The sequence below is a fragment of the Dechloromonas sp. H13 genome (assembly GCF_009469615.1).
In the GTDB taxonomy this organism is placed as follows: Bacteria; Pseudomonadota; Gammaproteobacteria; order Burkholderiales; family Rhodocyclaceae; genus Azonexus.
Genome location: NZ_SSXX01000010.1, coordinates 57672 through 114077 on the forward strand (window position 1 = coordinate 57672; position 56406 = coordinate 114077).

The 56406-nt window shown below is 65.3% G+C and carries 54 protein-coding genes, 6 tRNA genes and 2 riboswitches (2 of these 62 running past the window's edge); of the genes, 19 read left to right on the forward strand and 41 right to left on the reverse strand.

The genetic code is table 11. From position 1 onward, the window contains the following. The 3 genes from GH660_RS16965 to GH660_RS16975 form a co-directional block, all read right to left on the reverse strand. On the reverse strand, nt 1-1194 hold the 5' portion of the coding sequence (locus GH660_RS16965; protein WP_153147949.1) for a UbiA family prenyltransferase. Its footprint begins 258 nt before the window's first position; the window shows 1194 of its 1452 coding nt (coding positions 1-1194); its start codon is at nt 1192-1194; its stop codon lies off the left edge, out of view. Nucleotides 1195-1505: 311 nt separating this feature from the next. After that, nucleotides 1506-1582, reverse strand: a tRNA-Arg gene (locus tag GH660_RS16970). A gap of 24 nt (nt 1583-1606) precedes the next feature. Beyond that, a tRNA-Pro gene (locus tag GH660_RS16975) sits at nt 1607-1683 on the reverse strand. A 139-nt stretch (nt 1684-1822) separates the two neighbouring features. Here GH660_RS16975 and dksA point away from each other — a divergent pair. Further along, entirely contained in the window at nt 1823-2248 is a 426-nt protein-coding gene (gene dksA / locus GH660_RS16980) for an RNA polymerase-binding protein DksA (protein WP_153147950.1), read from the forward strand. Nucleotides 2249-2343: 95 nt separating this feature from the next. Here the strand turns inward: dksA and pnp are convergent, their stop codons facing one another. The 15 genes from pnp to GH660_RS17055 all read right to left on the reverse strand — a co-directional run bounded on the left by pnp (nt 2344) and on the right by GH660_RS17055 (nt 17001). Next, the gene (gene pnp, locus GH660_RS16985) at nt 2344-4479 is read right to left on the reverse strand and encodes a polyribonucleotide nucleotidyltransferase (protein WP_153147951.1); all 2136 of its coding nucleotides are present in this window, start codon (nt 4477-4479) and stop codon (nt 2344-2346) included. A 130-nt stretch (nt 4480-4609) separates the two neighbouring features. After that, nucleotides 4610-4879, reverse strand: a complete 270-nt coding sequence (rpsO, locus tag GH660_RS16990; RefSeq protein ID WP_153147952.1) for a 30S ribosomal protein S15 — start codon at nt 4877-4879, stop codon at nt 4610-4612. 107 nt (nt 4880-4986) lie between these two features. Next, nucleotides 4987-5886: a tRNA pseudouridine(55) synthase TruB gene (gene truB / locus GH660_RS16995; protein WP_153147953.1), complete on the reverse strand. Its 900-nt coding sequence runs from the start codon at nt 5884-5886 to the stop codon at nt 4987-4989. Between the two features lie 6 nt (nt 5887-5892). Further along, a complete protein-coding gene (gene rbfA, locus GH660_RS17000) occupies nt 5893-6261 on the reverse strand; it encodes a 30S ribosome-binding factor RbfA (RefSeq protein WP_153147954.1) in 369 nt (122 codons plus the stop codon). Then, complete coding sequence (infB, locus tag GH660_RS17005; RefSeq protein WP_153147955.1) at nt 6261-8933, reverse strand: translation initiation factor IF-2; 2673 nt, start codon at nt 8931-8933, stop codon at nt 6261-6263. The genes rbfA and infB overlap by 1 nt, the downstream gene beginning before the upstream one ends. 17 nt (nt 8934-8950) lie before the next feature. Then, nucleotides 8951-10423 carry a transcription termination factor NusA gene (nusA, locus tag GH660_RS17010; protein WP_153147956.1) on the reverse strand — a complete coding sequence of 491 codons (1473 nt, stop codon included), beginning with the start codon at nt 10421-10423 and terminating at the stop codon, nt 8951-8953. 21 nt (nt 10424-10444) lie between these two features. Continuing rightward, complete coding sequence (rimP, locus tag GH660_RS17015; RefSeq protein WP_153147957.1) at nt 10445-10885, reverse strand: ribosome maturation factor RimP; 441 nt, start codon at nt 10883-10885, stop codon at nt 10445-10447. Between the two features lie 127 nt (nt 10886-11012). Continuing rightward, on the reverse strand, nt 11013-12020 hold the full coding sequence (gene rluB / locus GH660_RS17020) for a 23S rRNA pseudouridine(2605) synthase RluB (RefSeq protein ID WP_153147958.1): 1008 nt from the start codon (nt 12018-12020) through the stop codon (nt 11013-11015). Continuing rightward, the gene (scpB, locus tag GH660_RS17025) at nt 12004-12492 is read right to left on the reverse strand and encodes an SMC-Scp complex subunit ScpB (RefSeq protein WP_255478849.1); all 489 of its coding nucleotides are present in this window, start codon (nt 12490-12492) and stop codon (nt 12004-12006) included. The genes rluB and scpB overlap by 17 nt, the downstream gene beginning before the upstream one ends. Nucleotides 12493-12520: 28 nt before the next feature. Next, nucleotides 12521-13372, reverse strand: a complete 852-nt coding sequence (locus tag GH660_RS17030; protein WP_153147960.1) for a ScpA family protein — start codon at nt 13370-13372, stop codon at nt 12521-12523. A 1-nt stretch (nt 13373) separates the two neighbouring features. Beyond that, entirely contained in the window at nt 13374-13664 is a 291-nt protein-coding gene (locus GH660_RS17035; protein WP_153147961.1) for a lipid-A-disaccharide synthase N-terminal domain-containing protein, read from the reverse strand. Continuing rightward, on the reverse strand, nt 13664-14866 hold the full coding sequence (locus GH660_RS17040; RefSeq protein WP_153147962.1) for a tryptophan--tRNA ligase: 1203 nt from the start codon (nt 14864-14866) through the stop codon (nt 13664-13666). Before GH660_RS17040 ends, GH660_RS17035 begins: the two co-directional genes overlap by 1 nt. A 7-nt stretch (nt 14867-14873) precedes the next feature. Next, nucleotides 14874-15524: a site-2 protease family protein gene (locus tag GH660_RS17045; RefSeq protein ID WP_153148009.1), complete on the reverse strand. Its 651-nt coding sequence runs from the start codon at nt 15522-15524 to the stop codon at nt 14874-14876. Nucleotides 15525-15531: 7 nt separating this feature from the next. Continuing rightward, nucleotides 15532-16158 carry an L-threonylcarbamoyladenylate synthase gene (locus GH660_RS17050; RefSeq protein WP_153147963.1) on the reverse strand — a complete coding sequence of 209 codons (627 nt, stop codon included), beginning with the start codon at nt 16156-16158 and terminating at the stop codon, nt 15532-15534. Nucleotides 16159-16161: 3 nt separating this feature from the next. Beyond that, entirely contained in the window at nt 16162-17001 is an 840-nt protein-coding gene (locus GH660_RS17055; protein ID WP_228276545.1) for a 3',5'-nucleoside bisphosphate phosphatase, read from the reverse strand. A gap of 109 nt (nt 17002-17110) precedes the next feature. Continuing rightward, a riboswitch (glycine riboswitch) is annotated at nt 17111-17199 on the forward strand. An 8-nt stretch (nt 17200-17207) separates the two neighbouring features. Further along, nucleotides 17208-17297: riboswitch (glycine riboswitch) on the forward strand. Nucleotides 17298-17374: 77 nt separating this feature from the next. Here GH660_RS17055 and gcvT point away from each other — a divergent pair. The 5 genes from gcvT (at nt 17375) to cls (ending at nt 23809) form a co-directional block, all read left to right on the forward strand. Further along, nucleotides 17375-18466, forward strand: a complete 1092-nt coding sequence (gene gcvT, locus GH660_RS17060; protein ID WP_153147965.1) for a glycine cleavage system aminomethyltransferase GcvT — start codon at nt 17375-17377, stop codon at nt 18464-18466. Between the two features lie 23 nt (nt 18467-18489). Continuing rightward, nucleotides 18490-18876 (forward strand): glycine cleavage system protein GcvH, encoded by a 387-nt coding sequence (gene gcvH / locus GH660_RS17065; protein ID WP_153147966.1) that lies wholly within the window; start codon nt 18490-18492, stop codon nt 18874-18876. 13 nt (nt 18877-18889) lie between these two features. Then, nucleotides 18890-21772 (forward strand): aminomethyl-transferring glycine dehydrogenase, encoded by a 2883-nt coding sequence (gcvP, locus tag GH660_RS17070; RefSeq protein WP_153147967.1) that lies wholly within the window; start codon nt 18890-18892, stop codon nt 21770-21772. Next, nucleotides 21772-22320, forward strand: a complete 549-nt coding sequence (locus GH660_RS17075) for a DUF2946 family protein (protein WP_194266349.1) — start codon at nt 21772-21774, stop codon at nt 22318-22320. The genes gcvP and GH660_RS17075 overlap by 1 nt, the downstream gene beginning before the upstream one ends. 61 nt (nt 22321-22381) lie before the next feature. Then, a complete protein-coding gene (gene cls, locus GH660_RS17080; RefSeq protein WP_153147968.1) occupies nt 22382-23809 on the forward strand; it encodes a cardiolipin synthase in 1428 nt (475 codons plus the stop codon). Nucleotides 23810-23827: 18 nt separating this feature from the next. Here cls and GH660_RS17085 read toward each other — a convergent pair whose 3' ends face one another. The 6 genes from GH660_RS17085 to GH660_RS17110 form a co-directional block, all read right to left on the reverse strand. Further along, the gene (locus tag GH660_RS17085) at nt 23828-25708 is read right to left on the reverse strand and encodes a bifunctional diguanylate cyclase/phosphodiesterase (protein ID WP_194266350.1); all 1881 of its coding nucleotides are present in this window, start codon (nt 25706-25708) and stop codon (nt 23828-23830) included. Nucleotides 25709-25814: 106 nt separating this feature from the next. Beyond that, a complete protein-coding gene (locus GH660_RS17090) occupies nt 25815-26819 on the reverse strand; it encodes a DnaJ C-terminal domain-containing protein (protein WP_153147970.1) in 1005 nt (334 codons plus the stop codon). Then, the gene (locus tag GH660_RS17095; RefSeq protein WP_153147971.1) at nt 26816-27712 is read right to left on the reverse strand and encodes an arginase; all 897 of its coding nucleotides are present in this window, start codon (nt 27710-27712) and stop codon (nt 26816-26818) included. Before GH660_RS17095 ends, GH660_RS17090 begins: the two co-directional genes overlap by 4 nt. A gap of 75 nt (nt 27713-27787) precedes the next feature. Further along, nucleotides 27788-27880: transfer RNA gene (locus GH660_RS17100), tRNA-Ser, on the reverse strand. 57 nt (nt 27881-27937) lie between these two features. Then, the gene (locus GH660_RS17105; RefSeq protein ID WP_153147972.1) at nt 27938-29158 is read right to left on the reverse strand and encodes an aspartate kinase; all 1221 of its coding nucleotides are present in this window, start codon (nt 29156-29158) and stop codon (nt 27938-27940) included. 74 nt (nt 29159-29232) lie between these two features. Beyond that, nucleotides 29233-30159 (reverse strand): histone deacetylase family protein, encoded by a 927-nt coding sequence (locus GH660_RS17110; RefSeq protein WP_153147973.1) that lies wholly within the window; start codon nt 30157-30159, stop codon nt 29233-29235. Nucleotides 30160-30280: 121 nt separating this feature from the next. Here GH660_RS17110 and GH660_RS17115 point away from each other — a divergent pair, with 121 nt between their 5' ends. From GH660_RS17115 to mltB, 4 genes are read left to right on the forward strand one after another with little or no spacing between them, the layout of a single operon-like run. Then, on the forward strand, nt 30281-31228 hold the full coding sequence (locus GH660_RS17115; RefSeq protein ID WP_153147974.1) for a MoxR family ATPase: 948 nt from the start codon (nt 30281-30283) through the stop codon (nt 31226-31228). A gap of 4 nt (nt 31229-31232) precedes the next feature. After that, nucleotides 31233-32189, forward strand: a complete 957-nt coding sequence (locus GH660_RS17120; RefSeq protein WP_153147975.1) for a DUF58 domain-containing protein — start codon at nt 31233-31235, stop codon at nt 32187-32189. Continuing rightward, nucleotides 32186-34126, forward strand: a complete 1941-nt coding sequence (locus GH660_RS17125; protein ID WP_153147976.1) for a DUF3488 and transglutaminase-like domain-containing protein — start codon at nt 32186-32188, stop codon at nt 34124-34126. The genes GH660_RS17120 and GH660_RS17125 overlap by 4 nt, the downstream gene beginning before the upstream one ends. Before the next feature lie 11 nt (nt 34127-34137). After that, nucleotides 34138-35130 (forward strand): lytic murein transglycosylase B, encoded by a 993-nt coding sequence (mltB, locus tag GH660_RS17130; RefSeq protein WP_228276546.1) that lies wholly within the window; start codon nt 34138-34140, stop codon nt 35128-35130. 5 nt (nt 35131-35135) lie between these two features. Here the strand turns inward: mltB and rpoS are convergent, their stop codons facing one another. The 16 genes from rpoS to GH660_RS17210 form a co-directional block, all read right to left on the reverse strand. After that, on the reverse strand, nt 35136-36074 hold the full coding sequence (gene rpoS / locus GH660_RS17135) for an RNA polymerase sigma factor RpoS (protein ID WP_153147977.1): 939 nt from the start codon (nt 36072-36074) through the stop codon (nt 35136-35138). Continuing rightward, entirely contained in the window at nt 36074-37066 is a 993-nt protein-coding gene (locus tag GH660_RS17140) for a peptidoglycan DD-metalloendopeptidase family protein (protein ID WP_153147978.1), read from the reverse strand. Before GH660_RS17140 ends, rpoS begins: the two co-directional genes overlap by 1 nt. Continuing rightward, entirely contained in the window at nt 37063-37725 is a 663-nt protein-coding gene (locus GH660_RS17145; RefSeq protein WP_194266351.1) for a protein-L-isoaspartate(D-aspartate) O-methyltransferase, read from the reverse strand. The genes GH660_RS17140 and GH660_RS17145 overlap by 4 nt, the downstream gene beginning before the upstream one ends. After that, nucleotides 37722-38462, reverse strand: coding sequence for a 5'/3'-nucleotidase SurE (gene surE, locus GH660_RS17150; protein ID WP_153148013.1), 741 nt, complete (start codon nt 38460-38462; stop codon nt 37722-37724). The genes GH660_RS17145 and surE overlap by 4 nt, the downstream gene beginning before the upstream one ends. A gap of 2 nt (nt 38463-38464) precedes the next feature. Next, the gene (locus GH660_RS17155) at nt 38465-38779 is read right to left on the reverse strand and encodes an H-NS family nucleoid-associated regulatory protein (protein WP_153147979.1); all 315 of its coding nucleotides are present in this window, start codon (nt 38777-38779) and stop codon (nt 38465-38467) included. Between the two features lie 99 nt (nt 38780-38878). Next, a tRNA-Pro gene (locus tag GH660_RS17160) sits at nt 38879-38955 on the reverse strand. Nucleotides 38956-38989: 34 nt separating this feature from the next. Then, complete coding sequence (locus tag GH660_RS17165; RefSeq protein ID WP_153147980.1) at nt 38990-39364, reverse strand: MerR family transcriptional regulator; 375 nt, start codon at nt 39362-39364, stop codon at nt 38990-38992. After that, nucleotides 39348-39656, reverse strand: coding sequence for an integration host factor subunit alpha (locus GH660_RS17170; RefSeq protein WP_228276547.1), 309 nt, complete (start codon nt 39654-39656; stop codon nt 39348-39350). The genes GH660_RS17165 and GH660_RS17170 overlap by 17 nt, the downstream gene beginning before the upstream one ends. Nucleotides 39657-39664: 8 nt before the next feature. Further along, a complete protein-coding gene (pheT, locus tag GH660_RS17175; RefSeq protein ID WP_153147982.1) occupies nt 39665-42049 on the reverse strand; it encodes a phenylalanine--tRNA ligase subunit beta in 2385 nt (794 codons plus the stop codon). A gap of 21 nt (nt 42050-42070) precedes the next feature. Then, nucleotides 42071-43117: a phenylalanine--tRNA ligase subunit alpha gene (gene pheS, locus GH660_RS17180; protein WP_153147983.1), complete on the reverse strand. Its 1047-nt coding sequence runs from the start codon at nt 43115-43117 to the stop codon at nt 42071-42073. A gap of 151 nt (nt 43118-43268) precedes the next feature. Further along, the gene (gene rplT, locus GH660_RS17185; RefSeq protein ID WP_153147984.1) at nt 43269-43628 is read right to left on the reverse strand and encodes a 50S ribosomal protein L20; all 360 of its coding nucleotides are present in this window, start codon (nt 43626-43628) and stop codon (nt 43269-43271) included. Between the two features lie 11 nt (nt 43629-43639). Further along, nucleotides 43640-43837, reverse strand: coding sequence for a 50S ribosomal protein L35 (gene rpmI, locus GH660_RS17190; protein ID WP_153147985.1), 198 nt, complete (start codon nt 43835-43837; stop codon nt 43640-43642). Between the two features lie 84 nt (nt 43838-43921). Next, on the reverse strand, nt 43922-44446 hold the full coding sequence (gene infC, locus GH660_RS17195; protein ID WP_153147986.1) for a translation initiation factor IF-3: 525 nt from the start codon (nt 44444-44446) through the stop codon (nt 43922-43924). Nucleotides 44447-44472: 26 nt separating this feature from the next. Further along, a complete protein-coding gene (gene thrS / locus GH660_RS17200; protein ID WP_153147987.1) occupies nt 44473-46389 on the reverse strand; it encodes a threonine--tRNA ligase in 1917 nt (638 codons plus the stop codon). Between the two features lie 131 nt (nt 46390-46520). Further along, nucleotides 46521-46597 (reverse strand) — tRNA-Val (locus GH660_RS17205). A gap of 72 nt (nt 46598-46669) precedes the next feature. Beyond that, nucleotides 46670-47974, reverse strand: a complete 1305-nt coding sequence (locus GH660_RS17210; protein WP_153147988.1) for a M18 family aminopeptidase — start codon at nt 47972-47974, stop codon at nt 46670-46672. Nucleotides 47975-48074: 100 nt separating this feature from the next. Between GH660_RS17210 and GH660_RS17215 the strand changes: the two genes are divergently transcribed. The 3 genes from GH660_RS17215 to GH660_RS17225 are packed head-to-tail and all read left to right on the forward strand — an operon-like array spanning nt 48075 to nt 49421. Further along, nucleotides 48075-48218, forward strand: coding sequence for a hypothetical protein (locus GH660_RS17215; RefSeq protein ID WP_153147989.1), 144 nt, complete (start codon nt 48075-48077; stop codon nt 48216-48218). Between the two features lie 14 nt (nt 48219-48232). Further along, nucleotides 48233-48433 carry a SlyX family protein gene (locus GH660_RS17220; RefSeq protein WP_153147990.1) on the forward strand — a complete coding sequence of 67 codons (201 nt, stop codon included), beginning with the start codon at nt 48233-48235 and terminating at the stop codon, nt 48431-48433. 4 nt (nt 48434-48437) lie between these two features. Then, complete coding sequence (locus tag GH660_RS17225) at nt 48438-49421, forward strand: DHHA1 domain-containing protein (RefSeq protein WP_153147991.1); 984 nt, start codon at nt 48438-48440, stop codon at nt 49419-49421. A 54-nt stretch (nt 49422-49475) separates the two neighbouring features. On the opposite strand, the gene GH660_RS17230 is transcribed toward GH660_RS17225, so the two are convergent. Next, nucleotides 49476-49560, reverse strand: a tRNA-Leu gene (locus tag GH660_RS17230). Between the two features lie 52 nt (nt 49561-49612). Between GH660_RS17230 and hpnC the strand changes: the two genes are divergently transcribed. The 6 genes in view from hpnC to pgaC are tightly spaced (at most 4 nt apart) and all read left to right on the forward strand, a layout consistent with a single transcriptional unit that may run on beyond the window. Continuing rightward, nucleotides 49613-50422 (forward strand): squalene synthase HpnC, encoded by an 810-nt coding sequence (gene hpnC, locus GH660_RS17235; RefSeq protein ID WP_153147992.1) that lies wholly within the window; start codon nt 49613-49615, stop codon nt 50420-50422. Nucleotides 50423-50426: 4 nt separating this feature from the next. Next, the gene (gene hpnD / locus GH660_RS17240) at nt 50427-51260 is read left to right on the forward strand and encodes a presqualene diphosphate synthase HpnD (RefSeq protein ID WP_153147993.1); all 834 of its coding nucleotides are present in this window, start codon (nt 50427-50429) and stop codon (nt 51258-51260) included. Further along, nucleotides 51257-52495 carry a hydroxysqualene dehydroxylase HpnE gene (gene hpnE, locus GH660_RS17245; protein ID WP_153147994.1) on the forward strand — a complete coding sequence of 413 codons (1239 nt, stop codon included), beginning with the start codon at nt 51257-51259 and terminating at the stop codon, nt 52493-52495. Before hpnD ends, hpnE begins: the two co-directional genes overlap by 4 nt. After that, a complete protein-coding gene (pgaA, locus tag GH660_RS17250) occupies nt 52492-54504 on the forward strand; it encodes a poly-beta-1,6 N-acetyl-D-glucosamine export porin PgaA (protein WP_153147995.1) in 2013 nt (670 codons plus the stop codon). The genes hpnE and pgaA overlap by 4 nt, the downstream gene beginning before the upstream one ends. After that, complete coding sequence (pgaB, locus tag GH660_RS17255) at nt 54492-56033, forward strand: poly-beta-1,6-N-acetyl-D-glucosamine N-deacetylase PgaB (RefSeq protein WP_153147996.1); 1542 nt, start codon at nt 54492-54494, stop codon at nt 56031-56033. The genes pgaA and pgaB overlap by 13 nt, the downstream gene beginning before the upstream one ends. After that, nucleotides 56030-56406, forward strand: partial view of a poly-beta-1,6-N-acetyl-D-glucosamine synthase gene (pgaC, locus tag GH660_RS17260; RefSeq protein ID WP_153147997.1) — the 5' end (the start) only. It continues 907 nt past the right edge of the window; only the first 377 of its 1284 coding nucleotides appear in the window; the start codon lies at nt 56030-56032; the stop codon falls past the right edge of the window. The genes pgaB and pgaC overlap by 4 nt, the downstream gene beginning before the upstream one ends.

Genomic DNA, 56406 nt, shown 5'->3' on the forward strand with positions numbered 1-56406 from the left:
GCACAGTGCCGATCCGACACCGAGCGGCCACAGCACGACCAGATCCTTCACACGGTAATCCCGGCCGCGCGTCGCCGACTTGCCGCCATTATCCTGGACCACCAGTTCCGAACAGCGCTTGACCAGCGCCAGACTGAGGAAGAAGAAAACTGAAAACGCGAGCAGCCATGAACTGGTCATGACACCGATCGCCACCGAACCGGCGACGATGCGCAGCGTGTAGAGCAGCGAGAGCATCAAAACGTCGATCAACACGTACTGCTTGAGAACCCAACTGTATGCGCTGGTGAGAACCAGGTAGAGCAGAAGCATCAGGAAGAATTTCAGGGATACGACCGATGCCATGACCAGCGCCGCCGCGAGGAGCATTCCGGCCATGGCGACACCGTTCAATATGGGCAATCGCGCACTGGCGAAGGGACGCGATTTCTTGCGCGGATGGGCGCGATCGTTTTCCAGGTCCCAAAGATCGTTGACCATGTAGGTCGCCGATGCAGCGAACGAAAAGGCAAAAAAACCCAGCAACAGGGTCAGGAAAGTTGTAGGCCCAATAAAGGAGAATGCCGTCAGAACTGGAACGAATAGGAGCAGGTTCTTCATCCACTGATGGACACGGAGGGCGCGCAACCACATGGAGAATCCCGCGGCTTCGTTGGAGAACTCCCTTTCTATCGGCACTTTCTTGCCAACGCTCGCTGCCACCTCGGGAGACACACCGACCAGCACGGCAGCCTGCGCCGCATCCCATATCGGCAGGTCGGCGGAACTGTCCCCCGCATAAACGAACTCCTTGCCCAGGCGCAACTGGATCAGTTCAAGCTTGTTTTTACCCTTGAGATTTAACCCCTCCTCAGTCGCCAGAACCACGTCGAACACCCCCACCTGCTGGGCGACACGATCGGCAATAGAACGATGCGCCGCAGTCGCCAGGACTATCTTTCGCCCCCTTGCCTTTTCTTCCTGCAGATAAGCGACCAATGGTTCGCGCAAAGGCAGGTTTTGCGGTGCGAAATTCGCATGGCGGGCGATTGCCGCCTTGAATGCAGCCTTTCCGCCGAGCAACCAGAAAGGAAGTTTCAGCGCGCACGTCGGCGCGGACTTCACAAGATGGACCACCGACTCGACCAAGGTATCGGTCGGCGTCAAGGTTCCATCCAGATCAACCACTAACGGCACATTCGCAACAGCTTGCATTGGCATCAACCCTGAGTACGGACAAAATCGTTAACCAACAATCAAGCCAAAAACTTCTCTGGATGGGCGACTAACGAGCGCTGGAAGACGAACTGTTCTCAGGCTCCCCGTTCCCAATACCACACGAGACGATTGCAAAATCATGGCCTCGCCATAATGCCATTAGCAAATTTTGAAAAACGAGGAAATATTGCACACTCATGCAAAAAGACGTCCACAACGCCGCCACGCGACGGCACGATACGACGCATTTCGCAAGACATTGACGGAGAGCGATCAGCATCTTCCCTAGCGGGCAAAACGTAACGAAGTGGCGTGCCCGGAGGGACTCGAACCCCCAACCTGCTGCTTAGAAGGCAGCTGCTCTATCCAGTTGAGCTACGGGCACCCGAGGGTGAAGCAGGAAGGAAATTGGTCGGGGCGGTGGGATTCGAACTCACGACCCTCTGCTCCCAAAGCAGATGCGCTACCAGACTGCGCTACGCCCCGACACGAGGAAGCGGATTCTATCATCACGCAGAAACCCGCACCAGATCAAAGGCCTATAATGTCAAAATAAACATTCCTTGCAGGCCGGGCGCCTTTCTGATATTTAATCGCTTTTTTCGTCACTGGGACGTACAAGAAAATGGCAGACGAACTGCTCCATAAACACTTCGCACCGTATGAGCCAAAGCCGGGCGAGGATTACATGAGCGCGAAGCAACTCGCGCATTTCCGCAAGATCCTGGAAACGCTCAAGAAGGAGTTGAGCGAGGATATCGACCGCACGGTCCATACCATGCAGGACGAAGCCACGGTTTTTGCCGACCCTAACGATCGCGCCAGCCAGGAAACGGACATCGCCATCGAACTCCGTAACCGCGACCGCGAACGCAAGCTGATCAAGAAGATCGACGAGACCCTCGGCAGCATCGAAAGCGGCGACTACGGCTTCTGCAACAAGTGCGGCGTCGAGATCGGCATCAAGCGTCTGGAAGCGCGCCCCACGGCGACCCTGTGCATCGACTGCAAGACGCTGGACGAAATGAAGGAACGGCAGATGGCGAAGTAAGCCTGCCGTTCGTCTTGTTGCGGTCGACCTCCGGAAAACCGCAAAAACAAAGGGCACCGCAAGGGTGCCCTTTGTTCATTCAGAAAGCTTCCTGCTTACTGCTGCTGTTGTTGCTGTGCCACCGCTTCCGGCGCTGCGGCGCCCTCCTCCGCAGCAACTGCCTTCATCGACAGCTTGACGCGGCCACGGTCGTCGGTTTCGAGAACCTTGACGCGCACAACCTGGCCTTCCTTGACGTAGTCCTCGACCTTGTTGACGCGTTCCTGGGCGATCTGCGAAATGTGCAGCAGACCGTCCTTGCCCGGCAATACGGAAACGATGGCGCCGAAATCGAGAATCTTCAGCACGGTGCCTTCGTAGATCTTGCCGATCTCGACTTCCGCAGTAATCGCGTCGATGCGCGAACGGGCGGCAGCGGCCGCATCGCCGCTGGTGGCAGCGATGGTGATCGTGCCGTCGTCCTGGATGTCGATCGTGGTCCCGGTTTCTTCGGTCAGTGCACGGATCACGGCGCCGCCCTTGCCGATCACGTCGCGGATCTTTTCCGGATTGATCTTGAAGGTATAGAGACGCGGTGCGTAGGCCGACATTTCCTCGCGCGGGCCGGCAGCCGACTGCTGCATCAGGTTCAGGATGTGCAGACGCGCTTCCCTGGCCTGCGCCAGCGCGACCTGCATGATTTCCTTGGTGATGCCCTGGATCTTGATATCCATCTGCAGCGCGGTGATGCCGGTCGTCGAGCCGGCCACCTTGAAGTCCATGTCACCGAGGTGATCTTCGTCGCCGAGGATGTCGGTCAGCACGGCGAAACGGTTGCCTTCCTTGATCAGGCCCATGGCAATGCCGGCAACGTGCGCCTTGAGCGGCACGCCGGCATCGAGCAACGCCAGACAGCCGCCGCAGACCGACGCCATCGACGAGGAGCCGTTGGATTCAGTGATTTCCGAAACCAGGCGCATCGAGTAGGAGAAGTCTTCCGGCTTCGGCAGAACCGCGAGCAGCGCGCGCTTGGCCAGACGGCCATGGCCGACTTCGCGACGCTTCGGCGTACCGACACGACCGCATTCGCCGGTGGCATACGGCGGCATGTTGTAATGCAGCATGAAGCGGTCGCGGTATTCGCCGGCCAGCGCGTCGATGATCTGCTCGTCGCGATTGGTGCCAAGGGTGGCGACGGCCAGGGCTTGGGTTTCGCCACGGGTGAACAGCGCCGAACCATGGGTGCGCGGCAGGACGCCGGAGCGCATGGTGATCGGGCGCACGGTGCGGGTGTCGCGCCCGTCGATGCGCGGCGCGCCGGACAGGATGCGGCCACGCACGATGCTGGCTTCCAACTCGTGGAACAGGTTGCCGACGGTATTTTCGTCCGGCGCAGCTTCACCCTGGCACAGGGCGGCGACGACTTCGGCGCGGATTTCCTTGACGGCCTGGCTGCGCGTTTGCTTGACGGTAATGTTGTAGGCCTCTTCCAGCCTGACGCCACAGACTTCCTTGATGCGGCCGACCAGGGCTTCGTCGGTAGCCGGCGCCTGCCAATCCCATTCCGGCTTCCCGGCTTCCTCGACCAGCGCGTTGATGGCCTCGATCGCCTTCTGCATTTCGGTGTGGCCGAAGACGACGGCGCCGAGCATGACGTCTTCCGGCAGTTCCTGGGCTTCCGATTCGACCATCAGCACGGCAGCTTCGGTACCGGCAACGACCAAGTCGAGCTGGCTGGTCTTGAGCTGGCTCAGGGTCGGGCACAGTACGTACTGGCCGTCGATGTAGCCGACGCGGGCGGCACCGATCGGGCCGTTGAAGGGCACGCCGGAAATGGCCAGGGCGGCGGAGGCGCCGATCAGGGCGGGAATATCGGAATCGACTTCCGGATTCAGCGACACCACCGTGGCGATGACCTGGACTTCATTGTAGAAACCATCCGGGAACAAGGGGCGGATCGGACGGTCGATCAGGCGGCAAGTCAACGTTTCCTTTTCGGACGGACGGCCTTCGCGCTTGAAGAACCCGCCGGGAATACGGCCGGCGGCATAGACTTTTTCCTGGTAATCGACGGTCAGCGGGAAGAAATCCTGGCCCGGCTTGGCATTCTTGGCGGCCACGACGGTGACCAGCACCACGGTTTCCTCCATGGAAACGAGAACTGCACCGCCTGCCTGGCGGGCGATTTCGCCGGTCTCGATGGTGACCTGATGGGCACCGTAGGCGAAGGTCTTTTTCACGACATTAAACATGGCTTCCTTTCACTCTCATCACAATTAACAACGATAACAACAACTTACAACGACAACAAAAATCTTGGACACAACAAACAAAAAAGCGGCCGGGATATTTCCGGGCCGCTCCTTCGGGGCTTCGCCTGCCTTACTTGCGCAGACCGAGCCTGGTAATCAGGGTACGGTAAGAATCGATGTTCTTGCCCTTGAGGTAGTCCAGCAGCTTGCGACGCTGGCTGACCAGGCGCAGCAGACCACGACGCGAGTGGTGGTCCTTCTTGTGCTCCTTGAAGTGCGGCGTCAGGTCGTTGATGCGTGCCGTCAGCAGCGCGATCTGCACTTCCGGGGAACCGGTGTCGCCCTTGGCGCGCTGATATTCGGCAACGATGCCGGCCTTCATTTCGGTGGTAAATGCCATTTTCAAAACCCTCTTTCATGGTGACGACGCCGCCCCGGTTTGATAGAGCAGGCGCCAGATTGAACAAAATTTTCCGCTGGCGACGGAAAGCGGCGAAGTATACCAGCTTAAGTTGCCGAATGCACCACCCGCCGCGGCCACAGACGCCCGTCCGGCCCCGGCTCGCCGATGCCGAGCAGTCGCTCATCGGCATAAACGCGAATCTTTCCGCCCAGGCCGCTCGCCAGATCGACCGGATTGCCGTGAACGAAGCGATCCGCGGCATCGGCGCCCAGGGCAACCCTGGGCAGGCCCTGCAGCAGCGCATCCACCGCCAGGAGATGCCCTGCCCGTTCGCTTTCATCAAGCGCCGCCAGTTGATCCAGCGTCACGGCACGGGTGAGGTCGAGGTCGCCGACGACAGTGCGGCGCAGGGCCGCCAGATGGGCGCCGCAGCCCAGCGCCCGGCCGATGTCGGCCGCCAGCACGCGAATGTAGGTGCCCTTGCTGCAGGCAACGCGCAAGGTCAGCGTATCCCCGGCGAAAGCCAGGCACTCGATGGCATGGATGTTCACCGGGCGCGGCGCGCGCTCGACTTCGATGCCCTGCCGCGCGAGTTCGTAAAGCGGCCGGCCATTGCGCTTCAACGCCGAGTGCATGGGCGGAATTTGCAGGATGGGGCCGGTGAATTGCGGCAGCACCCTGGAAATATCGCTATTTTCGACGTCGACCGCAGCCGTCGCGACAATCTCGCCTTCGGCGTCGCCGGAATCGGTCGTCACCCCCAGTTTGAGGACGGCCTCGTAGGTCTTGTCGGCGTCGAGCAGATCGGCGGAGAACTTGGTCGCCTCGCCGAAGCACATGGGCAACAGGCCGCTGGCGAGCGGATCGAGCGTCCCCGTGTGACCGCCCTTGGCCGCGGAGAACAGCCGGCGCGCCTTCTGCAGGGCGTCGTTGGAAGTCATGCCGTGCGGCTTGTCGAGCAACAGAACGCCATCGACCTGTTTCCAGGTCTTTTTGACCTGCATGGAAACTCAGTCTTCCGGCGTCTGGTCGCTCAGCGCCGCCGCCTTGTCGATCAGCTGCGAGAGGCTGGAACCGCGCTCGAGCGAATTGTCGTAGATGAAATGCAACTCGGGCAGCGTGTGAATGTGGATCCGGCGCCCCAGTTCGCGGCGCAGGAATCCCGAGGCTCGCTTCAGGCCGCGCTGGACGTCTTCCAGATGCTCGGCATCGAGCGTCGTGAAGAAGACCTTGGCGTGGGCGTAATCCGGCGTCAGCTCGACCGCCGTGAGGCTGATCATGCCGACGCGGGGATCCTTCAGCTCGCTGCGAATCAGATCGGCGAGATCGCGGCGCACCTGCTCCGCGACCCGGTCGCTGCGCTGGAAACCCTTCTTCATTACAGACTGCGCGCCACTTCCTGAATTTCGTAGACTTCGAGCTGGTCGCCTTCCTGGATGTCGTTGTTACCCCTGAGCGACAGACCGCACTCGAAGTTGGAGCGGACTTCCTTGACGTCGTCCTTGAAGCGCTTGAGCGAGTCGAGTTCGCCGTCCCACATCACGACGTTGTTGCGCAGCAGGCGAATGCGGGAATTGCGCTTGACCACGCCTTCCAGCACGTAACAACCGGCGATGGCACCAACCTTGGAGATATGGAAGACCTGGCGAATCTCGACCATGCCGGTGATCTGCTCGCGCTTCTCGGGCGCCAGCATGCCGGACAGGGCCGCCTTGACCTCGTCGACGGCGTCGTAGATCACGTTGTAGTAACGGAGGTCGACGCCGAAGTTCTCGGCCAGCTTGCGCGCGCCGGCATCGGCCCGGATGTTGAAGCCGATGATGACGGCGCCCGAGGCTTGGGCCAGGTTGACGTCGGATTCGCTGATCGCGCCGACCGCGCCATGCACGACCTGGACGCGAACCTCTTCGTTGGAAAGCTTCTGCAGGGTCTGCACCAGCGCTTCCTGCGAGCCCTGCACGTCGGCCTTGACGATGAGCGGCAGAGTCTTGACCTCGCCCTCCTCCATCTGCTGGAACATGTTTTCCAGCTTGGCCGCTTGCTGCTTGGCCAGCTTGACGTCGCGGAACTTGCCCTGGCGGAAGAGCGCGATTTCGCGCGCCTTCTTCTCGTCATTGAGGACGATGGCTTCCTCGCCGGCCGCCGGCACGTCCGACAGGCCGAGGATTTCGACCGGAATCGACGGACCTGCCTCGGTGATCGGCTTGCCGTTCTCGTCGAGCATCGCGCGCACCTTGCCGAAAACCTGTCCGGCCAGCACGACGTCGCCGCGCTTCAAGGTACCGGACTGGACCAGCATGGTCGCCACCGCGCCACGGCCCTTGTCGAGGCGCGCTTCGATGATCAGGCCCTTGGCCGGTGCATCCTTCTGCGACTTCAGCTCCAGAATCTCGGCCTGCAACAGGACCTGCTCGAGCAATTCGTCGATGCCGGTGCCCTTCTTGGCCGAAACCGGGCAGAACGGCGAATCGCCACCGTATTCTTCCGGAATGACCCCTTCGGCGACCAGTTCCTGCTTGACGCGGTCCGGATTGGCATCCGGCTTGTCGATCTTGTTGACCGCGACGACCAGCGGCACGCCGGCCGCCTTGGCATGGTGGATCGCTTCCTTGGTCTGCGGCATGACGCCGTCGTCGGCAGCCACGACCAGGATGACGATGTCGGTCGCCTTGGCGCCGCGCGCGCGCATGGCCGTGAATGCCTCGTGACCCGGGGTATCGAGGAAGGTCAGCATGCCGCGATCGGTTTCGACGTGGTAGGCGCCGATGTGCTGCGTGATGCCGCCGGCTTCGCCGGCCGCCACCTTGGCGCGCCGGATGTAGTCGAGCAGCGAGGTCTTGCCGTGGTCGACGTGGCCCATGACGGTTACCACCGGCGCCCGCGGTTCGAGCGGCACGTCCTTGTGCTCGGCGCTTTCCTCGAGGAAGGCGTCCGGATCGTCGAGCTTGGCGGCAAACGCCTTGTGCCCCATTTCCTCGACGACGATCATCGCCGTTTCCTGGTCCAGCACCTGATTGATGGTGACCATCGACCCCATCTTCATCATCGTCTTGATGACTTCGGTCGCCTTCACCGCCATCTTGTGCGCCAGATCGGCGACCGAAATGGTTTCGGGAACGTGAATCTCGCGCACGATGACCTCAGTCGGCGCCTGGAAGCTGCCCTGGCCGTCATCCGCCGCATGGCCGTGCTTCCTGTGGCCGCCGCGACCGCTCTTCCACGAACTGCCGGTATCGGAAGAACGCGTCTTGATGCCGGGCTTCTTCTTGCCTTCGTCGGCACGGCCACCGCCGCCCTTCTTGGCGTCCTTGCCCGGGGCGTCGGGTTTCTTGTGCAGGGTGCCCTTGTCGGCCGGCGCCGGTTGCGCCTTGGCCTGGGCGGCCGCCTGCTGCCGTGCCTGTTCGGCGATCTTGGCCGCTTCCGCCGCCGCCTCGGCCTGCTGGCGCATGCGGGCCAACTCGGCTTCGCGGGCCTGCTTCTGTTTCAGCTCCTGTTCCTGAATCTCGCGCAACTGGCTGTAGCGACGATTCTGCTCTTCGCGTGCCCGGAGTTCGTCCTCGCCGATCACCGACGCTAGCGAAGGCGCCGGCGCCGGAACGGGCTCCGGCTTCGTCTCGACGACCGGCGGTGGGTTTTCGACGACTGGTTCGACGACCGGCGGCGGGATTTCAACGACCGGCTCGACGACCACCGGCGCTTCAACGACCGGTTCGACGACCGGCGCTTCGACGACCGCTTCGGGCACATGATCGCCGGCTTCGCGCTTGACCAGAACACGCTTCTTGCGCACCTCGACCTGCACGGTACGGGCGCGGCCATGCGCGTCGGTCGCCTTGATCTCCGACGTCTGCTTGCGGGTCAGCGTGATCTTGGTCTTCGATTCGTCGCCGTGTGCGCGACGCAGGTACTCCAGCAGCCTGGCCTTGTCCTGGTCGGTCAGCGCATCGGCGCTGCCCTGCTTGCCGACGCCGGCCTTGCCCAGCTGCTCGAGCAGGGCCGCCACCGGCATCTTGAGTTCTACGGCGAATTGCGAAACAGTTGTTGCTGTCATACTTGCTACCCTCCCGCTCACTCGAACCAGTGAGCACGCGCCTTCAGAATGGTTTCCTTGGCACGCTCTTCGTCGATGCCGGTCATTTCCACGAGTTCATCCACGGCCAGTTCGGCGAGATCGTCGCGGTTCTTGACGCCCTTGCCGGCCAGCTTGGCCGCCAGCTCCCGCGTCATGCCCTCCAGGTTGAGGAGATCGTCGGCGACACCGTCGAGCTGCTCCTCGGTGACGATGGCTTCGGTCAGCAGCACGTTGCGGGCGCGGTTGCGCAGCTCATTGACGATTTCCTCGTCGAGCCCGTCGATCTCAAGCATTTCGGCCAGCGGCACGTAGGCCACCTCTTCCAGCGTCGAGAACCCCTCGTCGATCAGCAGGTCGGCGAGTTCTTCGTCGATGTCGAGCTTTTCCATGAAGGTGATGCGCGTCGCCGCGTATTCGGCTTCCGAACGCTTGGCCGATTCGTCCTGGGTCATCAGGTTGATGGTCCACCCGGTCAGTTCCGAGGCGAGGCGAACGTTCTGCCCGCTGCGGCCGATGGCGATGGCTAGGTTGTCCTCGTCGACCACGACGTCCATCGCATGCTTCTCCTCGTCGACGACGATGGATGAAACCTCGGCTGGCGCCAGCGCGCCGATGACGAACTGGGCCGGGTCGGCCGACCACAGCACGATGTCGATGTTCTCGCCGCCGATCTCGTTGCGCACGGCAGTGACGCGCGAGCCGCGCAGGCCGACGCAGGTACCGATCGGATCGACGCGCGGGTCGTTGGACTTGACGGCGATCTTGGCGCGCAGACCGGGATCGCGGGCACAGGCCTTCAACTCCATCAGGCCATCGGAAATCTCCGGCACTTCCATCTCGAACAGCTTGATGACGAATTCCGGCGCAGTGCGCGACAGGATGATCTGCGGGCCGCGGGCATTGCGGTCGATGCGCAGCAGGTAGGCGCGGACGCGGTCGCCGATGCGCAGGTTTTCCTTGGGGATCATCTGGTCGCGCGGCAGCAGGGCCTCGATCTTGCCGGCCTCGATGATGGCGTTGCCACGCTCCATGCGCTTGATGGTGCCGGAAACGACGTGTTCCTTGCGCTCGAGGAAATCGGCCAGGATCTGCTCGCGCTCGGCGTCGCGGATCTTCTGCAGGATGACCTGCTTGGCGGCCTGGGCGCCGATGCGGCCGAAGTCGATCGGTTCGAGCGGCTCCTCCAGCGAATCGCCGGCCTCGATCTCGGGATCGTCCTTCTGCGCTTCGGACAGCGGCACTTCGAGGAATTCGTTGACGTATTCGTTATCGGGCACGACCTGCCAGCGACGGAAGGATTCGAAGTCACCGGTATTGTGGTCGATCGAGACGCGCACATCGGCTTCGTCGTGGATGCGCTTCTTGGTCGCCGACGCGAGCGCCAGTTCAAGGGCACCGAAGACGATTTCCTTGCTGACGTTCTTTTCGCGGGCCAGCGCATCGACCAGCAACAGAATTTCACGGCTCATGGGCTAAAACCTCCTAGTCCTTCAGTCGAATCGCGGCACCAGTCGTGCCTTTTCGATATTATTGAATTCGAGTTCCACAGCATCCTTTTCGAGGCGCAGACCGACCTTGCCCTCCTTGCAGCCAAGCAGTTCGCCCTGGAAATTGCGGCGGCCGCCCTGCGGAATGCGCAGCTTGATCTGGATATCCTGGCCGGCGAAGCGCACGAAGTCCTCGACCTTCTTGACGACGCGGTCGAGCCCCGGCGACGAGATTTCGAGACGGTCGTAATCGACGTTCTCGACCTCGAAAACGCGCGACAGCTGGTTGGAAACCTTGGCGCAGTCCTCGACATCGACGCCGTTTTCCTTGCCCGGCGCGTCGATGAAGACGCGAATCGTGCGGCCGCGCGGCGACATCTCGACATCGACGAGTTCATAACCGAGACCGACGACGGTCGTCTCGAGCAGCGTGTTCAAATCCATGGCCACAAATAAAAAATGGGCGAAACGCCCACCTCAGATGAAAAAGATGCCCCGCCAAAACGGCGGGAGGAACAAACCCGTGAATTATAACGAGTTTATTCCCCCCGGTAAATGAATCCAGCCGACTTTATACGCTTTCCCGGGCGTTCTCCGGCGGCTTCCTCATTTTGTCGAGTTCGCGCATCAGGGCCTTGACTTCGGCCTCGTCGAGCTCGTGCACGCGGCCCCGCTTCAATTGCGGCGGCAGGTTGAACGGCCCGTAGCGGACGCGGATCAGGCGGCTGACCGTGCACCCGACCGCCTCGAACATCCGCCGCACTTCGCGATTGCGCCCTTCGAACAGGGTGACGCGGTACCAGTGGTTGGCCCCCTCGCCGCCGGCATCCTGCAGGCTGGCGAAGCTGGCCGGGCCGTCCTCGAGCTCGATGCCGCCCAGCAATTGCTGCTGCGCTTCCAGCGTCAGTTCGCCGAGGACGCGCACGGCGTAATCGCGGACCAGCTCGGAACTCGGGTGGGTCAGCCGGTTGGCCAGTTCGCCGGAGGTGGTGAACAGCAAGAGGCCCGAGGTGTTGAAATCGAGGCGCCCGACGGCGATCCAGCGGCCACCGCGGATGCGCGGCAGCGCCGCGAAGACCGAGGGGCGACCTTCCGGATCGTCGCGCGAGACGATTTCGCCTTCCGGCTTGTGGTACATCAGCACGCGCGGCGTCTTCGTCGTCGTGAAGCGCACATTCACCAGGCGGCCGCCGATCTTGATCTTGTCGGTCGGCACCACGCTCTGGCCAAGCTGGGCGGTGACGCCATTCACGCTGATGCGGCCGGCGGCGATCCATTCCTCCATCTCCCGGCGCGAGCCGATGCCGGCCTGGGCCAGCACCTTTTGCAGGCGCTCCGGCTTGGCCTCGGCCAGGGGGCGGCCGTCGCGGGCGATGCTGCCGCGATTGGCCCGCCCGCCGGTATTGGGTGCCGGCTTGCGGCGCGACACCGGCGCCGCGGGCGCCGCCTGGCCTTCCGGCACGTCGCGGCGCGGCCCGCGGCCACGCGGCCCGGCAGGGTTGCGGTCGACCGCCTTTTCGGGGCGATTTTCGGATACCGCCGCATTCGGCGGACGCAGCGGACTACGCTTGGTTTTCATGGTTCAGCTCCAGGGTCTGGCTGATTTGTTCGAGCGGCGGCAGTTCGCTGACGGCGCGCAGGCCCAGATCGTCGAGAAATTGCTTGGTCGTGGCGAACAGCGCCGGCCGCCCGGGCGTATCGCGATGGCCGACGACGTCGATCCAGCCGCGCTCTTCGAGCGTCTTGATGACGTTGGCGTTGACCGCGACGCCGCGGATTTCCTCGATGTCGCCCCGCGTCACCGGCTGGCGATAGGCGATGATGGCCAGGGTTTCGAGCATCGCCCGCGAGTATTTGGGAGGCTTTTCGGGGTTCAGGCGTTCGAGGTAGGGGAGGAATTCGGCGCGCGTCCGGAAGCGCCAGCCGGAGGCGAGCTGGATCAGCTCGACCGGGCGCTCGGCCCAGTCTTCGCGCAGTTCGTCGAGCAGCTTGCGCAGGGTGTCGGTCGACAGTTCGTCGTCGAACATCTTGCGCAGTTCGAGCGGCGTCATCGGCTCGCGCGCGGCGAGCAGCGCCGCTTCAAGCACTTTCTTGACCAGGCTCGGTTCCACCTTGCTGCACTCTCACGTATATGGGCTGAAATGCCTCGGTTTGGGTAAATTCGACCAGTTTCTCGCGGGCCAGCTCAAGCATCGCCAGGAAATGCACGACCAGGCCGGGCGGCCCCATCGCCGGATCGAACATCGTTTCGAACTGGACGAAGCCGCCGCGTTCCTGCAAGAGCCGCAGGATGATGCCCATATGTTCGCGCACCGACAACTCCTCGCGGCTGATCCTGTGGTTCTTCATCAGGCGGGCCTGGCGGAAGATGGCCTCCCAGGCTTCCTTGAGGTCGCTCACCGAGACCTCGGGATGACGCACGTAGAGCGACTTCTCGACCAGCGTCTCGACCCAGAAGAATTCGCGCTCGGCCTGCGGCAGCTCGTTGAGCTTCTGGCCGGCGATCTTGATCTGCTCGTATTCCATCAGCCGGCGCACCAGCTCGGCGCGCGGGTCCTCGGCCTCCTCGCCCTCGCCCGCCTTGGGCCGCGGCAGCAGCATGCGCGACTTGATCTCGATCAGCATCGCCGCCATCACCAGATAGTCGGCCGCCAGTTCGAGGTTGGTGGCGCGCATGCTCTCGACGTAATCGAGGTATTGCCGGGTCAGCGGCGCCATCGGGATGTCGAGGATGTCGACGTTCGCCTTGCGGATCAGGTAGAGCAGCAGGTCGAGCGGGCCCTCGAAGGCGTCGAGCATGATCGCCAGCGCATCGGGCGGGATGTAGAGATCCTGCGGCAACTGGTCGAGCGGCTCGCCGTAGATGCGGGCGACCGGCTCGAACAGCGCCGCCATTTTTGCCACTTCCGGGGCGTCGACCGCAGCGTTCATGTCAGGAAGCGGCCGGGCGGCCCTTGCCCTTGTAATGCAGGTGCAGGTTGCGGAAGTAGATGATCAGGCCGAGCCCCTGGCCGAAGATGAAGACCGGGTCGTTGCGGTGGATGGCGTAGATGGTCAGCACCAGGCCGCCGAAAATGCTGAAATACCAGAAGGCGACCGGCACGACGACGCGCTTCTCCTTCTCGCTGCTCCACCACTGCACGACGAAGCGCATCATGAACAGGCCCTGGCCGCCGAAGCCGATGGCGATCCAGAGCAGCGTCTCCCAGTCGTAGCCGAACATCAGTGGTATTCCAGCCCCATCGCCTCGCGCACGTCGCGCATGGTTTCGCGGGCCAGTTCGCGGGCTTTTTCGCAGCCGTCGGCGATGATGTTCTTGACCAGCGTCGGGTCGTCCAGATAGACCTGCGCCCGCTCGCGCATCGGCGCCTGCTCGCGCAGGATGCCGTCGATCACCGGCTGCTTGCACTCTATGCAGCCGATGCCGGCGCTGCGGCAGCCGGCCTGCACCCATTCCTTGCAGGCGTCGTCGGAATAGACCTGGTGCAGTTGCCAGACCGGGCACTTGGTCGGCTCGCCCGGGTCGTGGCGGCGCACACGGGCCGGGTCGGTCGGCATGCTGCGCACCTTCTTGCTCACCGATTCCTCGGATTCGCGCAGGGTGATCGTGTTGTGGTACGACTTGGACATCTTCTGCCCGTCGAGGCCCGGCATCTTCGATTCCGGCGTCAGCAGGTAGCCCGGCTCGACGAGGATCATCTTGCCGGTACCTTCGAGGAAGCCGAACAGCCGCTCGCGGTCGACCGCCGAAAGATGCTGGATTTCATTGAGCATGGCCTTGGCCTGCTCGACCGCCTCCTTCTCGCCATCCTGCTGGAAGCGGGTGCGCAGCTCCTCGTAGAGGCGCGCCTTCTTGCTGCCCAGACGCTTGACCGCCTCGCGCGCCTTGTCCTCGAACCCCGGTTCGCGGCCGTACATGTGATTGAAGCGGCGCGCCAGCTCGCGGGTGAATTCGACGTGCGGGATCTGGTCCTCGCCGACCGGCACCTTGTCGGCACGGTAGATCAGGATGTCGGCGCTCATCAGCAGCGGATAGCCGAGGAAGCCGTAGGTGGTGAGATCCTTGCCGGCCAGCTTTTCCTGCTGGTCCTTGTAGGTCGGCACGCGCTCCAGCCAGCCGAGCGGCGTCATCATCGACATCAGCAGGTGCAGTTCGGCGTGCTCCGGCACGCGCGACTGGATGAACAACGTCGCCTGGTTGGGGTCGACGCCGGCCGCCAGCCAGTCGATGACCATGTCCCACGTCGCCTGCTCGATGCCCTGCGGATTGTCGTAATGCGTCGTCAGCGCGTGCCAGTCGGCGACGAAGAACAGGCAGGGATATTCGTGCTGGAGCCTGACCCAGTTCTTGAGCACCCCATGGTAATGGCCGAGGTGAAGCGCGCCGGTGGGGCGCATGCCGGAAAGGACACGTTCTGCGTACATAGATTGATCAATAAAGTCCGAAAATGGATTCGATGGCCCGCGCCGAAAGGATCACCAGCGGGTTCATGACGGCGCCGAGGATACCGGTGAACAGCAGGACCAGCAAAATCGGGAAGCCCCAGCGCTCGATCTGCGCGAACCGCCAGGCCAGCCTGTGCGGGAGCAGGCTGACGGCGATACGCCCGCCGTCGAGCGGCGGCAGCGGCAGCAGGTTGAGCACCATCAGCACGCAATTGACCATGATGCCGATCTTGCTCATCTCGGACAGCGGCACAGTGAACATGTTGCCTGGCAGCAGCCAGGCCAGCTTGAGCATGAGCGCCCAGCAGCAGGCCATGAACAGGTTGGCGCCGGGCCCGGCAGCGGCGACCCAGAACATGTCCTGTTTCGGGTTGCGCAGGCGGCTGAAATCGACCGGGACCGGCTTGGCATAGCCGAAGAGGAAGGAACCACCGGAAAACAGCAGGATGGCCGCCGGGATCAGGATGGTGCCGACCGGATCGATGTGGCGCAGCGGGTTGAGGCTGATGCGCCCGAGTTGCCAGGCGGTCGGATCGCCGAAATGGCGCGCCGCGTAGCCGTGCGCGGCTTCGTGCAGGGTGATCGCGAAAATGACCGGCAGCGCGGCGACGGCGATGGTCTGGATCAGCGCGTTGATGTCCATGTCAGTCCAGCCCGAACGGTGCCAGCGAGCCGCGCCCGGCGCGAATAAGCTCAGGCGTGGAACCGGTCAGGTCAATGATGGTGGTCGGCTCGGTGCCGCAATGGCCGGCATCGAGGATCAGTTCAATCTGGTCGTCCAGGCGATCCTGGATTTCCCAGCCTTCGGTCAGCGGCTCATCGTCGCCCGGCAACTGCAGGGTCGTCGTCAGCAGCGGCTCGTTGAGTTCCGCCAGCAGTCCCAGCGCCACCGGGTGGTTCGGCACGCGCAGGCCGATGGTCTTGCGCTTGGGGTGCAGGACGCGGCGCGGCAACTCCTTGGTGCCTTCGAGGATGAAGGTATAGCTGCCCGGCGTCGTCGCCTTGAGCAGCCGGTACTGGGCGTTGTCGACGCGGGCGAAATGGGCGATTTCCGAAAGGTCACGCACCATCAGCGTCAGGTGATGGCGCTCGTCCATCTGGCGGATCAGGCGAACGCGGTCCATCGCCTCCTTGTCGCCGAGCCGGCAACCGAGCGCGTAGCAAGAATCAGTCGGCAAGGCGACGATGCCGCCATCGCGGATGAATCCGGCCGCCTGCACCAGGAGGCGCTGCTGCGGCGAATCAGGGTGGATGTTTACGACACGGGCCATGAATCAGCGGAGCAGGCGCCAGACCGGCTTGAGGTCTTCCGGCAGTTGCGGCAGCTTGCCGAGATCGACGTAGCTCTCGGCCGGCCCATGGAAATCCGAGCCGCGCGAGGCGTGGAAGGCGTAATGCCGGGCCAGGCGGGCGAAATGCATGACGTGATCGGGCGAATGGCTGCCGCAGGTCACCTCGATGCCCAGCCCGCCAAGGTCCTTGAAGTCATCCAGGAATTGCCGCGTCTGAGCGCCGGACATCTTGTAGCGTCCGGGATGCGCCACCACCGCCACGCCGCCGGCCGTGGTAATCCAGTCGATGGCGTCCTGCAGCGTGGCCCAGCGATGATCGACGTAGCCCGGCTTGCCCGGCGTCAGATAGTGCTGGAACACCCCCGGCACGTCGCGGGCGATACCAATCGACACCAGGTAACGCGCAAAGTGGGCGCGCGAAATCAGGCCCGGGTTGGTCGCGAAGCACAGCGCGCCTTCGTAGACGCCGGGAATGCCGATCGCCGCCAGCGCCTCGCCCATCCGCTTCGCCCGCTCGATGCGGCCGAGGCGCAGCTCGTCCAGCCCGCCGGAGAGCGCCGGATGCGCCGCGTCGAAGCCAAGGCCGACGATATGGATCGGCACGCCCTTCCATTCGATGGAAATCTCGACCCCGGGGACGAAATTCATGCCGGCCTCCGTGGCCGTCGCCCGGGCGATTTCAAGGCCGCCGAGATCGTCGTGATCGGTCAGCGCCCAGAGATCGACGCCGTTGGCCGCTGCCCGCCGCGCGACCTCTTCCGGCGGCAGCAGGCCGTCGGAAACGACCGAGTGGCAATGAAAATCGAAATTGGCTGGAGTCACGGCTTGCGGATGCTGAATAAATGCAGAGTTTAACATGAAGGCCGCCGGCGCCCCGCCTCGCTTGTGCGGTGCAGCAGGTTGATTAGATGCCGGCATCCCGATATAGTGCCTTCGTTCTGTGGGAGAGCGCAGCGCGAGCTGCCGCCGAAGGCGCAAATCCACCCGAAAACGCTCAGGCAAAAGGACCGCAGAATCAGCAGCTTGGCCGCTGAAACTCTGGAGAGTGGTGAAGACCGTCGCGGTCGACACCCACCGATGGGGCAAATCTCTCAGGTATCGAGGACAGAGGGGTGAAACGCAAGACGTGATTCTTTCGTTTCACCCCTCTTCCGTTTCTAGAACTGACGTTAATAAACGTTTGCAAAGGATTGATATGCTGAAGAAAACGGTGCTGAATTCCGCCCATCGCGCGCTCGGGGCCCGGATGGTCGATTTCGGCGGCTGGGACATGCCAGTCAACTACGGTTCGCAGATCGAGGAACACCACGCGGTACGCAAGGACTGCGGCATGTTCGATGTCTCCCACATGTGCCCGGTCGATCTCACCGGCGCCGAATGCCGCCCCTTCCTCTCCCGCCTCGTTGCCAACGACGTCGCCAAGCTGACCGTTCCCGGCAAGGCGCTCTATTCGGCGATGCTCAACGAAGCCGGCGGCGTCATCGACGACCTGATCATCTATTTCCTGAGCGACACCCGCTTCCGCATCGTCGTCAATGCCGGCACCGCCGACAAGGATCTGGCCTGGATGCGGGCAAGGGCCGCCGAATGGCAGCTGGACGTCACCATCACACCGCGCCGCGATGGCGCCAATGCGCTGGCCATCATCGCCGTCCAGGGCCCCAACGCCCGCGCCAGGGTCTGGCAGGTGCTGCCGCAACTCAAAGCCGCCAGCGAAGGACTGAAGCCCTTCTTCGCCGCCGAAGTCGACCGCTACTTCATCGCCAGCACCGGCTACACCGGCGAGGACGGCTTCGAAATCATGCTGCCAGCGACGGAAGCCGAAGCAATCTGGCAGCAACTGAAGGACGCCGGCGTCGCCCCTTGCGGACTGGGCGCGCGCGACACGCTGCGCCTGGAAGCCGGCATGAATCTCTACGGCCAGGACATGGACGAGTCGGTGTCGCCGCTCGACGCCGGCCTGGCCTGGACCGTGGCGATGAAGGACGCGCGCGATTTCGTCGGCAAATCAGCGTTGACCGCAGCAGGCCAGCAGAAAGCCTTCCTCGGCCTCGTCCTGCTCGACAAGGGCGTCCTGCGCGGCCATCAACAAGTCATTACAAAACAAGGTAATGGCGAGATTACCTCAGGCAGTTTCTCGCCGACGCTGCAGCAGTCCATCGCCCTCGCCCGCCTGCCGCTCGGCGTCGCCATCGGCGACGAAGTCGAGGTCGACATCCGCGGCAAGCTGCTCAAGGCCAAGGTCACCAAACCCGTATTCGCCCGCAACGGCAAGGCAGTCATCTAGTCACCCCATTCAGGAGAAAAACCATGTCCAACGTCCCCGCCAATCTCAAGTACGCCGCCTCCCACGAATGGGTCCTGCTCAACGCCGACGGCACGGTCACCGTCGGCATCACCGACCATGCCCAGGAAGCCCTGGGCGACCTCGTCTTCGTCGAGCTGCCGGAAGCCGGCGCACATTACGCCGCCGAGAAGGAAATCGCCGTCGTCGAATCGGTCAAGGCCGCAGCCGACGTTTACGCGCCGCTCGCCGGCACCGTCACCGAGGTAAACCAGGCCGCCGCGGACGCGCCGGAATCGGTCAACCAGGACGCCTACGCCGCCTGGCTGTTCAAGATGACCCCGGACAACGTCGCCGACCTCGACAAGCTGCTCGACGCTGCCGCCTACCAGGCCGTCGCCGACGCCGCCTGAGCGAGGATCGCCCATGCCGCTCAACCTGCCGCTTTCCGATCTGGAACAGCGTGACGAGTTCATCACCCGTCACATCGGACCGTGCCCGACCGAAATCGCCGCCATGCTTGCCGCCATCGGTGCCGACAGCCTGAAACAGCTGATCGCCCAGACGGTTCCCGCCGCCATCCGCCTGCCGGCCGACCTGCCGCTGCCTGCCCCGCAACGCGAACACGAGGCGCTGGCGGCGTTGAAGGCGATCGCTGGCAAGAACGTGGTCAACCGCTCGTGCATCGGCATGGGCTACTACGATACCCTGACGCCGAAGGTCATCCTGCGCAACGTCATGGAAAACCCGGGCTGGTACACCGCCTACACGCCCTACCAGGCCGAGATCGCCCAGGGCCGCCTGGAAGCGCTGATGAACTTCCAGCAGATGGTGGTCGACCTGACCGGCCTGGAGATCGCCAACGCCTCGCTGCTCGACGAAGCGACCGCCGCCGCCGAGGCGATGACCATGGCGCGACGTGTCTCCAAATCGAAATCGAACCGCTTCCTGGTCGATGCCGCCTGCTTCCCGCAGACCATCGACGTCGTGAAGACGCGCGCCGCCTATTTCGGCTTCGAACTGGCGATCGCTGCGGTCGACGCCGTAAAAGACGAGGAATTCTTCGGCGCGCTGCTGCAGTATCCGGGCGACCACGGCGAAGTCCGCGACCTGACCGCCGCCATCGCGGCCCTCAAGGCCGGCGGCGCCACCGTCGCCGTAGCCAGCGATCTGATGGCGCTGGTCCTGCTCAAGTCGCCGGGCGCCATGGGCGCCGACATCGCCCTCGGTTCCAGCCAGCGCTTCGGCATCCCGATGGGCTTCGGCGGCCCGCACGCCGCCTTCTTCGCCACCCGCGAGGCCTTCGTCCGCTCGATGCCGGGCCGCATCATCGGCGTCTCCAGGGATGCGCGCGGCAAGACCGCCTACCGCATGACACTGCAGACGCGCGAACAGCATATCCGCCGTGAGAAGGCCAACTCCAACATCTGCACCTCGCAGGTGCTGCTCGCCAACATGGCCGGCATGTACGCCGTCTACCACGGGCCGCAAGGCCTGCGCACCATCGCCGGCCGCATCCACCGGCTCGCCGCGATCCTCGCCGAAGGCCTGCGGCGCGCCGGCATCGCAGTGCTGACCCGACAGTTCTTCGACACCGTCCACTTCGACCTCGGCGCCCGTGCCGAAGCCGTCCATCACGCGGCGCTCACCGCCGGCTACAACCTGCGCCGCGTTGCCGCCGGCGTCCTCGGCGTTTCCTTCGACGAGACGACCACGCGCCACGACGTCGCCGTGCTGTTCAAGCTGTTCACCCAAATCACGCTGGACATGGAAACGATCGACGCGCAGGTCGCCGCCGCCGATCCGGCGCTGCCCGACGACCTCTACCGCACCGACGCCATCCTGCAGCACCCGGTGTTCAACACCCACCACACCGAACACGAGATGCTGCGTTACCTGAAGTCGCTGCAGAACAAGGACCTCGCGCTCGACCATTCGATGATCTCGCTCGGCTCGTGCACGATGAAGCTGAACGCCACCAGCGAGATGATCCCGGTCACCTGGCCGGAATTCGGCGGCATTCACCCCTTCGCGCCGCGCGACCAGGTGCAGGGCTACCACGAGATGATCGGCGGCCTGACCGAGTGGCTGAAGACGGTCACCGGCTTCGACGCCATCTGCATGCAGCCGAACTCCGGCGCCCAGGGCGAGTATGCCGGCCTGGTCGCCATCGACCGCTACCACGCCAGCCGTGGCGAGGAGCACCGCAACGTCTGCCTGATCCCCAAGTCGGCGCACGGCACCAATCCGGCGACCGCCCAGATGGCCAACATGAAGGTCGTCGTCGTCGATTGCGACGAGAATGGTAACGTCGATGTCGCCGACCTCAGGGCCAAGGCCGAGGAACACAAGGATGACCTCGCCTGCCTGATGATCACCTACCCGTCGACGCACGGCGTGTTCGAGGAAGCGGTCCGCGACATCTGCGCCATCGTGCACCAGTACGGCGGCCAGGTATACATGGACGGCGCCAACCTCAACGCCCAGGTCGGCCTGACCTCGCCCGGCTTCATCGGCGCCGACGTCAGCCACATGAACCTGCACAAGACCTTCGCCATCCCACACGGCGGCGGCGGCCCGGGCATGGGCCCGATCGGCCTCAAGGCCCATCTCGCCCCGTTCATGGCCAACCACGTCGTGGCGCCGATCGACGGCCCGCACGCCGGCCAGGGGGCGGTTTCCGCCGCCCCCTTCGGCTCGGCCTCGATCCTGACCATTTCCTGGATGTACCTGGCCATGCTCGGCGGCGCCGGCGTCAAGAAGGCGACGAAGGTCGCCATCCTCAACGCCAACTACATCGCAACGAAGCTCAATGCGCACTATCCGGTGCTCTACGTCGGCAAGAATGGCCGCGTCGCCCACGAGTGCATCCTCGACATCCGCCCGATCAAGGCGGCGACCGGCATCGCCGAGATCGACATCGCCAAGCGCCTGATGGACTACGGCTTCCATGCGCCGACGGTGTCCTTCCCGGTGGCCGGCACGATCATGGTCGAGCCGACCGAATCCGAGTCGAAGGCCGAGCTGGACCGTTTCATCGACGCGATGATCGCCATCCGCGAGGAAATCCGCCAGATCGAGAACGGCGTCTGGTCGCCCGACAACAATCCGCTGAAGAACGCCCCGCACACCCAGGCGGACGTCATCGACGGCGACTGGCCGCATCCCTACAGCCGCGAGCAGGCGGTCTTTCCGCTGCCCTGGGTGGCGGCCAACAAGTTCTGGCCGAGCGTCAACCGCATCGACGACGTGTACGGCGACCGCAACCTGAACTGCGCCTGTCCACCGCTGGAAGCCTACGAAAGCTGATGGTCGATCTCTCGGCCATCGCCAAATGGCCCAACGTTCCTGCCTGTTATGGCTGGTTGTCGCTCGACCGGCGGGGCGACTGGCGCTTGCAGGACGAGCGCATCACGCACGGCGGCCTGATCCAGTTCATCAACCGGCAGTACGGGTGTGACGAATCAGGCTGCTGGTTCCTGCAGAATGGCCCGCAACGCGTGTTCGTCAGCCTCGGCTATACGCCGTGGGTGTGGCGCCGCGTGGGGGATGCCTTCGTCAGCCACAACGGCCAGCCGGCGGGCGTCGCGCACGCCGCCTATGTCGACGAGGAAGGCAACGTCCTGCTCGCCACCGAACTCGGCATCGGCCTCCTCGACGACCGCGACCTGCCGCGCTTTCTCGGCGAGTGCCGCACGGGCACCGGCGACCTGGCGGACGACGACGATCTGCTCGCCCTGCTGGTGGGCGACGACAGCGCCGCGATCCACTGGCACGCCCTGCCCCTGCAGCGGATCGCTGCGGTCGACGTGCCGAAACGCTTCAATTTCGAGCCGCACCCGCAGCCGGCCGGATGAGCGCCGTGCCCGCGGCGCCGGCCATTGACCGCCCGGGAGCAGGCGGCCGATACTGCCCGGCATGCTGAACCTGCTCACCCTCCTGCATCTGTGCGTCCTGCTGGGCATCGCGCTGCGCATCTTTTCCCGGCGCAACGCGCGCGGCACGGCGGTCGGCTGGCTGCTGCTGGTCATTCTGCTGCCGGCGGCCGGTGCGCTGATGTACCTGATGATCGGCGAACGGCGGCTGGGGAAGACCTGGATGCGGCGGGCCGCCGCCCTGCGCCCGGAAATGCTGCGCTGGGCCGCCGGCATTCCGGCAGCCAGCGTGGCCGCGCCGGACACCCTCTCCCCCGGCGGCGAAAGCATCGGCCGGCTGGCCCAGGCGGCGGTCGGGCTGCCGCCGATGGGTGGCCACCGTCTCCAGCTGCTCGGCGACAGCGCGGCGGTCATGCGCGCGCTGATCGCCGACATCGCCGCCGCCCGCAGTTCGGTGCGGCTGGAGTTCTACATCTGGAGCGCCGGCGGCTTCGTCGACGATCTCGTCGCCGCGCTGGTCCACGCCAGCCAGCGCGGCATCGCCTGCTGCGCGCTGATGGACTCCCTCGGCAGCCGGCCGTTTCTCAGGAGCAGCGCGGTCGCGCGCCTGCGCGATGCCGGCGTGACGGTCGTCGAAGTGCTGCCGGTCAATCCGCTGCGCGCCCTGTTCGTCCGTTTCGACCTGCGCGACCATCGCAAGATCGCCGTCATCGACCGCCGCATCGCCTACACCGGCAGCATGAACATCGCCGATCCGCGCTTCTTCAAGCAGGATGCCGGCGTCGGCGAATGGGTGGATGCCATGGTCCGCATCGAGGGGCCGGCCGCCTGGGTGCTCGAAGCGGTCTCGCTCTCGCTGACGTCGCTGCAGACCGGCAGCCCCTTCGCACCGCCCCCCCCGCCATTGCTGGCGCCCGCTGGCAGCAGCCAGGTCCAGATCTTCCCCTCGGGGCCGCAGGCCTCGATGCTGCCCATCGACGCCCTGCTACTGGCGGCGATCTACGCGGCGCGCCGCGAAATCGTTCTCACCACGCCCTATTTCGTTCCCGGCGAAGCCCTGCTGACGGCGCTGCGCTCGGCCGCCCTGCGCGGCGTCGCGGTCGTTCTCGTCGTTCCCGAGCGGATCGACTCGCGCCTCGTGCGCTACGCCAGCCAGGCCTACAACGAGGACCTGCTGGCTGTCGGCGTCAGGATCCTGCATTTCCGCGACGGCCTGCTGCACACCAAGAGCATGGTCGTCGACGAGGAAATCACCGTCTTCGGCACCGTAAATCTCGACCTGCGCAGCTTCGAACTCAATTTCGAAGTGTCGCTGATCGCCTACGACCGCGAATTCTCGAGCGCTGCGCGTGCCCTGCAGCGCGCCTACGAAGCCCGCTCGGTCCCGCTGGAGCTCAACGCCTGGCGCGCCCGGCCGCGCCTGCGCCGGCTGCTGGAAAACGCTGTCCAGACCATGAGCCCGCTGCTGTGAGCGGCGTCGCCTGCCCGCTCAGCCGGTTGTCGGTAGCGGTACGCGTCCGAGGCTGAGGATGCCCGCCAGCGCCTCGGCTGGCGCCGGGCGCGCGATCAGGAAGCCCTGGACCTCGTCGCAGCCGTTGTCGCGCAGCAGCTGCCACTGCGCCAGGGTTTCCACCCCTTCGGCGATCACCCGCAAGCCCAGGCTGTGCGCCAGCGCTATGGTGCCGCGCGCGATCGCCAGGTCGTTGGCGTCGCTGGCGATGTCGCGCACGAAGCTGCGGTCGATCTTCAGCGCGTCGAGCGGCAGGCTGCGCAGATGGGACAGGGACGAATACCCGGAACCGAAATCGTCGATGCTCAGCGTCACCCCCATCGCTCCCAGTTCGCCCAGATGGCGCGCCGCGCTCTCCGCATTTTCCATGGCCGCCGTTTCGGTCACCTCGAACTCGAGCAGGCGCGCCGGCACGGCCGCTTCGGCGAGCAGCCCGGCCACCCTGGCGGCGAGGTCGCTGGCCCGCAGCTGCCGGGTGGACAGGTTGACGGCGACACGCGGCGGATCGAGCCCGTCGTCGAGCCAGGCGCGCAGCTGGCGGCAGACGGTGGCGATCACCCAGTCGCCGATCTCGTCGATCATCCCGTTTTCCTCGGCGACGGCGATGAACTGCGCCGGTGGCAGCGACGACTCGCCGGCCCCGGGCCAGCGGAGCAGCGCCTCGAGCCCGGTCAGGCGCCCGGACATGTCGATCTTCGGCTGGAAATGCAGCGCGAACTGCCCCAGGTCGATGGCCTCGCGCAGCCGGCACTCGATGCGCAGGCGTTCGGTCGCCGCCGCGTTCATTTCCGGCGCGAAATACTGGAAACATCCGCCGCCCTGCGCCTTGGCGGCATACATCGCGGTGTCGGCGTACTTGATCAACGTCTCGACATCGCGCGCGTCGCGCGGGCAGAGGCTGATGCCGACCGACGGCGCCGTGCGCAGTTCGCGGTCGCCGATCGCATAGGGTGCCGACAGCGTGTCGACCAGCTTGGCGGCGACGCCGGTCACGTCCGGCGAGGCCAGGCGCGGCAGGAGGACGACGAACTCGTCGCCGCTCAGTCGGGCGACGGTATCCGAACCGCGCACGCAGCCGGCCAGCCGGGTGGCGACCTCGACCAGCAGGCGGTCGCCGGCATTGTGGCCGAGCGAGTCGTTGATGTTCTTGAAGCGGTCGAGATCGAGCAGGAAAACCGCCAGCTCGCGGTCTTCGCGCAGCGCATCGGCAATCGCCTGGTCGAGTATGCTCTCAAGCGCCAGGCGATTGTGCAGGCCGGTCAGCGGGTCGTGGCGGGCCTGATGGTGCTGCTCGGCGAGCAGCTTCATGTGGCGCGCGTTGAGCCGGCCGACCTGGCTGAGAACCAGCCAGGACATCGAGCCGACGGTCAGCACGGCAGCGACCCAGCTGTACGGGTTGTGCATGAAGGTAGGCAGATCGATGCTCAGGGCGATCCTGCCCCCGATGTGCAGGATGGCGACCAGCACCATGGTACCGACGCTGAGGGTAGCCGCCACGACCCCGCCCCGCATGCCGAAGAAACTCGTCGAAATGAAGCAGAACGCCATGTAAACCGCTGCCGAGTTGCCGGCCAGCCCATAGATGAACAACCCGCCGGTGGCCGCCAGGTAGAGCAGGATGACGGTGAACCAGGCGATGCGCGTGGCACCGATCCGCTGCCGCAGCAGATAGACTGACAGCAGCGCCAGGTAGAGCAGCGGATGGACGACGCTGAGCGGATTCCCCAGGTGCAGGTTGCGCGCCATGTTGCCGACCAGCAGCACGCCGCCGGCGATCAGCGTGACCGACAGCGTCTTGAGTACCACTTCCTCGCGGATGGCGCGAATCTGTTCGGCGAGTTCATCCGAAATGGGGGTCATGGGCGGGTGCGGGCGGGCTGGATCGGTGCGCCAGTGTACTACCAGGGCACGCTCGCGCGCATGCTGCGGTCGACCTGCAAAAACACCCCGAATTCGCGCCCGCCGTTCAGCGCCCGAGATGCTGGCGGTTCCAGGCGCTGATCTCCGGCAGGCTCCCGGACGCCTCGTCGAGCAGGGCGGCGTTGGCCTGCAGCAGCAGCTTGCGCTGGCGGGCATTCAACGCGCTCGGGAATACTGGCCGCAGATCGACGACCAGATCGCCGGCGGGATGCTTGCCGCGCCCCGGGTAGCCCTTGCCGGGCAGGCGGAGCTCGCGCGGCGTCGCCGCACCGGCATCGAGCACGCAGTGCAGCGCGCCGGCCAGCGCCGGCAACTCGATCTCGCCGCCGGCCAGCAATGCCAGCGCACTGACCGGCATCGAGAAATGCAGGTCGCGCCCGCGCAGCTCGAACAACGGGTGGCTGCGGATGACGATGGTCAGGAACAGGTCGCCGGCCGCCAGTTGGTCGCGCGCCGCCTCGCCCTGCCCGGCCAGACGCAATTCGTCGCCCGGCAGCATGCCCGGCGGCACCCGGATTTCCAGGCTGACGGCGGTACTTTCGCGCCCGCTGCCGCCGCAGTCCGGGCAAATCCGCTCGCTGAAGAAACCGCGCCCGGCGCAGGCGTCGCAACCGACCAGCCCGCGCTGCGCATCGCGCACGCGGCCGCTGCCGTGGCAGGCGCCGCAAAAGCGCGTGCGGGTCATGCCCGCCTCGCCGCTGCCGGCGCAGGTCGGACAAGGCTTGCCCCGGGTGTAATCGATGGTTCGGCGGCAACCGGACGCCGCCGCCTCGAGGCTGATTTCAAGGTTCAGGCGAATGTCGGCCGCCTTGGCGACGCTCTCCTCCGGCCCCGGTTCGGGCTCGGCTGCGTCGGATTTCGCCGTTTCAGGGGCGTCGACCGCAACCAGCTGTTCGTAGGCCGCCCGGATCAGCCTGAAACGCTCGCTCGCCGCCGGATCGGTGTTGCGATCCGGATGCCAGCGCATGGCCAGCCGACGATAGGCGCGCTTGATCTCGGCCGGGCTGGCATCCGACGCGACGCCGAGAATGGCATGCTGATCGCCGGTCATGCGGACGATCCCGGCTGACGGGTCAACTGCGGCAGGGCATCGCCGATCAGGTCGGCGATCAGGTGCGCCGTGCGGCCATCGCGGTCGCGATCCGGGTTGTATTCGACGATTTCCAGCGCCCGCAGGCCCGGCACGCCGGCCAGGCGCCGCAAGCCCCGGCGCACGTCGAGCGCCGACAGCCCCTCCGGTTCCGGGCTGCCGACACCGGGCGCCAGCGCCGGGTCGATGGCATCGAGATCGAGGGTGACGCCGAAACCGCCACCTGCCGCGGCGACGCTCCGCGACGCCTCGTCGAGGCAGGCGGCGAAACCGCGCGCGGCGATCTCGTCACCGCCGATGATGCGCACGCCCAGGCGCACGAGAAACTCGGCTTCCTCCGGCTCCCATGAGCGCGGGCCGAGTACCACCGTATGCCGGGGGTCGAGCTGCATCCCGGGAACGCCCAGACCGAGCAGCCGCTTGTCGCCGCGCCCCAGCAGGCAGGCCAGCGGCATGCCGTGGAGCGCCCCGGAATAGGAGGTATCCGGCGTATGACTGTCGAGATGGGCGTCGATCCACAATAGCCCGAGCGGCGCCCCGGTCGCGCGGGCAACGCCGCTCCAGGTGCCGATGGCGATCGAATGGTCGCCGCCGATGACCAGCGGAAAGGCGCCCTCGTCCAACGTCCCGGCGACCTCGTCGGCAAGGTCGCGGCAGACCTCGGCCACCCGTTCGAGCGGCGAACGCCCGGCAGCATCAGGCGCGAACAGCGTTCGGCCCCAGTCGATGTGCGGATCATCCTGGAGTTCGTGCCACGCCTGCGAACGATGGAAGGCCACCGGGCCGTCCGCGCAGCCGTGATCCTGTGCCCCAACGCCGCTGGCGGCGCCGATGATGCGAATTCGCTTGCTCACTGCCTCCTCCGCCGGCGTTCGTCGAACCTGTTGGAAAAAAAAAGCCCTTGGCGTTCAAGGGCTTATTTGATTTGCTGGCGGAGACGGAGGGATTCGAACCCTCGATGCAGGTTTTGCCCGCATGCTCCCTTAGCAGGGGAGTGCCTTCGACCTCTCGGCCACGTCTCCGGGTCCAGTCTTCAACGAAGGCGCGGATGATATAGCCTCCGCGCCCTGCGGTCAAACTTACTGGTCGAGACCGAAGGTGCGATGCAGCACGCGGACGGCCAGCTCCAGGTATTTCTCGTCGAGGACGACGGAAATCTTGATCTCGGAGGTCGAAATCATCTGGATGTTGATCCCCTCGTCGGCCAGCGCCTTGAACATCTGGCTGGCGACGCCCGGGTGCGAGCGCATGCCGACGCCGACGGCGGAAACCTTGCAGATCTTGTTGTCGCCGGTGACTTCGCGTGCCGCCAGCTTGACCTTGACGTCTTCCAGGATGGCCTTGGCCTTGGCGAAGTCGCCGCGGTTGACGGTGAAGGAGAAGTCGGTCGTGCCGTCGTGGCCGACGTTCTGGATGATCATGTCGACGTCGATGTTGGCGTCGGCGATGGCGCCGAGAATCTGGTAGGCGATGCCCGGGGTATCCGGCACGCCGAGCACGGTCAGCTTGGCTTCGTCGCGGTTGAAGGCGATACCGGAGATGATCGGTTGTTCCATGTTCTTGTCTTCCTCAACAGTGATCAGCGTGCCTTCCCCTTCGTCCTGGAAGCTGGAAAGAACGCGCAGTTTGACCTTGTACTTGCCGGCGAATTCGACCGAGCGGATCTGCAGCACCTTGGAGCCGAGGCTGGCCATTTCCAGCATTTCCTCGAAGGTGATGGTGTCGAGCTTCTTCGCTTCCGGCACGACGCGCGGGTCGGTCGTATAGACGCCATCGACGTCGGTGTAGATCTGGCACTCGTCGGCCTTCAATGCAGCGGCGAGCGCGACGCCCGAGGTATCCGAACCGCCGCGGCCGAGCGTGGTGATGTTGCCGTCGGCATCGACGCCCTGAAAACCAGCGACGACGACAACCTTGCCGGCATCGAGGTCGCGGCGCATGTTGGCCTCGTCGATCGACAGGATGCGCGCCTTGGTGAAGGTATTGTCGGTCAGCACCTTCACCTGGCCACCGGTGTAGCTCCGGGCCGGGCAACCGATGTCCATCAACGCCATCGACAGCAGGCCGATGGTCACCTGTTCGCCGGTGGCGCAGACCTGGTCCAGCTCGCGCGGATCGGGACTGGCCTGGACTTCCTTGGCCAGTGCGATCAGCTTGTTGGTCTCGCCGCTCATGGCGGAAACGACCACGACCACCTGATGGCCCTGCGCCCTGAATTTGGCAACCCGCCTGGCGACATTCTTGATGCGCTCGGGGTTGCCGACCGAGGTGCCGCCGTATTTTTGAACAATCAACGCCATGGAATCATCCGGTTGAACGTTAGGAAAGGGCAGGATTCTACCCCACCCTTGCGATTTTCCGAAGAAACAGGTGCTTAGAGGTCGGCCAGCGAACGCAGATGGGCGCCGACGCTGCGCGCCAGCGAGGTCATCACGTAGCCGCCTTCGAGCATGGAGACGATGCGCCGTTCGGCAAATTGCGCAGCGACCTTCTTGAGCTCGTTGGTACACCAGGCGTAATCCTTTTCCAGCAGCTTCAGGCCGCCCATATCGTCCTCGTAGTGCCCGTCGAAGCCGGCCGAGATGATGATGAGCTGCGGCTTGAATTCTTTCAGGCGCGGCATCCAGACCTGATTGACCGCATCGCGGAACTCCTCGCCGCCGCAACCGGCCGCCAGCGGCACGTTGCACATGTTGGCCGCCGGCTTGTCGGTGCCGCTGTAGGGATAGAACGGGTGCTGGAAGATGCTGCACATCAGGATGCGGTCGTCGCCGGCACAGCAATCCTCGGTGCCGTTGCCATGGTGGACGTCGAAATCGATGATGGCGACGCGCTCCAGGCCGTGCGCCTCGAGCGCGTGGCGGGCGGCGATGCTGGCGTTGGCAAAGAAGCAGAAGCCCATCGCATTGTTGCGCTCGGCATGGTGGCCGGGCGGCCGCACGGCGCAGAAGGCATTTTCGATTTCGCCCTTCATCACCAGGTCGACCGCATGCACGCCGGCACCGGCGGAACGCAGCGCCGCCTGCCAAGTATGCGGATTCATCGCGGTATCCGGGTCGAGATGCACGACGCCGTGCTCGGGCGAAGCGCGCTTGAGGCGCTCGAGATGGGAGGCCGGATGGACCCGTAGCAGCTGCTCGAAGGTGGCGAGCGGGGCGTCGTAATAGACGAAATAGGCGTCAATCCCCTGGGCAATCAGGTGATCGTTGATGGCGGTAAGGCGTTGCGGGCACTCCGGGTGATGCGAACCCATGTCGTGCAACTGGCAGTCGCGATGGGTGATGATGGCAGTGGTCGTCACTTGTTCTCTCTCTCCGAACCGGCGCACTAGGCGGCGCACGTCGAATTGTCATTATCGACCCAATCGGCGCGCCGCTTCAAGCATTAGAATGGATTCCGCTTACATTTCCGGGACTGCCAGAATGCCGGGTATCGCTCGTTCGACCCTGACCACTAAACCGCGACCGCTCGATCCGGTCCTCGCCGCCGCCGGGCGCATCATCCTCGGCAAGGATCGCGAAATCCGCCAGGCGCTCGCCTGCCTGCTGGCCGGCGGCCACCTGCTGATCGAGGACCTGCCCGGCGTCGGCAAGACCACCCTCGCCCATGCGCTGGCCCGCCTGCTCGGGCTGGCCTTCTCGCGCATCCAATTCACCAGCGACCTGCTGCCGGCCGACATCACCGGGGTTTCGGTCTACGAGCGCCAGAGCGGCGAATTCCGCTTCCTGCCCGGCCCAGTCTTCGCGCAGATGGTGCTCGCCGACGAAATCAACCGCGCCACGCCGAAGACTCAGAGCGCCTTGCTGGAGGCGATGGAAGAACGCCAGGTTACCGTCGAGGGCGAGACCCGCCGTCTGCCGGAACCCTTTTTCGTCATGGCGACGCAAAACCCGTCGCACCAGATCGGCACTTTCCCGCTACCCGAATCGCAGCTCGACCGCTTCCTGATGCGCATTGAGCTCGGCTATCCCGAGCGCAGCGCCGAGCGCGCCCTGCTCGCCGCCGGCGGGCAACGGGCCATGGCCGACCAGCTGGAAGCCCTGGTCGCTGCCAGCGATCTGCCGGCCCTGCAGCGCGAGGTGGCTGTGGTGCACGCTGCCGAACCGCTGATCGACTACGTGCAGGCGCTGGTCGAGGCCAGCCGTCGCGACCCGGCCTTCCAGCACGGCCTCTCGCCGCGCGCCGGCCTCGCCCTGCTCGCCGTAGCGCGCGCCTGGGCCTGGCTGGCCGGGCGCGACATGGTGCTGCCGGACGACGTCCAGGACATGCTGCCGGCCGTTGCCCGCCATCGCCTGCGCGCGACGCAGGGCACCGGCATGGCGCGGGCGGAGGACATCGCGGCGCTCATCCGCACCGTGCCGATTCCCTGACCCCGTGCGTCTGATCGCCGAATTCAAGCGGCGCCTGTTTCGCTGGCAGAGCGACGGCACCGCGCCATTGCGCCTCGGCCAGCGCCGCATCTTCATCCTGCCGACGCGCGCCGGCCTGCTGTTCGCCGCCGCCCTCCTCGCCATGCTGACCGGCGCGATCAATTACAACCTGGCGCTCGGCCATGCCCTCGTCTTCCTGCTCGCCGGGCTGGCGCTGGTCGGTATGGTGCACGCCTTCCGCAACCTGTATGGCCTGAGCATCGCGCCCGGGCGCTGCCTGCCGGTCTTCGCCGGCGACAGCGCGCTGTTTCCGCTGCAGCTTTCCAGCGACCGCGCGACGCCGCGGCTGGCCCTCGAATTACGGGCCGCCGACGAGGCGGTCGAGGTCCGCTGCTCGGTCGCCGCGCAAGGTCTGACGGAGGCCGCCGTGCCGGTCGCCGCCACCCGCCGCGGCTGGCTGGAGCTGCCGCGCACGCGGCTGGCGACCACCTACCCCCTCGGCCTGTTCGTCGCCTGGAGCTACCTGCAACCGGCGATGCGCTGCCTGGTCTATCCGCAGCCGCTGGCCACCCCCCTGCCGCCGCCGCAGCCGGCGACGCATAGCGGAGACCAGCGCGGCGACGGCGGGCAGGAGGATTTTTCCGGCTTCCGCGAGCGCCAGCCGGCCGACTCGCCGCGCCATGTCGCCTGGAAGGCCAGTGCCCGCGACGGCGGCCAGCGACCCCTGCTGGTCAAGCAGTTCGCCGGCGGCGCACAGCACGAACTGCAGCTCGACTGGTCGCTGACCCCGGAAGGCGCGGCACCGGAAGCCCGCCTTTCCATCCTCGCCGGCTGGGTGCTGGCGGCCGACGACAGCGGCGCCTGCTACGGTCTACGCCTGCCGGGGCACGAAATTGAACCGGGCAGCGGCGACGCGCACCGCCACCGCTGCCTCGAAGCGCTAGCGCTGTTCCCGGCATGAGCACGCGCCCCACCGAAGCCCTCGACCACGGCGCCGCGCCGTGGCTGTTCGCCGCCGCGCTGGCCACCACCCTGCCGCATGTCGAACACCAGCCGCCCTGGCTCAGCGCCCTGGCGACGCTGCTGTTCGCCTGGTCCGGCTGGCTGTGGTGGCGCAACGGGCGCCTGCCCGGCCGCTGGGTTCTCGCCGCACTGGTCGCCGTGGCGTGCGGCGGCGTGATGGTCGAATTCCGCACCCTGTTCGGACGCGACGCCGGCGTCGCCATGCTGGTCGTCTTCATGGCCATGAAGCTGCTTGAACTGCGCAGTCGGCGCGACGCCGTCGTCGTCGTCACGCTCGGCTATTTCCTGCTGCTCACCCATTATTTCTACTCGCAGAGCATTCCGACCGGCCTCTGGCTGCTGGGCGCAATGACGCTGCTCACCGCCGCCCTCGTCCGTCTGCACGGCGGCGCCGCGAGCACGCCGGCGGCAACGCTGCGTTATGCCGGCCTGCTGACGCTGCAGGCGGTTCCGTTCATGCTCGTTCTCTACCTCCTGTTTCCGCGCGTCTCCGGGCCGCTCTGGGGCCTGCCGCAGGACGCCCACAGCGGGCGCAGCGGCCTGTCGGACCTGATGGCGCCGGGCAATATCGCCAACCTCGCGCTGAGCGGCGAAATCGCCTTCCGGGTGCGTTTCACGGCAACGGTGCCACCGCGCGACAGACTGTACTGGCGCGGCCCGGTCCTCGAAGCCTACGACGGCAAGACCTGGCGACAACAGACGAGTCGCCCACGCCCGCCACAGATCGAAGCGCTGTCGCCGACACTGGCCTACGAGACGACGCTCGAACCGCACCAGCAACGCTGGCTGCTGGCACTCGATGCACCGGGAACCCTGCCGGCGGATTTGGCCCTGGAAAGCACGTTGACCGCAACCAGCCGCGTACCGATCGTCCAGCGTCAGCGTTTCTCGCTGACGGCTGCTCTCGACTACCGTTTCAATCCGGACGAGGAGCGCCCCGTCCTGAGCCGCAACCTGCTCCTTCCGCCCGCGGCCAACCCGCGCACCCGTGCTCTGGCCGAATCCTGGCGGCAGGAAGAATCGAGCCCCGAGCGACTGGTGCAGAAAGCACTGACACTGTTTTCCGGCGCCGGCTTCACCTACACCCTGCAGCCGCCACTGCTTGGCGAGCACCCGGTCGACGATTTCCTCTTCGTTACCCAGCGCGGCTTCTGTGAGCACTACGCTTCCGCCTTCGTCGTCCTGATGCGCGCCGCCGGGGTGCCGGCGCGGGTGGTCACCGGCTACCAGGGCGGCGAAGCGAACCCGGTCGACGGCTTCGTCGTCGTCCGCCAGTCCGATGCCCACGCCTGGGCCGAAGTCTGGCTGGCCGGACGCGGCTGGACGCGCGTCGACCCGACGGCGGCGGTTTCCCCAAGCCGCGTCGAAAGCGGCATCGCCGCGGCGATGCCGGCCGGCGAGCCGTTACCTGCGCTTATCCAGCTGCGCAGCGACTGGCTGCGCACCCTGCATTTCCGCTGGGAGGCGATCAACAACGCGTGGAACCAGTACGTTCTCGGCTACAACCCGCAGCGCCAGCGCGAACTGCTGACCCGGCTCGGCCTGCCCGACGCCGACTGGCGCAAACTGGCGGCCGCCCTGGCGATCGCCTGCGGCGGGCTGCTGCTGGCCGTTACCGCCTGGGCGCTGTACCAGCGGCCGCGCCGCGACCCGGCCGCCCGCCTGTGGCAAAAAGCCTTGCGCCGGCTGGCGCGAAGCCAAGTAAACTCTCCCCCCTGGGAAACGCCGCTGGCGCTCGCCCGGCGCCTCGAAGACGAGCATCCGGCCCTCGCGCCGGCCGTCCGCGAACTCGCCGAAGCCTACCTGCAGGCGCGCTACGGAGGCATCCCGGACGATTTGACCAGGCTGCGCGCCGCACTCGCGCGGCTGCCCTGACGGAGAACGACTTGAAACACGCCCTCGCCGCCCTGCTGCTCGCCGCCGGCGCCTGCCTGACCCAGGCGGCAACGCCCATGCCCGGCTTCGCCGGCAACCCGGAGGTGGTCGAATTTGCCCGCGACCTCGAACAACGCCATGGCTTCAACGCCGATCAACTGCTGGAGCAATTCGCCCAGATCCGCCCCAACGCCAAGGTCCTGGAACTGATCAAGCCGCCGGTCTCGCCGGTCCAGCGCTCGTGGGAACGCTACCGGCCACGCTTCCTGAACGAGCGGCGGATCAACTGGGGCGTCCAGTTCTGGCAGGAGAACCAGGTCAGCCTGGCGCGCGCCCGCGCCAACTATGGGGTGCCGGAAGAGATCATCGTCGCCATCATCGGCGTCGAAACGGAATACGGGCGCAACATGGGCAGCTTCCGCGTGCTCGAGGCGCTCGCCACGCTGGCCTTCCACTACCCGCGGCGCGCCGACTTCTTCCGCACCGAGCTCGAGCAGTTCCTGCTGCTGGCGCGCGAGAACGACATGGATGCGCTCAACGTCCGCGGCTCCTTCGCCGGCGCCATCGGCATTCCGCAATTCATGCCGGGCAGCCAGCGACGTTATGCGGTCGACTTCGATGGCGACCGGAAAATCGACCTCTACGGCAGCGTCGACGACGCCATCGGCAGCGTCGCCCGCTTTCTCGAACAGCATGGCTGGCAGCCCGGCCAGGCCGTCGCCGTGCCGGCACGCACGCACGGTGAACCCGAGCGTAGCCTGATCGAGGCCGGCATCCAGCCGACGCTGAAGGTGGCTGACCTGGCGCAACAGGGAATCACCGGGAACGCCGACCCGCAGGCGCTGGTGACGTTGGTCGATCTCGTTTCGCCCGGCCGGGCGACCGAATACTGGCTGGGGTTCGACAACTTCTACGTCATCACCCGCTACAACCGCTCCAGCTTCTACGCAATGTCGGTATTCCAGCTGGCCGAGGAAATCCGCGCGCGCATGCCGCGCCAGTGAGGTGATCAGAGCAGCGAATCGCGCACGATGCCGCCGCGCTTGACGATCTTGCGCAGGCGGTCGAGCGCTTCCACCTGGATCTGGCGGACACGCTCGCGGGTCAGCCCCAGCTCGCAGGCAAGCACGTCCAGCGTCGACACGTCGACGCCGTTCAGCCCGTAGCGCCGTTCGATCACCTGGCGCTGACGCTGCGTGAGCTGCCCCAGCCAGTCGTCGAGCAGCGAACTCATCTCGCTGCATTGCAAAAGCGCTTCCGGATTGACCGCCGATTCATCGGCGATCGCCTCGCCGATGGTGTGGCTGGGGTCGATCTCCAGCGGCGCGTCGAGCGAGGCGATGTGCTCGTTGAGATGCAGGATGCGCCGCACGTCGGCGACCGGCCGGTCGATCAGCGCGGCGATGCGCTCGACCGAGGTCTCGCGGTTGGCCGCCGACTCGAGATGGCGGATGGCGCGCAGCACCAGGTTGATTTCCTTGACCACGTGCACCGGCAGGCGAATGGTGCGCGACTGGTTCATGATGCCGCGCTCGATGCTCTGGCGCACCCACCACGTCGCGTAGGTGGAAAACCGGAAACCGCGCTCCGGATCGAATTTTTCCAGCGCGTGGATGAGGCCGAGATTGCCCTCCTCCACCAGGTCGAGCAGCGGTATGCCGCGGTTCAGGTAGTGCTTGGCGATATTCACGACCAGGCGCAGGTTGTGCTCGATCATTTTCTGGCGCGCCTGGAAATCGCCGGCGCGCACCAGGCGGGCCGTCGCCACCTCGTCCTCCGGCGTCAGCAGGGGCTTGGCGCCGATTTCGTTCAGATAGAGCTGGGTGACGTCCTCGATCAGTTCCAGTTCGGGCGGCACCTGTTCTGGCTCGGACTCGGAGAGCGACTCCAGGTCAGCCTCGGCTGACGCCAGTTCATCGTCTTCCGCATCCTCCGCCGCCCTGGACATCATCGTTTCGGCAGATAGAGCATGGGGTCGGTCGGCTTGCCCTGCTTGCGAATCTCGAAATGCAGCTTGACCGAATCGCTGTCGGTATTGCCCATTTCGGCGATTTTCTGGCCGCGGGTCACCTGCTGGCCTTCCTTGACCAGGATCTTGCGGTTGTGCGCGTAAGCCGAAAGGAAGGTCGCGTTGTGCTTGACGATCACCAGTTCGCCGTAGCCGCGCAGGCCGGCGCCGGCATAGACGACCTTGCCGTCGGCAGCGGCCTGCACCGGATCGCCGGACTTGCCACCAAAATCGAGCCCCTTGTTGCCGGCATCGCTGAACGGTGCCGTCACCTTGCCGGACGACGGCCATTGCCAAGCGACATCGTCGGGGCCAGTGGCGGCCGCCGCCGGCTCGGGCCTTGGTTCCGGCTTCGCCTCGGGCGGCGGTTCGGTTTTTGGCTCCGGTTTGGGGTCGACCGCAGCAAGCGTCGTCTTCGGTGCCGTATCGGCATTGCGGTTCAAACGGGCATACGCCTCGTCGGAATACGGCTCCTTGCCACCGCGCGGCTCACGCTTGAGGCCGTCGGCGGAGACCGGTGCTGGCACCGCTGTCGGCGCCGTCACGGCCTTGCCCGCCCCCGGTGCATCGAGCGACTGCGTCTCGACGACCGGCCCGGTGGTCACCGGCTGGGCGACGACCGCGCCGCCACCTGCCGTCGCCGGTACTGCACCCGGCGGCGCCACGCGCAGCACCTGCCCCTCGCGGATCGCGCCCGGGTTGGTGATGTTGTTCCACGCCGCCACGTCCTTGTAGTCCTGGCCATGTTCGAGGGCAATACGATACAGCGTGTCGCCCCGCTTGACGGTGTAGTACCCGGGCCCCGCGGGCACCGCCGCGGCACTCGCACGCGCCGCACCGGACGTGCTGCGATCGACGATCGGCGCCGGCGGCTGCGACATGCAACCGGCCAGCAACAGGGCGGAAACCAGGGGGGCAAGTACTCGAATCATTGCGTTCCTGCGAGAAGTGGGACAAAACGAACCGGGTCGAGCCGGGTTTCGACAAAAGCCTGCGGCGTCCGTTCGATGAATGAAAGATACTGCTCCGTCGTACCTACTGGCAAGACCAGCCGGCCGCCCGGGGCCAGTTGTTGGAGCAGCGCCGGCGGCACCTGCTGGCCGGCGGCGGCGACGATGATGCTGTCAAAGGGGCCGGCCTCGGGCAGACCGAACTGGCCGTCGGCATGCTTGAGTCTGACATTGAATTGTTTCAGCTGGCGCATGTTGGCCTTGGCCTTCTCGAGCAGCGGCGCAAGTCGCTCGAGGGAATAGACCTCGCTGGTCAGCTGCGCCAGGACCGCCGCCTGATAGCCGCACCCGGCACCGACCTCGAGCGTCCTGCCGAGCGTCGCCCGGCCATTGAGCAGCAGTTCGATCATGCGGGCGACCACGAAGGGCTGCGAGATCGTCTGCCCCATGCCGAGCGGCAAGGCGGTATCCTCGTAGGCGCGCGAGGCCAGCGCCTCCTCAACGAAAACATGACGCGGCACGGCGGCCATCGCCCGCAGCACCGCTTCGTTGCGGATACCCTTCTCGCGCAGGCGCTCGATCATGCGCGCCCGCGTCCGCTGCGAGGTCATCCCGATGCCGTGCAGGCCGTTGGTCGTCATCGCATCCAGTGCGTAATGGCCGAAAGCTGCGCGGTATGGGTCAGGTCGATCTGCAGCGGCGTGATCGAAACGCAAGCGCGCTCGACGGCATTGAAATCGGTCCCCGGCCCGGCGTCGGCCGCGGCGCCCGCCGCCCCGACCCAATAGACGGTTTCGTTGCGCGGCGAACGCATCGAGACCACCGGCTCGGCCTTGTGGCGCCGGCCGAGGCGGGTGACCTCGGTGCCGCGCAGGTCGGCGTGGGGAATATCGGGCACATTGACGTTCAACAGCACCGGTTCGCGAATCGGGTTGCTGATGAAGCGTTCGACCAGTTCGCGCGCCACGCGGCCGGCGGTTTCGAAATGTTCGCCGGCATGGCTGGTCAATGAAATGGCGATCGAGGGAATACCCAATAAATACCCTTCGGTCGCCGCTGCCACCGTTCCCGAATAAATGGTGTCGTCGCCCATATTGGCGCCCTGATTTATTCCGGAAACGATAATGTCCGGCAGATAATCGAGCATTCCGGTAACGGCCAGATGAACGCAATCGGTGGGCGTGCCATTAACAAAATAAAATCCGTTGGCCGCCTGTTTCAGGAAAAGCGGCCGGTCCAGCGTCAGGGAATTACTGGCACCACTTCTATTCTGCTCCGGCGCAACGACGACGATTTCACCCAGCCCGGCGAGCGCAACGGCCAGCGCCTCGATACCGGGGGCGAAATAACCATCGTCGTTACTTAATAGAATGCGCATTATCAGACGGTCAGCGAATCCAGTGCGCCACCCTTGGCCAGCCATTCGGCAACCCATTTCGGCTGACGGCCGCGACCGGTCCATTCAAGCGATGCATTTTCCGGGTGACGGTATTTAACCTTGACCTTTCCCGTCGGCACCTTGATTTTGACTTCCTTGCCGACCAGCTCTTCGAGCGCAAATCCGCGGGCTTTTGCGAAGGCGCGAACCTCATTCAGGATATTGGCCTTATCCTGGGCTTCGCGGCGTTTCAATTCAGCGGGAATCTGTTGTTGCAGGTCACGCAACTGGGCAACGGTCAGAGAAGACAAATCCATGATTACCTCCGTTAATAAAATGATGGAAACAATCTAATTTGTCTTAATTAATTTTTCAACCCATAAAATTAAAAAACCGGCCTAAGCCGGTTATTTAATTGGTCGGGGCGGCGGGATTCGAACTCGCGACCCCTTGCACCCCATGCAAGTGCGCTACCAGGCTGCGCTACGCCCCGACAAGCCGCGCATTATACCCGAAATAACCGGGAATCAAAGGCGCAATAGCTCGATAACGGACTGCAATTCGGCGCGCAGGCCGCCGGCGGTTTTCGGCATTTCCTGCTGGTCGACCGCAAGCGATTCGACCCCGACCTCATCCAGCTTGTTGCGCGCCCCGCTGATCGTAAACCCTTCATTGTAAAGAAGTTCGCGAATGCGACGCACCAGCAGGACTTCGTGATGCTGGTAATAGCGGCGATTGCCCCGCCGCTTGACCGGCTTGAGCTGATTGAATTCCTGCTCCCAGTAACGCAGGACATGCGGCTTGACGCCGCACAGTTCGCTGACCTCACCGATCGTGAAATAGCGCTTGGCGGGGATCGGTGGCAATTCCTCGCCACCGTGAGGCTTATGCCGAAGTTCCATCGCAGGCGAGTTCGACGTCGGACTTCAGCTTCTGGCTGGCGTGGAAAGTCACCACGCGGCGCGCCGTAATGGGGATTTCCTGACCGGTCTTGGGATTGCGCCCGGGGCGCTGCGGCTTGTCGCGCAACTGGAAGTTGCCGAAACCGGAGAGCTTGACGCCGTCACCGGTTTCCAGGGAATTGCGGATTTCTTCGAAGAAAGCCTCGACCATGTCCTTGGCCTCACGTTTGTTGAGGCCAACCTTCTCGAACAGCAGGTCGGCAAGCTCGGCTTTTGTCAGTGTCATGGATATTTTTTCCGTCAGGCACGCAGTTGAGCGGCGAATGCCTGCTCCAGACAGGACACCAGTTGCTGCATCGCCAAGTCGACTTCCGTATCTTGCAAAGTACGTTGAGTATCTTGCATAACTATCCGGAACGCAAGACTTTTCTTGTTTTCCGGAACCCCTTTTCCAGTGTATACATCGAACAGTTGAACGTCCTGGACGAGGGCCGGCAATTGCCCCTGCAACCCGTCAAGCAGGGTCTGCAGGGCAAGGTCGTGATCGACCACAATCGCCAGGTCGCGGATCACCGGCGGGAACTTCGAAACCTCGGCGTAGGCGGGTACGTTTACCGCCCTGAGCGCTGCGAAATCGAGCTCGAAAAGCACCGGCGCCTGCGGCAGATCGTATTTTTGGGCCCATTCCGGATGCAACTCGCCAAGGCAGCCGATTTCCCTGCCATCGAGCAGAATGCTGGCGGCGCGCCCGGGATGCAGCGCCGGATGCCGCAGCTTGGCGAAACGCAATTCCGCCGGCGCCAACAGCGCCTCGATGTCGCCCTTGACGTCGTAGAAATCGACCTTGCGCACGCCACTGCCCCAGCCTTCCGGCAGGGCGCCGCCAAAGGCCAGGCCGGCCAGTTTCCACGGCTGATGGAAGCCGGCGACCGGCACCGCCAGCGGATCGCGGTGGAAGGTCCGCCCGAGTTCGAACAGGCGCACCCGGTTCTGCTTGCGCTTGAGATTGGTCACCAGATTCGAAATCAGGCCGCCGAACAGGGTCGACCGCATCACGGCCATCTGGCTGGCAATCGGGTTGGCCAGGCGGATCAGTTCGTTCTCGCCGGACCTGCCGGCGAAATCGGCTTCCCAGGCTGCCTCGACGAAAGCGAAGTTGACCACTTCCTGGTAACCGCGATCGGCCAGCATCTGGCGGATGCGGTAGGCCGGACGCTGCGCCTCCGGCTGGCGCATCATCGCCATCCGGCCGCGCGGCGCCGGTGCCGGGATGTTGTCGTAGCCGTAGAGGCGGGCGATTTCCTCGATCAGGTCCTCCTCGATTTCCATGTCGAAACGCCAGCTCGGCGGTGTCACCAGGAAATCGTCGCCCTGTTGCTCGAAGGAGAGCGCCAGTCCCTTGAACAGGCCGGCGATACGCTCGACGCCAAGGGGCAGGCCGAGCACCCGCTCGGCGCGGGCAGTGCGCAGGCGCACCGGATTGCGGGCCGGCATGGCGGCACTAGCCTCGACGACCGGGCCGGCCTGCCCCCCGCAAATCTCGAGGATCAGTTGCGTGGCGCGTTCGATGGCGCGGCGCGTGCCGCCGAAATCGACGCCGCGCTCGAAGCGGTGCGAGGCATCGGAACCGAAGCCGTAGCGGCGGGCGCGGCCGGCAATGGCCTTCGGCGCGAAGAAGGCGGACTCCAGGAACAGATCCGTCGTTTCCAGCGTGACGCCGCTTTCCTCGCCGCCCATGATGCCGGCCATGGCGAGCGGCTTGGCGTCGTCGGCAATCATCAGCACATCGGCGTCGACCGCGATCGTCTGCTCGTTGAGCAGTAGCAGCTTCTCACCGGGCTTCGCCATGCGCGCATGCACGGCGCCGGCGAGCTTCGCGTCGTCGAAGACATGCAGCGGCTGGCCGAGTTCGAGCATCACGTAGTTGGTGATGTCGACCAGGGCGGAGATGCTGCGAATCCCGCTGCGCTCGAGCCGGCGCTTCATCCAGTCCGGGATTGCCGCCCTGGCGTTCACGCCCTTGACGACACGGCCGCAGTACAGTGGGCAGGCCTCCGGAGCGTCGAGCACGACGGCGCGGATGTCGGCGATGCCGGCCGGCACTTCGGCAACCTGCGGCAGGTTCGTCGCCACGCCGGTGATGGCGCCAATCTCGCGGGCAACGCCGAGCAAGGACAGGCAATCGGCACGGTTCGGCGTCAGCTTCAGCTCGAACTGGTTGTCGTCGAGATCGAGATACTGGCGGATGCTCTGCCCGACCGGCGCATCGGCCGGCAGGATCAGCAGGCCGGAAGCTTCTTCGGCGATGCCCAGCTCCTTGGCGGAACAGAGCATGCCGGAGGATTCGATGCCGCGCACCTTGGCGATCTTGATCGTGAAGTCACCCGGCAGTTCAGCACCGGGCAGCGCGCACGGCACCTTGAGGCCGGCGGCGACGTTCGGCGCGCCACAGACGATCTGCTGCGGCGTGCCAGTGCCGATATCGACCTGACAGACGTTGAGGCGGTCGGCGTCGGGGTGCTTGACCACCTCCAGCACCTGGGCGACGACGACATTGTTGAAGGCAGGCGCGACCGGCGCCAGTTCCTCGACTTCGAGGCCGGCCATGGTCAGCAGATGGGAGAGTTCCGCGCTCGTCAGCTTGGGATCGACAAGGCTGCGCAGCCAGGATTCGGAAAATTTCATGGACGTAACTCGAATGGGGGATCAGGCGAACTGGCGCAGGAAGCGCAGGTCGCCTTCGAAGAACAGGCGCAGGTCATTGACGCCGTAGCGCAGCATGGTCAGACGGTCGGGACCGAAGCCGAAGGCGAAGCCGGTGTATTTTTCCGGATCGATGCCGGCGATCTTCAGCACGTTCGGATGCACCATGCCGCAGCCGGCGATTTCCAGCCAGCGGCCCTTCAGCGCGCCGCTCATGAAGGCGACGTCGATCTCGGCCGAGGGCTCGGTGAACGGGAAGAAGGACGGGCGGAAACGCACCGTCAGGTCGTCGGTCTCGAAGAAGCTCTTGAGGAAATCGGCGATCACGCCCTTGAGGTCGGCGAAGGAAACGCCCTCGCCCACCCACAGGCCCTCGACCTGGTGGAACATCGGCGAATGCGTCGCGTCGGAATCGACGCGGTAGACGCGGCCCGGCGCGATGATGCGGATTTCGGGCATTTTTTCCAGTTGACCGTACAAGGCCACGTGCTTTTGCATGTAGCGGGCCTGGATCGGGCTGGTATGGGTACGCAGCAGCACCTTGTCGGCCAGCGAGCCGTCGGGGTTCTGTAGGTAAAAGGTGTCGTGCATCGAACGCGCCGGGTGATCCTCGGGCGTGTTCAGTGCGGTGAAGTTGTGGAAGTCCTCCTCGATCTCCGGGCCGTCGGCGACCTCGAAGCCGATCGAGGCGAACAGCGACTCGATGCGCTCCAGCGTCCGCGTCACCGGGTGCAGGCCGCCGCGCGATTCGGCACGACCGGGCAGCGTGACATCGAGCGCTTCCTCGGCCAGGCGCGCTTCCAGCGCCGCCTTGCGGATCGCCTCGCGACGCGCGTTGAGCGCGTTCTCGACGGCGGTCTTGGCGACGTTGATCGCCGCACCGGCGACTTTCTTTTCCTCGGGCGGCAGCTTGCCGAGGCCCTTCAGGAGTTCGGTGATCTGGCCGCTCTTGCCGAGGAAACGGGCCTTGACCTGTTCCAGCGCGTCCGGGTCGGAAATGGCAGCGAACGCGGCTTGCGCTTCGCTAACGATCTGATCGAGATTGTCCATGGACTTCAGTACCTGCAAACTGCTACAAAACTACCAACAAAACGCACGTTTCAGAGCAGGCTCATGCCGGCGCAGCCGACGTGAAGCCGCGAAGCGGCGGCCGAAACTAAAAAAGGAGGCTTGCGCCTCCTTTTTTTCTTCAAGCTTTCGCTCAGGCGCCGAGCTGTGCCTTGGCCTGCGCGGCCAGAGCGGCAAAAGCCGGCTGATCGAAGACAGCCAGATCGGCCAGGACCTTGCGGTCGACTTCGATGTTGGCCTTCTTCAGGCCGTTCATGAAGGTGCTGTACTTCAGGCCTTCCAGACGGGCCGCCGCATTGATACGGGCGATCCACAGGGAACGGAACTGGCGCTTGCGCTGACGACGGTCACGGTACTGGTATTGACCGGCCTTCATCACCGCCTGCTTGGCGATGCGATATACGTTCTTGCGACGACCGCGGTAACCCTTGGCCTGGTCAAGAACCTTCTTGTGACGCGCGCGCGCCGTTACACCACGTTTGACTCTAGGCATCCTCTATCTCCTTACGCGTAGGGCATCATGGCGCGAACGGAAGCTGCATCGCGCTCGTGAACTGCGACAGCACCGCGCAGGTGACGCTTCACCTTGGTGGTCTTCTTGGTCAGGATGTGACGCTTGAAGGCTTGGCCGCGCTTGATGGAACCACCGGCGCGGACCGAAAAGCGCTTCTTGGCGCTGCTCTTGGTCTTCATCTTGGGCATTTATATGCTCCTTAATGACATGCTGTCAGGTGGTTCCCGGCGGAAACGCTTCGATTACCCGAAAGCACTTATGGGTACTACGTGTTACTGCTTCTTCTTGGCCGGCGCGATGATCATGATCATCTGACGACCTTCCATCTTCGGCATCTGCTCGACTTGCCCAACGGCTTCGAGATCCGCCTTGATCCGTTCCAGCTGGCGCATGCCGAATTCCTGGTGCGCCATTTCGCGGCCCCGGAAGCGCAGGGTCACCTTGACCTTGTCTTCTTCTTCCAGGAAGCGCGTCATGTTCCTGAGCTTGATCTGGTAATCGTTTTCGTCAGTACCGGGGCGCAGCTTGACTTCCTTGACCTGCACCTGCTTCTGCTTCAACTTGGCCTCGTGGGCGCGCTTCTGTTCCTGGTACTTGAACTTGCCGTAATCCATGATTCGGCAAACCGGCGGCTTAGCAACCGGCGCGATCTCGACCAGGTCGACCCCGGCCTCCTCGGCCAACTGCAGTGCAGCACGGGTACTCATGATCCCGAGCTGTTCACCTTCCAAACCCTGGAGACGAATCTCCGGTACCGTGATTTCTTCGTTGAGGCGATGCGCCTTGTTCTGAGCGATGGTGAAACCCCCAAAAACAACAATAATTAAGCCGTGCCACTACGCGCCGCGACTTCCCCTCGGAGTCGCTCGATCAGGGCATCGACGGACATCTGTCCGAGATCCTGACCGCCGCGTGTACGCACGGCCACCAGTCCGTCCGCCTTTTCCTTGTCGCCCACGACGAGCTGATAAGGCAGCCGGTTCAAGCTATGTTCCCGAATTTTATAGGTTATTTTCTCGTTGCGCAAATCCGCTTCGGCGCGGAAGCCCGCCTGATGCAGCTTTTGCGCAACATCGCCGGCATAGTCGGCCTGCTTTTCGGAGATGTTCAGCACGACCGCCTGCACCGGCGCTAGCCACAGGGGCAGCGCACCGGCGAAGTTCTCGATCAGGATGCCGATGAAGCGCTCCAGGGAGCCGAGAATGGCGCGGTGCAGCATGACCGGCACCTTGCGCTCGTCATTGCCGGCGACGTACTCGGCGCCAAGGCGGCCGGGCATCGAGAAATCGACCTGCATCGTGCCGCACTGCCAGGAACGGCCGATGGCATCCTTGATGTGGAATTCGATCTTCGGCCCGTAGAAGGCGCCCTCGCCCGGCAGTTCCGTCCATTCCAGGCCGGAAGCGCGCAAGCCCTGACGCAAGGCGTCCTCGGCCCTGTCCCAGACCTCGTCGGAACCGACCCGGCTGTCCGGACGCAAGGCCAGCTTGACCGCGACATCGTTGAAACCGAAATCAGCGTAGACCTTCTTGACCAGCGCATTGAAGGCGGTCACTTCGGATTCGATCTGGTCTTCGGTACAGAAGATGTGGCCGTCATCCTGGACGAAGCCGCGCACACGCATCAGGCCGTGCAGCGCGCCGGTCGGCTCGTTGCGATGGCAGGAGCCGAATTCTCCGTAGCGCAGCGGCAGCTCACGGTAGGAACGGAGGTCGGAATTGAAGACCTGGACGTGTCCCGGGCAGTTCATCGGCTTGACCGCGTAGTCGCGGTTCTCGGAAGCCGTGGTGAACATGTTGTCCTTGTAGTGCTCCCAGTGACCGGACTTTTCCCACAGCGACTTGTCGAGAATCTGCGGGCAGCGCACTTCCTGGTAGCCGTTGTTGCGGTACACGGCACGCATGTACTGCTCGATTTCCTGCCAGATCGCCCAGCCCTTGGGATGCCAGAAAACCAGGCCCGGTGCTTCATCCTGCATGTGGAACAGGTCGTATTGCTTACCCAGGCGGCGATGGTCGCGCTTCTCCGCTTCTTCCAGCATGTGCAGATAGGCGTCAAGGTCTTCCTTCTTGGCCCAGGCGGTACCGTAGATGCGCTGCAACTGCTCGTTGCGGTGGTCGCCACGCCAGTAGGCGCCGGCCACCTTCATCAGCTTGAAGACCTTCAGCTTGGCGGTCGTCGGCACGTGTGGGCCGCGGCAGAGGTCGATGAAATCACCTTCGCGATAGAGCGAAACCTGCTGATCGGCCGGGATCGCCGCGATCAATTCGGCCTTGTACTTCTCGCCCTGGTCGAGGAAGAACTTGACCGCTTCGTCGCGGTTCCAAACTTCGCGGCTGACCGGGATATCCTTTTTCGCCAGTTCGGCCATGCGCTTCTCGATCGCCGCCAGGTCTTCCGGTGTGAACGGGCGCTTGTAGGCGAAGTCGTAGTAGAAGCCGTTCTCGATGACCGGGCCGATGGTGACCTGCGCCTCCGGAAACAACTCCTTCACCGCGTAGGCCAGAAGGTGCGCCGTCGAATGGCGGATCAGCTCCAGGCCTTCGGCATCACGCTCGGTAATGATGGCGAGATCGGCATTTTTCTCGATCAGGTAGGAAGTATCAACCAGCACACCATCGACCTTGCCGGCCAGCGCGGCACGGGCCAGGCCGGCGCCGATGCTGGCGGCGACTTCGGCAACGGTGACCGCCTGTTCGTAACAGCGGATGGAACCATCGGGCAGTTTGATGTCGGGCATGGCGATTCTCTGGGCAAAAAAAAAGTGCGGGGCGAGCCGCACTTTTTTGTCGAACGAAGGCTGACTCGATTTAGAGTTTCTGAACTGCGACGCAAGTTCGGAAAGTATTCAAATCAACCCCGTCAGGTATTTGGTAGGCGGTATTGGAATCGAACCAACGACCTCCACGATGTCAACGTGGCGCTCTAACCAACTGAGCTAACCGCCTGAAGAAGCGCGCATTATAAGGATGTCCGGAGGCAAGTCAACAGGTTTTGCCGGAAATCCGCTTATCGTCGCCTCAATCCGAAAACGCCGCGCTCAATGCGCCGATCATGTAGCCGTGATCGAGCACGCCGGCGCTCTCGCGGGCACTGTGCATGGCCCACATCGGCGACCCGACATCGACACTGGCAACACCGAGACCGGCAGCGACGATCGGGCCGATCGTGCTGCCGCAACCGAGATCGGTGCGATGCGCGTAATGCTGGTACGGCACCCCGGCCTTCTCGCAGAACAGGATGAAACGCGCCGCACTGTCGGCGCCAGTGCTGTAGCGCTGGTTGGCGTTGATTTTAATCACCGGACCGCCGTTGACCGCAACACGATGTGCAGGTTCGTAGGCGTTGGGGAAATTCGGGTGATAGGCATGCGCCATGTCGGCGCTGATGACGAAGCTGCGGGCCAGCGCACAGCGATAGGACTCGTCGTCCAGCCCGAGACTGGCGGCGACCCGCCGCAACACGTCGGCGACGAAACTTCCGCCGGCGCCGGTCGCGCTCTCGCTGCCCACCTCCTCGTGGTCGAAGAAGGCGCAGACGTTGGTCGTCCGCGGGCTATCCGCCGCCAGCAGGGCACACAGTCCGGCATGGCAGGAGGCGAGGTTGTCGAGTTGGCCGTCGGCGACGAATTCCTTGCTGGCGCCCCAGAAGGCACCCGGCTGCGTGTCGTAGGCATTGAGCTCCCAGCTGAGGATGTCGTCGGGCGCCACCGCCAGGCGCGCCGCCAGCAGCGCGCGGAAGCACCCCTCGTCGGCCTTGCCGGCGCCGGCAAGGCCGAGCACCAGCGGCAGCTCGGTCTGCTTGTTGAACTTGAGGCCGTTCTCGTTGACCTCGCGGTTCATGTGGATCGCCAGGTTCGGCAGGCGCAGCAACGGTTCGCCGAAGCGCACCAGGCGCAGCACCGGGCTGTCGACGCCGCGCACGGCGACGCGCCCGGCGAGGCCCAGGTCACGGTCGGCGAAGGTGGCGAGGATCGGCCCGCCGTAGACTTCGACGCCGAGGCGCAACAGACCGTCGCCGGCCTGCAATGCCCGGGGCTTCAGCCGCAGGCCCGGCGAATCGGTATGCGCGCCGACCAGGCGGAAGCCGCTTGCGGACAGCGCGGCGCTGCCGGCAACGAAGGCGATGATCGAGGCGCCTCCGCGCACGACGTAGTAGCGCCCGCCGGCCGCCAGCTGCCAGCGTTCGTCCTCGCGCAGCGGAACGAAGCCGGCGCCGCGCAGGCGCTCGGCCACCGTCTGCACCGCATGCCACGGACTGGGGCTGGCATCGATGAAGGCGAGCAGGTCCTGCGCCAGCGCGCTCGATTGGGCGGAGATTTCCATGACTGTCGGCATCCGGGTAACAATGGCCGAAAGATACCAAAGCTGGCGCGACGACGTGCACGAATCACAGTAAGATGCCGCGTTTTCCGGGAGATGTGCAATGAACGAGGGATGGATCGTCCTGGCGATATGCTTTTTGTTTGTCCTGGGCGCGGCGCTGCCGCTGATCCGCGACCGCGGGTCGGACAAGACGAACCTGCCGCCGCGCAAGGAAACCCTGCGCGACTGGCGCAACGAGAAATGAACCGGGAAAGCGACATGGATTCGCGCATCACCGAACTCGAGATCAAGCTCGCCTACACGGAGGATGTGGTCGACGAACTGAACCGGACCGTCTTTCGCCAGCAACAGCAGATCGACCTGCTCGCCACCCAGCTGAAAGCCCTGCGCGAGCAGGTACAGGCCGACGCCCCCGCCGAGCAGCGCAGCCTGCGCGACGAATTGCCACCCCATTACTGACCCCGTGCCCGCCCCACCGGTCACCGTCCTTTACCATGCCGACTGCCCGGACGGCTTCGGCGCGGCCTACGCCGCCTGGCGGCGCTTCGGCGACGGCGCCGCGTATCGCCCGCTGCATCACGGTCAACCGTGGGAAATGGCCGAGATCGCCGGGCACGCGGTCTATATCCTCGACTTCTCCTTCCCGCCGGACGTTCTCGAGGCCATGGCCGGACTGGCGAGCTCGGTCGTCCAGATCGACCACCATGCCTCGGCGCGCCAGCCGTGGGCAGACCGCCTGAGCAAGGCGCCGGATGGCAGCGAACGCTACCGGCATCCGGCGTTGCCGTTGACCATCGTTTTCGACCTCGGCAAAGCGGGCGCCCGGCTGGCCTGGGAATATTTTCATCCCGCCGAACCGCTACCCCTCGTCCTGAGGCACGTCGAAGACATGGACCTGTGGCGCTTCGCCCTCCCCGGCACGCGCGCGGTCAGCCGCTCGCTGCGTCTGCTGGCTTTCGATTTCGCGGCCTGGGACGACCTGATCCGCCACGCAGCAGACCCGGACGCCCCGCGCTACCGGAGCCTGCTTGCCGACGGGCAGGCCATCGAGCGCTTCTTTCAGGGCGAGGTCGAGCGTCTCGCCGGTAGCCGCCTCGTCATGCCGGCGCGGCTGCGCGGCGAGCCGCTCGATCCCCTGCAGGCCTTGCGCCACGGCCTGCCAACCGTGGTCGACGTGGGCTTCGCGTGGCGCGCCATCGACGGCCTGGCGATCAATGCCAGCGTGTTGTTCGCATCGGAAGTCGGCAACCTGCTCGCCGAACGCAGCGGCACCTTCGGGCTGGTCTGGCAACTCGACGCCGACGGCGACGTCAAGTGCTCGGCAAGATCCAAGGGGAATTTCGATGTCGCGGAAATCGCCATCCGCTACGGCGGCGGCGGGCACATGAATGCCGCCGGATTCCGCCTGCCGTTCGCCCGTTTCATGAGCGAAGTGCTCGGCAAGTGATGTTATAAATCAGATTAAAAAATCAACAAAACAATATGATTAATAACATTTTTATGGTGCCCAGGAAGGGACTCGAACCCCCACACCTTGCGGCGCCAGAACCTAAATCTGGTGCGTCTACCAATTTCGCCACCTGGGCCGGCGGGCGGATTCTACCACCGCCTGCGCCCTGACCCTATACTCCGCGGCCGATGCCTGTCGATCACTACGAAAACTTCCCCGTCGCCTCCTTTCTCGTGCCCGCGCCCCTGCGCCGGCCGATCGAGGTGATCTACCGTTTCGCCCGCAGCGCCGACGACATCGCCGACGAAGGCGATGCGGCGCCGGAGGAGCGGCTGGCCGGCCTGGCCGCTTACCAGGCGGAACTCGATCGCATCGCCGCCGGAACGACGCCGCTGACGCCGCTGTTCGTCGCGCTGGCCGAAGTCATCCGCCGGCACGCCCTGCCCGTCCAGCTGTTCCACGATCTGCTCGACGCCTTCGCCCAGGATGTCGTCAAGAAGCGCTACGCAGACTACGCGGAACTGCTCGACTACTGCCGGCGCTCGGCCAACCCGGTCGGCCGCCTGGTCCTGCACCTGTTCGGGCGCACGGCGCCGGAACAGCTCGTTCAGTCCGACTGCATCTGCACGGCGCTGCAGTTGATCAACTTCTGGCAGGATGTTGCGGTCGACTGGCAAAAGGACCGGGTTTACATCCCGCAGACCGACCTCCGGCGCTTCCGGGTCGGCGAGGCCGACATCGCCGCCGCCCGCTGGTCGGCCAACTGGGCGGCGCTGATGGATTTCCAGATCGACCGCGCCGGCGCGCTGATGGAACGCGGCGCCCCGCTTGTCCATGCCCTGCCCGGCCGGCTCGGCTGGGAGATCCGCCTCACCGTGCAGGGCGGGCTGCGCATCCTGGAACGCCTGCGCCGGGTGCGCGGCGACGTCTTCACGCGCCGGCCCAAGCTCGGCAAACGGGACTGGCTGGTTCTCGCCGGCCGTTCCCTTACAATGTGACCCCATGAATCCCGACCAATATTGCCAGGAGAAGTGCGCCGCCAGCGGTTCTTCCTTCTATTACAGCTTCCTGTTCCTGCCCGCCGAGCGCCGTCGCGCCATCATGGCGCTCTACGCCTTCTGCCGTGAAGTCGATGACGTGGTCGACGAATGCCACGACATATCGCTTGCCTCGACCAAGCTCACGTGGTGGCGCCAGGAAATCGGGCGCATCGCCGACGGCCAGCCGCAGCATCCGGTCGGCCAGGCGCTGAAAGGGGTCAGCGGCCAGTTCGACCTGCCCGCCGAGCAACTGCTGGAAATCATTGACGGCATGGAAATGGACCTCCAGCAGTCGCGCTACCCCGACTTCAAGGGCCTCTCGCTCTACTGCTACCGCGTCGCCAGCGTCGTCGGGCTCCTCGCCGCCGAAATTTTCGGCTTCAAGGACCGGCAGACCCGGAAATACGCGCACGATCTCGGCATGGCCTTCCAACTCACCAACATCATCCGCGACATCGGCGAGGACGCCCGGCGCGGCCGCATCTACATCCCGATGGACGAACTGAAGCAGTTCAACGTGCCGGCCGCCGACATCCTGAACGGCAAATACTCGGACAACTTCACCGCCCTGATGCAGTTCCAGGCCGACCGCGCCGAGTACTACTACGCGCAGGCATTTGCCCAGTTGCCGGCGGTCGACCGCAAGAGCCAGCGCCCCGGCCTGATCATGGCCGCCATCTACCGCACCCTGCTCGACGAAATCCGGCGCGAGAACTTCCAGGTCCTGCATCAGCGCATCGCCCTGACACCGGTGCGCAAGCTCTGGATCGCCTGGAAGACCTGGGCCTTCGCATGAAGGTCGCCGTCATCGGCGGCGGCTGGGCGGGAATCGCCGCCGCCGTCGAACTGACGGCCGGCGGCGCCACCACCACCCTGTACGAAGCCGGCCGCGTCCTCGGCGGCCGCGCCCGTGCGATCAACATCGACGCCCGAACGCTGGACAACGGCCAGCACATCCTGCTCGGCGCCTACCGCGACACGCTGGCCCTGATGCGCCAGGTCGGCGCCGACCCGGAAAGCGCATTCGACCGGCGCCCCCTGCAGGTAGTCGACCCCGGCGCCTTCCGCCTCGCCCTGCCGCGCTGGCCGGCGCCGCTCAACGTCGCCTGGGGATTGCTGGCGGCAGAAGGCGTCGGCTGGCGCGAGAAGCTGTCCACCGCCTGGTGGATGCAGCGCATCAAGGCCCGCCGTTTCCGTTTGCCGCGCGAGCTCAGCGTTGCCGAATGGCTGGACGCCGCCGGCCAGACCGGCGCCTTGCGCCGCCACCTGTGGGAACCGCTCTGCCTCGCCGCACTGAACATTCCCGCCGAGCGAGCCTCGGCCCAGGTTTTCGCCAATGTGCTGCGCGACAGCCTGGGCAGTGCGCGGCGCGAAGACACCGATCTGCTGCTGCCGAGCGTCGACCTTGGCCAACTGCTGCCGGAACCGGCGACAGGCTGGCTCGCGGCCAACGGTGCGACGTTGCGCCTCGGCCACCGTGTCGCCAACCTCGCCCCGTTGCCGCATGGCATCGCGGTCGATGGCGAAATCCACGATTCAGCCATCGTCGCCACCGCGCCGCAGCATGCCGGCCAACTGTGGCCGGCGCTCGCCGCCGGTTTCGCTTACGAGCCGATCGTCACGGTCTACGTCCAGTTCGCGGCAACAACCGGCCTCGCCTTTCCCCTGCGCAAGCAGTCCGGAAACTACGGCCAGTGGGTCGTCGACCGCGGCAGGGGCCTGCTCGCCTGCGTACTCAGCGGCCACGGCGCCTGGGAAGCGCTCGGCGAAGCCGAACTGGTCGCCGCCCTCGTCGCCGAACTCGCCCTGCCGACGCCGCCGACCTGGCACAAGGTCATCTGCGAAAGGCGCGCCACCTTCGCCTGCCGCCCGAACCTCACACGCCCCGATCACCGGACGCCCGACCCGCGCATCCTGCGCGCCGGCGACTACACCTGGGCCGAGTATCCGGCAACGCTCGAAGGCGCCGTGCGCAGCGGCCGACGCGCTGCCCATGCCGTGCTCGGAAACGACTATAATCCAGCGTCATGAAACGCCTGCACTCCGTCCTGTTGCTCGCCGTCGGCCTGACCGCCGCGGTTGCCGACGCCGGCGAGGACTGGGTACTGCCGCCGAAGGCAAGGTACGCCGCCCCGGCGCCGGCCCCGGCGGTCGTCGGCGACGACTGGGCCGTCGAACTCGGCCGCCAGCTCGCCCTCCTGAAGCAGCAACCGGATAACCGCGAAGCGCGCAAGGCCGCCTGGGTCGCCGCCATGCGCCTCGGCCTGTTCGCGCAGGCCGCGGCGCTGGAAGCGCCGCTCTCCGCCGACGAACGGCGGGCGATGGAAGGCGACCGCATCGCCCTCGACATCCGCTACGGCATCGTCGACCGCAACACCCTGCGCGGACCGGAGCGCTTTTTCCTCCTCGACAAGGCGTTGACCGCAACCGACCCGCTCGCTGCCGAATTCTTCGCCGGCAAGGCGCCGGATGCCGAAGACCAGCGCCGCCTGACCGACCGCCTCAGCGCGCTGGCCGCCCGCCGCCGCGCCGCCGACGCGGTCGTGCTCTACGAATCGCTGCGCCAGCGCGACATTCCGGTGCCGCTATGGGCCGAACGCGACATCGCCGGCAGCTACCTCGAACTGCGCCGCCCGCAGGAGGCGCTGGCCCTCTACCAACGGGCGGTCGACGCCAACCCGGACGATTTCGACGCCAATCTCGGCCTCTTCTACGCGCTGGTCGAGACCGAGCAGCTCGACGCCGCCACCGAACACATCGACCGCTACGCCGCGCGTCTGCCGGAACGCCGCCACCTCGACGGCCGCTACAACGGCGAACGCCTGAGCGCCGACATCACCGCCGACCGCGTCCGCCTCTTCGCCGACCGCCTCGCCGAAGCACAGGCGCGCATCGACGCCCGCCACGACGCCATCCCCTACAACAGCGAGGCGCGCCAGTCGTCCGCCAGCCTCGCCCTGGCCCGCGGCTGGCCGCAGCAGGGCGACGAGATGCTGCGCCGCACGCTCGGCTCCGACCCGATCAACCCGGCGCTGCACGCCGACCTTTCGGAAAACCGCCTGACCCTGCAGGACTGGTCGGCCGCCCGCGCCGCCCTCGACTACGCCGCCGGCCTCGACCCGGACAACGGCGCCGTGCGCCGCGCCAGCCGCAGCTACGAGCTGTACGACAGCTACGAACTCTATGTCGAAGCCGGCTACGGCGAGGGACAGGACGTCAATTACTTCGGCAGCCGCGACTGGTCGATCGACAGTTTTCTCTACAGCCGCCCGATCGCCGAGAACTGGCGCGTCTTCGCCCACAACTATTCCGCCAGCGCCGATTTCTACGGCGAGAACCAGACCTGGATCCGCACCGGCGCCGGCGCCGAATGGCGCCACCTCGGCTGGCGGCTGACCGGCGAGGTCAACGGCGGCAGCGGGGTCAAGGCCGGCGCCACCGGCACCGTGCGCTGGAAGCCGGACGACACCTGGACCTTTTACGGCGCCGCCGAAAGCGTGACCAACCAGATTCCGCTGCGCGCCGTCGCCGACGGCGTCTACGCCAGCCGCCTCAGCGTCGGCGCTGACTGGCGCCAACACGAGTCGCGCAAGCTCGCGCTCGGGGTCTATTCCAGCGACTTCTCCGACGGCAACCTGCGCACCGGCGTCAACGCCGCGTGGTTCGAGCGCTGGGCCAGCGGCCCCAAATGGATGTTCGAGACCATTCTAGGCGCCGACGCCTCGCGCAATTCGCTGGATACCAGCGTCAATTACTTCAACCCGAAAAGCGACCGTTCGCTGTGGTTGACCGCAGCCGTCGAAAACCTCACCTGGCGCAGCTACGACCACGCCTTCCGCCAGCGCCTGGCGCTGACCGGCGGCACCTACTGGCAGGAAGGCTACGACGCCGGCGCCATCGAGGCCATCGAATACAGCCACCGCTGGGAACTCGACCGCGACCTTTCGCTGCGCTACGGCATCGGTCGTATGCTGCGCCCCTACGACGGCGAACGCGAAGGGCGCACCTTCGCCAACCTGGTCCTGCTATGGCGCTTCTGATCCGCTCCCTCCTCGCCGCCCTGCTGGCGCTCGCCGCCGCGCTGGCAACGGCCGCCGACGCCCGCTTCATGGCCCTCAGCTACCACGAGGTGCTCGCCGATAACGAGCCGATGACGCCGACCGCCGTCCGCGCCAGCGACCTCGCCCGCCAGTTCGCCTGGCTCCAGGCCAACGACTACCACCCGGTCAGTGTCGACCAGATCCTCGCCGCCCGCGCCGGCGGCCCGCCGCTGCCGCCCAACGCCATCCTGCTGACCTTCGACGACGGTTTTCTCGATGTCTACACCCGCGCCTTCCCGCTGCTCAAACTGTTCAACTATCCGGCGGTGATCGCCCTGGTCGGCAAATGGATGGACGTGCCGGACGGCCAGATGGTCGACTACGACGGCAAGCCCGTCCCGCGCGGCAAGTTCCTCAACTGGGACCAGGTGCGCGAAATGCAGACCTCGGGGCTGATCGAGGTCGCCTCGCATTCCTACGATCTGCACCACGGCATCCTCGCCAACCCGCAGGGCAACACCCAGCCGGCAGCGACCACGCGTCTGTATGCCAACGGCCGCTACGAGGACGACGCCGCCTACCTCACCCGCCTGCGCGCCGATCTCCGCGACAGCATCAGCCAGCACACCGGCAAGGCGCCGCGCATCATCGTCTGGCCCTACGGGCGCAGCAACCGGGCCGCCCAGGAAGTCGCCGCGCAGTTGGGCATGCCCATCGGCCTGACGCTGATCGACGGCTTCAACGATGCCGCGACGCCGACGGCCGTCTGGAAGCGCCAGCTGATCGAGAACAGCCCGTCGCTCCAGGCCTTCGCCGAAATGCTGCGCGTCACTTGGGACCCGAGCCCGGCGCGCAGCGTCGAGGTCGATCCCGGCACTTGGCCGCCCGGCGAGGACGGCCTGTCGCCGACCCTCGACCGCCTGCTGACGTTGAGCCCCAACATCGCCTTCGTGCGGCCGGCCGTTATCCGCGACGGCCGTGAAATGGCCCTGTTTCCGACAAATCTGCGGCCCGTCGCCATCGACCAGCTGAACCATATCGCCTGGCAGACCGAGCGCCGGGCCGGCGTCCCGGTCTTCATCGACCTGCCTGCCGCCTGGCTGGACGAACCGGAACTGGTCGCCGACCTCGCCCGCCAGGTCAATTTCGCCGGCCTGCGCGTGCGCGCCGCGCCCGACAGCGCCGCCGCCGAGCGCATCCGCCAGGCCGCCGGGCGCTGGGTCTGGCCGCTGCAGATGGCCTACGCCGTCGACCAGCCGCCGACGCAGGCACAATGGGCGCACCTGCGCGCTGGCGACCTGCTCGTGCTCCCGGCGAGCGAGGAGAACATCGCTGCCGTGCCGCGGGAAATGGCCGGGCGCGTCCTTTTCGAATTCGACCCGGCGCTGCCGCCTGCCAGCGTCGCCCGCCGCATGAACCGCCTCGAAGCCGACGGCTTCCGCCAGTTCGGCGTCGCCGGCTTCCCGGAAAGCCTGATGGGCCCCATCTTCCCCTCGCTCTCGCTGCGCTGGCAGCCGCAACTGCGATGACACCGCTGCCCATCCTGCTCGGCGACGTCTGGGGCGCCATCCTCGCCTACGTCTTCTTCTACCCGGTCCTGATGTCGGTGCTCTGGATGATCGGCGGCATCGCGTTTTACCTGCGTTTCGAGCGTCGACCGCACCGCATCGTCGACCAGCCGCCACAGCGCGCCGACTACCCACTGATCGCTGTCCTCGTCCCCTGCTACAACGAGGAGGCGCACGCCGAGGAAACCATCGAAGCCCTGATGGAACTCGAATACCCGAATTTCGAGGTTATCGCCATCAACGACGGCAGCAAGGACCGCACCGGCGAGATTCTCAACGCACTGGCCGTCCGTTACCCGAAGCTGCGCGTCGTGCATCAGTTGGAAAACCAGGG

Bases quoted from the DNA above. Each gene is read 5' to 3' on its own strand.
- dksA (WP_153147950.1), top strand. From the start codon at position 1,823: ATGGCAGACGAACTGCTCCATAAACACTTCGCACCGTATGAGCCAAAG.
- pnp (WP_153147951.1), bottom strand. From the start codon at position 4,479: ATGTTTAATGTCGTGAAAAAGACCTTCGCCTACGGTGCCCATCAGGTC.
- rpsO (WP_153147952.1), bottom strand. From the start codon at position 4,879: ATGGCATTTACCACCGAAATGAAGGCCGGCATCGTTGCCGAATATCAG.
- truB (WP_153147953.1), bottom strand. From the start codon at position 5,886: ATGCAGGTCAAAAAGACCTGGAAACAGGTCGATGGCGTTCTGTTGCTC.
- rbfA (WP_153147954.1), bottom strand. From the start codon at position 6,261: ATGAAGAAGGGTTTCCAGCGCAGCGACCGGGTCGCGGAGCAGGTGCGC.
- infB (WP_153147955.1), bottom strand. From the start codon at position 8,933: ATGACAGCAACAACTGTTTCGCAATTCGCCGTAGAACTCAAGATGCCG.
- nusA (WP_153147956.1), bottom strand. From the start codon at position 10,423: ATGAGCCGTGAAATTCTGTTGCTGGTCGATGCGCTGGCCCGCGAAAAG.
- rimP (WP_153147957.1), bottom strand. From the start codon at position 10,885: ATGGATTTGAACACGCTGCTCGAGACGACCGTCGTCGGTCTCGGTTAT.
- rluB (WP_153147958.1), bottom strand. From the start codon at position 12,020: ATGAAAACCAAGCGTAGTCCGCTGCGTCCGCCGAATGCGGCGGTATCC.
- scpB (WP_255478849.1), bottom strand. From the start codon at position 12,492: ATGACGCCGCTCGAACTGCGCAAGATGTTCGACGACGAACTGTCGACC.
- GH660_RS17030 (WP_153147960.1), bottom strand. From the start codon at position 13,372: ATGAACGCTGCGGTCGACGCCCCGGAAGTGGCAAAAATGGCGGCGCTG.
- GH660_RS17035 (WP_153147961.1), bottom strand. From the start codon at position 13,664: ATGTTCGGCTACGACTGGGAGACGCTGCTCTGGATCGCCATCGGCTTC.
- GH660_RS17040 (WP_153147962.1), bottom strand. From the start codon at position 14,866: ATGTACGCAGAACGTGTCCTTTCCGGCATGCGCCCCACCGGCGCGCTT.
- GH660_RS17050 (WP_153147963.1), bottom strand. From the start codon at position 16,158: ATGGCCCGTGTCGTAAACATCCACCCTGATTCGCCGCAGCAGCGCCTC.
- gcvT (WP_153147965.1), top strand. From the start codon at position 17,375: ATGCTGAAGAAAACGGTGCTGAATTCCGCCCATCGCGCGCTCGGGGCC.
- gcvH (WP_153147966.1), top strand. From the start codon at position 18,490: ATGTCCAACGTCCCCGCCAATCTCAAGTACGCCGCCTCCCACGAATGG.
- gcvP (WP_153147967.1), top strand. From the start codon at position 18,890: ATGCCGCTCAACCTGCCGCTTTCCGATCTGGAACAGCGTGACGAGTTC.
- GH660_RS17075 (WP_194266349.1), top strand. From the start codon at position 21,772: ATGGTCGATCTCTCGGCCATCGCCAAATGGCCCAACGTTCCTGCCTGT.
- cls (WP_153147968.1), top strand. From the start codon at position 22,382: ATGCTGAACCTGCTCACCCTCCTGCATCTGTGCGTCCTGCTGGGCATC.
- GH660_RS17085 (WP_194266350.1), bottom strand. From the start codon at position 25,708: ATGACCCCCATTTCGGATGAACTCGCCGAACAGATTCGCGCCATCCGC.
- GH660_RS17090 (WP_153147970.1), bottom strand. From the start codon at position 26,819: ATGACCGGCGATCAGCATGCCATTCTCGGCGTCGCGTCGGATGCCAGC.
- GH660_RS17105 (WP_153147972.1), bottom strand. From the start codon at position 29,158: ATGGCGTTGATTGTTCAAAAATACGGCGGCACCTCGGTCGGCAACCCC.
- GH660_RS17115 (WP_153147974.1), top strand. From the start codon at position 30,281: ATGCCGGGTATCGCTCGTTCGACCCTGACCACTAAACCGCGACCGCTC.
- GH660_RS17125 (WP_153147976.1), top strand. From the start codon at position 32,186: ATGAGCACGCGCCCCACCGAAGCCCTCGACCACGGCGCCGCGCCGTGG.
- rpoS (WP_153147977.1), bottom strand. From the start codon at position 36,074: ATGTCCAGGGCGGCGGAGGATGCGGAAGACGATGAACTGGCGTCAGCC.
- GH660_RS17140 (WP_153147978.1), bottom strand. From the start codon at position 37,066: ATGATTCGAGTACTTGCCCCCCTGGTTTCCGCCCTGTTGCTGGCCGGT.
- GH660_RS17145 (WP_194266351.1), bottom strand. From the start codon at position 37,725: ATGACGACCAACGGCCTGCACGGCATCGGGATGACCTCGCAGCGGACG.
- surE (WP_153148013.1), bottom strand. From the start codon at position 38,462: ATGCGCATTCTATTAAGTAACGACGATGGTTATTTCGCCCCCGGTATC.
- GH660_RS17155 (WP_153147979.1), bottom strand. From the start codon at position 38,779: ATGGATTTGTCTTCTCTGACCGTTGCCCAGTTGCGTGACCTGCAACAA.
- GH660_RS17165 (WP_153147980.1), bottom strand. From the start codon at position 39,364: ATGGAACTTCGGCATAAGCCTCACGGTGGCGAGGAATTGCCACCGATC.
- pheT (WP_153147982.1), bottom strand. From the start codon at position 42,049: ATGAAATTTTCCGAATCCTGGCTGCGCAGCCTTGTCGATCCCAAGCTG.
- pheS (WP_153147983.1), bottom strand. From the start codon at position 43,117: ATGGACAATCTCGATCAGATCGTTAGCGAAGCGCAAGCCGCGTTCGCT.
- rplT (WP_153147984.1), bottom strand. From the start codon at position 43,628: ATGCCTAGAGTCAAACGTGGTGTAACGGCGCGCGCGCGTCACAAGAAG.
- rpmI (WP_153147985.1), bottom strand. From the start codon at position 43,837: ATGCCCAAGATGAAGACCAAGAGCAGCGCCAAGAAGCGCTTTTCGGTC.
- thrS (WP_153147987.1), bottom strand. From the start codon at position 46,389: ATGCCCGACATCAAACTGCCCGATGGTTCCATCCGCTGTTACGAACAG.
- GH660_RS17210 (WP_153147988.1), bottom strand. From the start codon at position 47,974: ATGGAAATCTCCGCCCAATCGAGCGCGCTGGCGCAGGACCTGCTCGCC.
- GH660_RS17215 (WP_153147989.1), top strand. From the start codon at position 48,075: ATGAACGAGGGATGGATCGTCCTGGCGATATGCTTTTTGTTTGTCCTG.
- GH660_RS17220 (WP_153147990.1), top strand. From the start codon at position 48,233: ATGGATTCGCGCATCACCGAACTCGAGATCAAGCTCGCCTACACGGAG.
- hpnC (WP_153147992.1), top strand. From the start codon at position 49,613: ATGCCTGTCGATCACTACGAAAACTTCCCCGTCGCCTCCTTTCTCGTG.
- hpnD (WP_153147993.1), top strand. From the start codon at position 50,427: ATGAATCCCGACCAATATTGCCAGGAGAAGTGCGCCGCCAGCGGTTCT.
- hpnE (WP_153147994.1), top strand. From the start codon at position 51,257: ATGAAGGTCGCCGTCATCGGCGGCGGCTGGGCGGGAATCGCCGCCGCC.
- pgaA (WP_153147995.1), top strand. From the start codon at position 52,492: ATGAAACGCCTGCACTCCGTCCTGTTGCTCGCCGTCGGCCTGACCGCC.
- pgaB (WP_153147996.1), top strand. From the start codon at position 54,492: ATGGCGCTTCTGATCCGCTCCCTCCTCGCCGCCCTGCTGGCGCTCGCC.